54 protein-coding genes and 2 pseudogenes (1 of these 56 running past the window's edge) are annotated in these 54,808 nt (G+C 42.0%); 33 read left to right on the forward strand and 23 right to left on the reverse strand.

Annotated features, from left to right (window positions below; genetic code table 11):
• Together LC586_RS01045 and LC586_RS01050 are read left to right on the forward strand one after the other, a co-directional pair.
• A protein-coding gene (locus tag LC586_RS01045) for a Ycf46 family AAA ATPase (protein ID WP_229482546.1) crosses the window boundary here: on the forward strand, positions 1-33 show its 3' portion. 1,479 nt of this gene lie to the left of the window's left edge; only the last 33 of its 1,512 coding nucleotides appear in the window; the start codon falls outside the window, past its left edge; the stop codon is at positions 31-33.
• A gap of 112 nt (positions 34-145) precedes the next feature.
• Positions 146-655: an SH3 domain-containing protein gene (locus LC586_RS01050; RefSeq protein WP_229482629.1), complete on the forward strand. Its 510-nt coding sequence runs from the start codon at positions 146-148 to the stop codon at positions 653-655.
• On the opposite strand, the gene LC586_RS01055 is transcribed toward LC586_RS01050, so the two are convergent.
• Complete coding sequence (locus tag LC586_RS01055) at positions 634-813, reverse strand: hypothetical protein (RefSeq protein WP_229482547.1); 180 nt, start codon at positions 811-813, stop codon at positions 634-636. The genes LC586_RS01050 and LC586_RS01055 overlap by 22 nt on opposite strands.
• 430 nt (positions 814-1,243) lie before the next feature.
• On the opposite strand from LC586_RS01055, the gene LC586_RS01060 reads away from it, so the two are divergent.
• The gene (locus tag LC586_RS01060; RefSeq protein WP_229482548.1) at positions 1,244-2,668 is read left to right on the forward strand and encodes a peptidoglycan-binding domain-containing protein; all 1,425 of its coding nucleotides are present in this window, start codon (positions 1,244-1,246) and stop codon (positions 2,666-2,668) included.
• A gap of 46 nt (positions 2,669-2,714) precedes the next feature.
• Here the strand turns inward: LC586_RS01060 and sbcC are convergent, their stop codons facing one another.
• A complete protein-coding gene (gene sbcC, locus LC586_RS01065; protein ID WP_229482549.1) occupies positions 2,715-5,741 on the reverse strand; it encodes an exonuclease subunit SbcC in 3,027 nt (1,008 codons plus the stop codon).
• A 707-nt stretch (positions 5,742-6,448) separates the two neighbouring features.
• Entirely contained in the window at positions 6,449-6,898 is a 450-nt protein-coding gene (locus tag LC586_RS01070) for a hypothetical protein (RefSeq protein WP_229482550.1), read from the reverse strand.
• A 178-nt stretch (positions 6,899-7,076) separates the two neighbouring features.
• On the opposite strand from LC586_RS01070, the gene LC586_RS01075 reads away from it, so the two are divergent.
• From LC586_RS01075 to LC586_RS01095, 5 genes are all read left to right on the forward strand, one after another.
• Positions 7,077-7,484 (forward strand): hypothetical protein, encoded by a 408-nt coding sequence (locus LC586_RS01075; RefSeq protein ID WP_229482551.1) that lies wholly within the window; start codon positions 7,077-7,079, stop codon positions 7,482-7,484.
• Between the two features lie 344 nt (positions 7,485-7,828).
• Positions 7,829-10,594, forward strand: coding sequence for a tetratricopeptide repeat protein (locus LC586_RS01080; RefSeq protein WP_229482552.1), 2,766 nt, complete (start codon positions 7,829-7,831; stop codon positions 10,592-10,594).
• 72 nt (positions 10,595-10,666) lie between these two features.
• A complete protein-coding gene (locus tag LC586_RS01085; RefSeq protein ID WP_229456160.1) occupies positions 10,667-10,885 on the forward strand; it encodes a hypothetical protein in 219 nt (72 codons plus the stop codon).
• A 14-nt stretch (positions 10,886-10,899) separates the two neighbouring features.
• Complete coding sequence (locus LC586_RS01090) at positions 10,900-11,109, forward strand: PIN domain-containing protein (RefSeq protein ID WP_229482553.1); 210 nt, start codon at positions 10,900-10,902, stop codon at positions 11,107-11,109.
• A 3-nt stretch (positions 11,110-11,112) separates the two neighbouring features.
• Entirely contained in the window at positions 11,113-11,319 is a 207-nt protein-coding gene (locus tag LC586_RS01095; RefSeq protein ID WP_229482554.1) for a PIN domain-containing protein, read from the forward strand.
• Between the two features lie 124 nt (positions 11,320-11,443).
• On the opposite strand, the gene LC586_RS01100 is transcribed toward LC586_RS01095, so the two are convergent.
• Positions 11,444-11,602 (reverse strand): hypothetical protein, encoded by a 159-nt coding sequence (locus LC586_RS01100; protein ID WP_229482555.1) that lies wholly within the window; start codon positions 11,600-11,602, stop codon positions 11,444-11,446.
• A 55-nt stretch (positions 11,603-11,657) separates the two neighbouring features.
• Between LC586_RS01100 and LC586_RS01105 the strand changes: the two genes are divergently transcribed.
• The 5 genes from LC586_RS01105 to LC586_RS01120 all read left to right on the forward strand — a co-directional run bounded on the left by LC586_RS01105 (position 11,658) and on the right by LC586_RS01120 (position 12,978).
• Positions 11,658-11,801: a hypothetical protein gene (locus LC586_RS01105; RefSeq protein WP_229482556.1), complete on the forward strand. Its 144-nt coding sequence runs from the start codon at positions 11,658-11,660 to the stop codon at positions 11,799-11,801.
• A gap of 58 nt (positions 11,802-11,859) precedes the next feature.
• Complete coding sequence (vap15, locus tag LC586_RS01110) at positions 11,860-12,108, forward strand: type II toxin-antitoxin system VapB15 family antitoxin (protein ID WP_229482557.1); 249 nt, start codon at positions 11,860-11,862, stop codon at positions 12,106-12,108.
• Positions 12,074-12,286, forward strand: coding sequence for a putative toxin-antitoxin system toxin component, PIN family (locus LC586_RS40465; protein WP_267921633.1), 213 nt, complete (start codon positions 12,074-12,076; stop codon positions 12,284-12,286). Before vap15 ends, LC586_RS40465 begins: the two co-directional genes overlap by 35 nt.
• An 85-nt stretch (positions 12,287-12,371) precedes the next feature.
• The gene (locus LC586_RS40470) at positions 12,372-12,593 is read left to right on the forward strand and encodes a putative toxin-antitoxin system toxin component, PIN family (protein ID WP_267921634.1); all 222 of its coding nucleotides are present in this window, start codon (positions 12,372-12,374) and stop codon (positions 12,591-12,593) included.
• Positions 12,594-12,657: 64 nt separating this feature from the next.
• On the forward strand, positions 12,658-12,978 hold the full coding sequence (locus LC586_RS01120; protein WP_229482558.1) for a DUF433 domain-containing protein: 321 nt from the start codon (positions 12,658-12,660) through the stop codon (positions 12,976-12,978).
• A gap of 10 nt (positions 12,979-12,988) precedes the next feature.
• Here the strand turns inward: LC586_RS01120 and LC586_RS01125 are convergent, their stop codons facing one another.
• On the reverse strand, positions 12,989-15,070 hold the full coding sequence (locus LC586_RS01125) for a cation:proton antiporter domain-containing protein (protein ID WP_229482559.1): 2,082 nt from the start codon (positions 15,068-15,070) through the stop codon (positions 12,989-12,991).
• A gap of 402 nt (positions 15,071-15,472) precedes the next feature.
• Between LC586_RS01125 and bchM the strand changes: the two genes are divergently transcribed.
• From bchM to LC586_RS01145, 5 genes are all read left to right on the forward strand, one after another.
• Entirely contained in the window at positions 15,473-16,159 is a 687-nt protein-coding gene (bchM, locus tag LC586_RS01130) for a magnesium protoporphyrin IX methyltransferase (protein ID WP_229482560.1), read from the forward strand.
• A 148-nt stretch (positions 16,160-16,307) separates the two neighbouring features.
• Complete coding sequence (locus tag LC586_RS40475) at positions 16,308-16,442, forward strand: hypothetical protein (RefSeq protein ID WP_267921635.1); 135 nt, start codon at positions 16,308-16,310, stop codon at positions 16,440-16,442.
• Between the two features lie 573 nt (positions 16,443-17,015).
• Positions 17,016-17,501 (forward strand): hypothetical protein, encoded by a 486-nt coding sequence (locus LC586_RS01135; protein WP_229482561.1) that lies wholly within the window; start codon positions 17,016-17,018, stop codon positions 17,499-17,501.
• Positions 17,502-17,949: 448 nt separating this feature from the next.
• Complete coding sequence (locus LC586_RS01140) at positions 17,950-18,693, forward strand: SGNH/GDSL hydrolase family protein (RefSeq protein ID WP_229482562.1); 744 nt, start codon at positions 17,950-17,952, stop codon at positions 18,691-18,693.
• Between the two features lie 93 nt (positions 18,694-18,786).
• A complete protein-coding gene (locus LC586_RS01145) occupies positions 18,787-19,482 on the forward strand; it encodes a HupE/UreJ family protein (RefSeq protein ID WP_229482563.1) in 696 nt (231 codons plus the stop codon).
• Between the two features lie 155 nt (positions 19,483-19,637).
• Here the strand turns inward: LC586_RS01145 and LC586_RS01150 are convergent, their stop codons facing one another.
• Complete coding sequence (locus LC586_RS01150) at positions 19,638-21,053, reverse strand: RNA-guided endonuclease InsQ/TnpB family protein (RefSeq protein ID WP_229482564.1); 1,416 nt, start codon at positions 21,051-21,053, stop codon at positions 19,638-19,640.
• A gap of 81 nt (positions 21,054-21,134) precedes the next feature.
• Here LC586_RS01150 and tnpA point away from each other — a divergent pair.
• The 6 genes and pseudogenes from tnpA (at position 21,135) to LC586_RS01180 (ending at position 24,870) form a co-directional block, all read left to right on the forward strand.
• Positions 21,135-21,541 (forward strand): annotated as a pseudogene (gene tnpA / locus LC586_RS01155) (IS200/IS605 family transposase).
• 154 nt (positions 21,542-21,695) lie between these two features.
• A complete protein-coding gene (locus LC586_RS01160) occupies positions 21,696-22,259 on the forward strand; it encodes a leucine zipper domain-containing protein (protein WP_229482565.1) in 564 nt (187 codons plus the stop codon).
• A 73-nt stretch (positions 22,260-22,332) separates the two neighbouring features.
• Positions 22,333-22,719 carry a C6orf136 family protein gene (locus tag LC586_RS01165; RefSeq protein ID WP_229482566.1) on the forward strand — a complete coding sequence of 129 codons (387 nt, stop codon included), beginning with the start codon at positions 22,333-22,335 and terminating at the stop codon, positions 22,717-22,719.
• Between the two features lie 246 nt (positions 22,720-22,965).
• Positions 22,966-23,211: a hypothetical protein gene (locus tag LC586_RS01170; RefSeq protein ID WP_229482567.1), complete on the forward strand. Its 246-nt coding sequence runs from the start codon at positions 22,966-22,968 to the stop codon at positions 23,209-23,211.
• A gap of 169 nt (positions 23,212-23,380) precedes the next feature.
• Entirely contained in the window at positions 23,381-23,776 is a 396-nt protein-coding gene (locus tag LC586_RS01175) for a hypothetical protein (protein ID WP_229482568.1), read from the forward strand.
• A 341-nt stretch (positions 23,777-24,117) separates the two neighbouring features.
• Positions 24,118-24,870, forward strand: a complete 753-nt coding sequence (locus LC586_RS01180) for a hypothetical protein (protein ID WP_229482569.1) — start codon at positions 24,118-24,120, stop codon at positions 24,868-24,870.
• Positions 24,871-25,148: 278 nt separating this feature from the next.
• Here the strand turns inward: LC586_RS01180 and LC586_RS01185 are convergent, their stop codons facing one another.
• The 7 genes from LC586_RS01185 to LC586_RS01215 form a co-directional block, all read right to left on the reverse strand.
• Entirely contained in the window at positions 25,149-26,423 is a 1,275-nt protein-coding gene (locus LC586_RS01185; protein ID WP_229482570.1) for a RuBisCO small subunit-like domain-containing protein, read from the reverse strand.
• Between the two features lie 87 nt (positions 26,424-26,510).
• Positions 26,511-26,789 (reverse strand): type II toxin-antitoxin system VapC family toxin, encoded by a 279-nt coding sequence (locus LC586_RS01190; RefSeq protein WP_229482571.1) that lies wholly within the window; start codon positions 26,787-26,789, stop codon positions 26,511-26,513.
• A 127-nt stretch (positions 26,790-26,916) separates the two neighbouring features.
• Complete coding sequence (locus LC586_RS01195; RefSeq protein ID WP_229482572.1) at positions 26,917-27,141, reverse strand: type II toxin-antitoxin system Phd/YefM family antitoxin; 225 nt, start codon at positions 27,139-27,141, stop codon at positions 26,917-26,919.
• Positions 27,142-27,201: 60 nt separating this feature from the next.
• A complete protein-coding gene (locus LC586_RS01200) occupies positions 27,202-27,828 on the reverse strand; it encodes a GDSL-type esterase/lipase family protein (protein WP_229482573.1) in 627 nt (208 codons plus the stop codon).
• A 178-nt stretch (positions 27,829-28,006) separates the two neighbouring features.
• Positions 28,007-28,345, reverse strand: coding sequence for a ribulose bisphosphate carboxylase small subunit (locus tag LC586_RS01205; RefSeq protein ID WP_229482574.1), 339 nt, complete (start codon positions 28,343-28,345; stop codon positions 28,007-28,009).
• 47 nt (positions 28,346-28,392) lie between these two features.
• A complete protein-coding gene (gene rcbX / locus LC586_RS01210; protein WP_229482575.1) occupies positions 28,393-28,800 on the reverse strand; it encodes a RuBisCO chaperone RbcX in 408 nt (135 codons plus the stop codon).
• Positions 28,801-28,952: 152 nt separating this feature from the next.
• On the reverse strand, positions 28,953-30,383 hold the full coding sequence (locus tag LC586_RS01215) for a form I ribulose bisphosphate carboxylase large subunit (protein WP_069072882.1): 1,431 nt from the start codon (positions 30,381-30,383) through the stop codon (positions 28,953-28,955).
• Positions 30,384-31,061: 678 nt separating this feature from the next.
• Between LC586_RS01215 and LC586_RS01220 the strand changes: the two genes are divergently transcribed.
• From LC586_RS01220 to LC586_RS01255, 8 genes and pseudogenes are all read left to right on the forward strand, one after another.
• Positions 31,062-31,301: a hypothetical protein gene (locus LC586_RS01220; protein WP_229482576.1), complete on the forward strand. Its 240-nt coding sequence runs from the start codon at positions 31,062-31,064 to the stop codon at positions 31,299-31,301.
• A gap of 63 nt (positions 31,302-31,364) precedes the next feature.
• Positions 31,365-32,471: a ligand-binding sensor domain-containing protein gene (locus LC586_RS01225; protein WP_229482577.1), complete on the forward strand. Its 1,107-nt coding sequence runs from the start codon at positions 31,365-31,367 to the stop codon at positions 32,469-32,471.
• Positions 32,472-32,617: 146 nt separating this feature from the next.
• Entirely contained in the window at positions 32,618-33,388 is a 771-nt protein-coding gene (gene panB / locus LC586_RS01230) for a 3-methyl-2-oxobutanoate hydroxymethyltransferase (protein WP_100900847.1), read from the forward strand.
• A 143-nt stretch (positions 33,389-33,531) separates the two neighbouring features.
• Positions 33,532-34,348, forward strand: a pseudogene (locus tag LC586_RS01235) (Rpn family recombination-promoting nuclease/putative transposase).
• Positions 34,349-34,518: 170 nt separating this feature from the next.
• Positions 34,519-35,835: an FADH(2)-oxidizing methylenetetrahydrofolate--tRNA-(uracil(54)-C(5))-methyltransferase TrmFO gene (gene trmFO / locus LC586_RS01240; protein ID WP_229482578.1), complete on the forward strand. Its 1,317-nt coding sequence runs from the start codon at positions 34,519-34,521 to the stop codon at positions 35,833-35,835.
• 247 nt (positions 35,836-36,082) lie between these two features.
• Positions 36,083-36,484, forward strand: a complete 402-nt coding sequence (locus LC586_RS01245; protein WP_118166018.1) for a fasciclin domain-containing protein — start codon at positions 36,083-36,085, stop codon at positions 36,482-36,484.
• Positions 36,485-36,689: 205 nt separating this feature from the next.
• Positions 36,690-37,025, forward strand: a complete 336-nt coding sequence (locus LC586_RS01250) for a hypothetical protein (protein ID WP_109007125.1) — start codon at positions 36,690-36,692, stop codon at positions 37,023-37,025.
• A gap of 822 nt (positions 37,026-37,847) precedes the next feature.
• Positions 37,848-39,812: a bluetail domain-containing putative surface protein gene (locus tag LC586_RS01255; RefSeq protein WP_229482579.1), complete on the forward strand. Its 1,965-nt coding sequence runs from the start codon at positions 37,848-37,850 to the stop codon at positions 39,810-39,812.
• 114 nt (positions 39,813-39,926) lie between these two features.
• Here LC586_RS01255 and LC586_RS01260 read toward each other — a convergent pair whose 3' ends face one another.
• The 9 genes from LC586_RS01260 to LC586_RS01300 form a co-directional block, all read right to left on the reverse strand.
• The gene (locus tag LC586_RS01260; RefSeq protein ID WP_229482580.1) at positions 39,927-40,472 is read right to left on the reverse strand and encodes a GNAT family N-acetyltransferase; all 546 of its coding nucleotides are present in this window, start codon (positions 40,470-40,472) and stop codon (positions 39,927-39,929) included.
• Positions 40,469-41,824 (reverse strand): UDP-N-acetylmuramoyl-tripeptide--D-alanyl-D-alanine ligase, encoded by a 1,356-nt coding sequence (locus LC586_RS01265; protein WP_229482581.1) that lies wholly within the window; start codon positions 41,822-41,824, stop codon positions 40,469-40,471. Before LC586_RS01265 ends, LC586_RS01260 begins: the two co-directional genes overlap by 4 nt.
• Before the next feature lie 210 nt (positions 41,825-42,034).
• Complete coding sequence (locus LC586_RS01270; protein ID WP_229482582.1) at positions 42,035-42,481, reverse strand: tellurite resistance TerB family protein; 447 nt, start codon at positions 42,479-42,481, stop codon at positions 42,035-42,037.
• A gap of 177 nt (positions 42,482-42,658) precedes the next feature.
• The gene (locus LC586_RS01275) at positions 42,659-42,796 is read right to left on the reverse strand and encodes a hypothetical protein (protein ID WP_167407653.1); all 138 of its coding nucleotides are present in this window, start codon (positions 42,794-42,796) and stop codon (positions 42,659-42,661) included.
• Between the two features lie 658 nt (positions 42,797-43,454).
• Complete coding sequence (locus tag LC586_RS01280; protein WP_229482583.1) at positions 43,455-44,375, reverse strand: histone deacetylase family protein; 921 nt, start codon at positions 44,373-44,375, stop codon at positions 43,455-43,457.
• A gap of 176 nt (positions 44,376-44,551) precedes the next feature.
• Entirely contained in the window at positions 44,552-47,188 is a 2,637-nt protein-coding gene (locus tag LC586_RS01285; RefSeq protein WP_229482584.1) for an EAL domain-containing protein, read from the reverse strand.
• Between the two features lie 563 nt (positions 47,189-47,751).
• Positions 47,752-49,587: a ShlB/FhaC/HecB family hemolysin secretion/activation protein gene (locus LC586_RS01290; RefSeq protein ID WP_229482585.1), complete on the reverse strand. Its 1,836-nt coding sequence runs from the start codon at positions 49,585-49,587 to the stop codon at positions 47,752-47,754.
• A gap of 501 nt (positions 49,588-50,088) precedes the next feature.
• The gene (locus tag LC586_RS01295) at positions 50,089-51,864 is read right to left on the reverse strand and encodes an SWIM zinc finger family protein (RefSeq protein WP_229482586.1); all 1,776 of its coding nucleotides are present in this window, start codon (positions 51,862-51,864) and stop codon (positions 50,089-50,091) included.
• 396 nt (positions 51,865-52,260) lie between these two features.
• Entirely contained in the window at positions 52,261-52,506 is a 246-nt protein-coding gene (locus LC586_RS01300) for a hypothetical protein (protein ID WP_229482587.1), read from the reverse strand.
• A 559-nt stretch (positions 52,507-53,065) separates the two neighbouring features.
• Between LC586_RS01300 and lpdA the strand changes: the two genes are divergently transcribed.
• Complete coding sequence (gene lpdA, locus LC586_RS01305; protein WP_229482588.1) at positions 53,066-54,496, forward strand: dihydrolipoyl dehydrogenase; 1,431 nt, start codon at positions 53,066-53,068, stop codon at positions 54,494-54,496.
• A gap of 3 nt (positions 54,497-54,499) precedes the next feature.
• Here the strand turns inward: lpdA and LC586_RS43380 are convergent.
• Positions 54,500-54,808: hypothetical protein (locus LC586_RS43380; protein ID WP_229482589.1), on the reverse strand; the 309-nt coding region annotated here is incomplete at its 5' end.

The following is a 54,808-nucleotide window of genomic DNA, read 5'->3' on the forward strand; positions in this document are numbered from 1 at the left end:
CCTTTGAGCGAACGCCTCCGGCGCAATACGTGAACGCATTCAGCAGTAGCTACAATAATTGGTTAGTTAATAATTGCTAGTCAATAGTCAAGAGTTAATCATGAATTACTATTGACTATTGACCACTGCTGATCAGGTTTTAACTATGTTGTCTGGCTTAACAAAGTTTATACTTGGGTTTTTCTTAGCGATCGCTGTCTTAATAGGTGGCGGCGCTGCAATTGGACTCTATTTCATGAATCGCACCGGCATACCCCCTGCCAAACCCGTTTTTTCCAACGATAGTCCCTCAGTGAAAGCCCAAGCTCCAAAAGCAACTGAGCCTGGAGGAGCTAAACCCACTCTTACACCTGAGACAAAGGCTGAATCGTCATTAAACTCAACCTCTACTCCCACAGAATCACCAAAGGCTACCCCATCACCAAAACCATTGCCATCGGGAGCTTACCGAGGGCGTGTTACTTGGGCTGAAGGCTTGAGTTTGCGATCGCAACCAAATCAAGAAGCTGAAAAGATTGGTGGGGTTGCTTTTAATCAAAAAATTATTATCTTGGAAGAAAACCAAGATAAATCCTGGCAAAAGATTCGTTTGGAAGGTAGCGAACAAGAAGGTTGGGTGAAAGCAGGTAATACTCAAAAAGTTGATGAACAATAACGATTGGGCATTGGGAATGGGGCATGGGGCATTGGGCATTGGGCATTGGGCATTGGGCATGGGTTATTCTCCTTGTCCCTTTTATCTCCCTCATCTCCCTCATCTCCCTCATCTCCTTCATCCCCCTCATCCCCCACTCCCCACTCCCCACTCCCCACTCCCTAGTTCAATCACTTATAAAGAACCATAGACAAAATAAACACAACACAGAGTCGGACTAAATTAGTAACTTCTTAGCTAAAATACTTCAATCCTGATCAGTTTGATCAAGTTTCTCCTCCAACCATGTTTCAATTGCATCTCTTAACTCTGATTGCCAATTAGGGATTGACCTGACCTTATCCCGAATACCAAGACGTAGCTTTAGAGTTAATGGCTTAGTATCTAATGATTGACTTTCTGTTGGCAGAAACCGAAACTCGTGATTTTTTTTAAATTGACCGAAATTTACGCCCCTCGACAAGCAGATGCCGACATCCTTGGCTGAAGGGGGAAGATAACATTGAAGATAGCTTTGCCTAACTTTGAGTAAGTTTATTGAAGCAGCAAGTCGTATAATTAGGTATAGTCATAACTTGAAAAAAACAAGTGGAAACAGGGGTAAATAGCTATTTAACCAAGCTTGCCTCAGTCTACGAGACATCCGAAAGCGTCAAGGTTGTTCCTAGCGTAGCTAATTTCAAATTTTTGAATTGGAAGTTATCTAGTGGTGCGGCGATGCGTCTTCTGTTTGTGGCACTGATTACGGGGCTTCTGAGTATCGCTGGGCAAGCTTTAGCACTTCAGAAAATAGGAAGTAATGGCGCTGAAGTTAGCAGTAGCCAGAGGTGTTTAAAAAAGTTAGGCTACTTTAACGGCCCGGTGAGTGGCAAGTTTGCTAGCTTGACTCAGAATGCTGTGATCAAATTCCAGCAAGCCAATAGAATCCCTGCTGATGGAGTTGTGGGTGCTAGTACTCAAAGAGCCTTGCAACGAGCATGTCAAAGTAGAACTTCTAGCAGGAATACCAGTAGTGGTCAATATCCTGTTCTCTCTCAAGGCAAAACTGGTACAGCCGTGACAAGGTTACAACAGCGTTTGCGGCAGTTAGGCTACTTGAATGCTAATCCCACTGGGAATTTTGGCCCAATGACTAGAGATGCTGTAATCGCATTCCAGCGAAATTATCGCATATCTGCTAACGGGATTGTGAATCGACAAACTTGGAACGCACTACTGGGTTCCTCTCCAACTCCAGCCAGATCAAGGCTCTCTACTCAACAAGTGAGAGAACTACAAGTGCGTTTGCGGCAGCTAGGTTATTTTAATACTGCTGCCACTGGGAATATTGGCCCAATGACCAGAGAAGCTGTCACCCAATTCCAGCGAAATTACCGCCTACCTGTTGATGGCATCGCCAATGCTCAAGTCTTGGAGTCAGTGCGTAGAGCCTCTACAGGTGGATATACTACTCAACAACCAGGCAGAAATTATTTGACTGTAGGCGATCAGGGTGAGAATGTGAGATTAGTTCAAGAGCGTTTATCGCAGTTGGGTTTCTCAAATACCAATCCTGATGGATTTTTCAACGATTACACCAGAGAATCTGTGATTGCATTCCAGGAATCTTCTCGACTTAATTCGACTGGAAATGTAGATTGGCAAACTTGGGAAGCATTAGGGTTGAGTAGCTCCAATGGGGGCAATTATACTGAGAATAATGGTTATGTATTTGCTGAGACTAGTGGCTATATAGCACCTCAAAATAATCGCTATTTACCTCCTACTAATAACGTAGTGCCTGTTACCAATGGCAACACATTAGTTGCTAATAATCCCTACAGAGTAATAGTACCAATTTCCAATAATGATACTCTGAGTAAAGTGCAACAATATATACCCAATGCTGTCACAGAGCAATCCCATCTAGGGGATTATGTGAATGCTGGGGCATTTAGCGATCGCGCACAAGCAGAAACACTATCAAAAATGCTCCGCTCTTATGGCCTTGATGCACGGGTAAAATACAATTAAATAATTCGTAATTCGTAATTCGTAATTCGTAATTCGTAATTCGTAATTAAATTGACAAGCTCAACTGGGAACCTTCTTGAGTTTTATTCACTTCAATCCTGGCTTGGAAAGCTTCTTTGAGGTGGGGCATGTGAGTGACAGTGAGGATGCAGGCAAAATCGGAAGCGATCGCATTAATCGCTGCAATCAAGCGATCGCATCCTTCAGCGTCCTGCGTACCAAAACCTTCATCCACAATCAACAATTGCAACGCCGCCCCCGCCCGTTGCGCTAATAATTTCGCCAAAGCTAAACGGATGGCAAAGTTAATTCTAAAGGCTTCCCCACCTGAGTAAGTTTCATAAGCTCGCGTTCCTCTAGAATCGGCGATTAAAATATCTAGGGTGTCTATCAGCTTGGCATTTTTCTTGGTTGATTTAGCACTGCGTCCAGCTTTCTGAGTAATAAATTGTACATGAAACTGATTGCCACTCAGCCGCGAAAGTAGTTGATTAGTCTCGGCTTCCAGTTGCGGTAACACATTTTCAATCATCAGTGTTTGGATACCATTTTTACCAAAAGCTTGCGCTAATTCCTGATAAACACGACATTCCTGCTTGCAAGATTGGAGTTGCTGCTGCTGTTGTTCATACTGAATTTGTAGCGTTTCTAGTTGATGCGCCAACTGCTCTAAACGCCCTAATTTGGCAATTTGCTCATCGAGTTGCCGTCTGCGTATTGCTAACTGCTGCTCTAAAGCTTGAATTTGGGCAGATGGGTTAGCTGTTGCTTGTAATTGCTGGATAATGCTTTCAATTTGTCCGCCGAGTTTTTGCCGCTCCGTTACTCTGGCGCTTCTGGATTCCTCCAACTCTTGCAATCTCGTCTGGAGTTGGGGATACTGCTGCTGGGCTGACAGCAGTTGTTGATACCGCAAATGCCAAGATTGAGCTTGGCGGACAGCTATACGCAGATTATTGTGCTGCTCGGAACTGTAGCCAATTTCGGTAATGTGACGCTCAAGAGCCGCGATTTGTTTAGCACATTCAGAATCAATCTGATCTTGCTGGATTTTGGCTTGTAATTGAGCAATTTGGGATTGTAATTCTGGTTTTCGGGCTAATAGTTGCGCTTGTCGCTTAGTAGCATCTTTAATCTGCTGGAGTTTAATTTCTGCCCATCGCCACCGCTCAACTTCGCTGCGGGCGAGGGAGTGGTCTTGTTCATTATAATTAACTTGTTGCAGATATTGGTCTAGCTGCCGGAGTTCGGCTTGTTTATCGGGAGCGTAATCACCAGCTTGGAGCGATCGCTCTAAATGCTGTTTTTCAGCAGCAATTTGTTGTAACTGTTGTTGCACATCAGTTGTAGCTTCTAACTGTGCTGCCAACTGTCCCCGTTGTTCGCGTAAACCATCGTAACCCGCCAATTGTTGGGAAATTTCCCGATATTCCTGCCTGAGTACCTGAATTTCTCTGTCAGATACAGCCATTTGTTCTCGCACTACCCAAAACTGCCCTTGGGTATCCTCTAACTCAGCCTGGGTTTTTTCCACCACCCGACTCCAGTGATGTTCATCTAAAGGACGTTCGCATAATGGACAAAGCGCTTCAGGATTTTGCAGCATTTGCAATTTTTGCTCTAATTCTCCCAGCAGTTTTTCATAGTCGCGTTGATGAGCTTGCAGGCGTTCGATAAAGTGCCGCCTTTCTTGCCCTTTTTCCTGCACTCGTTGCAGATAAACCCGCTTTTTCTCCAGTTCTTCAATCTGAATTGCCACATCCATCACCGCTTGTTGCAGTTGCGGTTGGCGGCGGTGCTGGCGTTGCAATTGGTTCTCAGTGCTTTGTAGTTGTTCAAGTCGCGCTACTAAACCAGCATGAGTGCGATCGAGTTGGCTTTGTAAAGTTGCTCGTTGTTGCAACAAGGGAGTAACTTGCATTTGCAGTTGATCTAAACGCGCAACATGGTGACGAGCTGCGGTTAGCTGTGACAAAGCAGCTTCTACTTCACCTGATTTAGTCAGAGTTTGCTGAATGTCTCGCTCTTGTTGCTGTAAAGCTTCGATTTGAGCTTGGGCTTGTTGCAGTTGCCGTTCGATTTCGTGAATTTGTTTGGTAAGCTGTTGTTGCTTTTGTTGGCGAGTCTGCCCAGCGCGGGTGTATTCTTCAAATTTGGCAGCAAAGGCTTCTTCTTGAGATTGGAGACTTTGATATTGGGCGTATCCAGCTTTAATTTCAGCTTCTTGGTGTAATATTTTTTCTAAATCTGATAGCTGAGAGCCAATAGCTGATTGTTCTTGTTGGAGGCGATCGCAGTCTTGGCTAAGATTTTGGTATTGCTGCTTTACAAAGCTGAGTTGTTGTTCCCAATTTTGGCGCTGGTGCTGGACAACTTGCAAACTTTGTAATTGAATATTATCAAAAGCTTGTACCTGTTGCAGTTGGTTGAGTTCAGCTTCTAACTCGACTCTTTGCGCTTCGGTTGTCTCGCGTTGTTGCAGCTGAATTTTTATCGACTCCAAAGAACGCTCTAACTCTACTGCCCTTGCTTTGAACTGACGAGAAGATTCCTTTGCCCGTTCTTCCAAATCATCATACTGATTGAGTTTCAACAACTCCGCTAAAATTTCTTTGCGTTCTGTGGGGCGCTTGAGCATGAACTCATCTGCACGGCCTTGACGTAAGTAAGCAGAATTAATAAATGTATCGTAATCGAGCTTGATGTGTTCTAGAATCAAATCTTGGGTTGCTCTTACCCCTTTGCCAGTGAGTGAGCGAAACCCAGATGGTATTTCTATTTGAAATTCAAGAACGCTAGTACCTCCCCGAATTCGGGTACGAATCACCCGATATTTTTGCTGGTTGCTTTGGAAAGTAAAATCAACTCGAACTTCTTTCGCCCCAGAATAGATAACATCATCTTCAGCAGTGGCGCGGCTTTCACCCCAAATTGCCCAAGTGATTGCTTCCAAAAGTGAAGATTTCCCCGCACCATTGGAACCCGAAATACAAGCCGTATGCAAACCGCCAAAATCTAAAGTTGCATCACGGTAACTAAGAAAATTTTTGAGGATAAGTTGTACTGGGATCATTCACGCTATAGCGCCACATCTACTTTTAATAAATAACAGTACAGATGCACTGTTTGTTAGTTTAGCTATCTAGATATCAGGTTTCTAGTCTTGAAGACATCAATTTTACAAAATTTAACAATAAAATGAGCAAATTTCTTTTGTTGCATGAATAACTTTTGCTGTCTTTGGAGAAAAATAAAACTTCTGTGGAGGTTTCTTGTAATTTCTGCCTGTTATCTTAGAGAAAAACATTCATAGAAGAGTGGCAATACTGCGTAGGTTTTGCCTAAAGAATCACTCTGATGTAGGTTGGGGAGCCAGTGCGTTGGGCGGCTCTGCCGACTTGAAGCAACTGGCGTTTGAGGAACGAAACCCAACAAACCATACAAAATGTTGGGTAACGCATTGCCTCAACCCAACCTACAATATCAGGCGATGGCGTAGCCCAGAGCAGGCATCGCACTTTTGATCTCAATGTCTGAGCCGTCCCCCCTTCAAAAGGGGGGATTACAGGGGGGGTTAAAACGATCTCAAATTCTCACGAATGATTTAGGACTGCTATATAAGCAACAGATACCGGGAGCATCCCACTTTTTTACATGTCATTGCGAGGAACGAAGCAATCGCAAAATTCTTTAGGTCAAAACGAGTCCATGAGATTGCTTCGTCGTTCCTCCTCGCAATGACAGTTATTCTCTCATTGCAAAATAAAAACTGGGATGCACCTACAGATACCTAGAAGTCGTGTTGAGGTACTTAAAAGTCGTGTTGAGGTACTTAAAAGTCGTGTTGAGGTACTTAAAAGTCGTGTTGAGGTACTTCAAAGTCGTGTTGAGGTACTTAAAAGTCGTGTTGAGGTACTTAAAAGTCGTGTTGAGGTACTTAAAAGTCGTGTTGAGGTACTTCAACATCGTGTTGAGGTACTTAAAAGTCGTGTTGAGGTACTTCAACATCGTGTTGAGGTACTTCAACATCGTGTTGAGGTACTTAAAAGTCGTGTTGAGGTACTTCAAAGTCGTGTTGAGGTACTTCAAAGTCGTTTTGAGGTACTTGAAAGTCGTGTTGGAGTACTTCAAACTTTGTCGCACTGCGATCAAGTACACAGGTGCGACGCCGAATAGCCCGCCAACTCTTGGAGACGCTTTGCGAACGGCATCGCTTTCATAAATCTCCACAAACAAAGTGATTGCTTGATTTTTAAAACAGTCGCTACAAATCTTCAAAACCTACGCAGTATTGAGATGATTGGGCTAAATTTCACGTCAAGGTAAAAGAATCAAGGTGATAGGGGAAAAAACGTTAATATACTCAGTAAAAATGTATGTACATTTCTAAGATAGACATCATAAATCAATGGATATAGCTCTACTCGTTAAATTTCTCGCTCCCTGTCTGCCATTTCTGTTAAATGTGGGTAATAAAGCTGTAGAAGGGGCATCTCAAAAAGTAGGTGAAGATGTTTGGAATAAAGCCAAAGCGATTTGGGCTAAGTTACATCCCAAAGTAGAGGCTAAGGAAGCAGCGAAAGAAGCAGCAACGGATGTGGCACAAAAGCCAGAGGATGAGGATTTACAAGCAAGTTTGCGAGTGCAACTCAAGAAGATTTTAGAAGCGGATACAGCACTTGCAGAGGAAATAGCTAAGATTTGGCAAACATCGACTGACAAAGCAGGAGACAATATTCAGGTCAGTGCTAATGCTTACGACCAAAGTACGGTTAAGCAAGTTGGGAAGATTGACGCAAACCAAGTGACTTTTTAATTGAGTAGGGTGGGCAGAACACTGCCCACCCTACAAATTTTGATGTTTCGAGTTCTGAGCACCAACTTCCGAGTTCCGAACACCAACTGCCGAGTTACGAACACTGATATCTTGCAGCATTCTCGATTAGCACCATCGCCCGCCCAGAAATAAATTTCTGGGCTGATAGCTAAAGTCCACTCAAGTGGACTAAAACCCTTGTTCAGTCTTCAATAGATAGACTTTAGCTATTAGCCTCAGAATGAATTCTGAGGCGGTTGTTGGGACTGGTGCAAGATTTCAGGAACACCAACTTCCGAGTTCACAGCCACAATATCAAGCAAAAATTTTACCTACTGTAAGCAATGGCAGAGGAACCCAGCCCTAGTAACTCGAACAACATTGAAATGAATCTCACTGCCTACGGTGAGAGTAAGGTAACTCAAGTAGGACAGATAAATGCAGCAGAAGTCAAGATTATTGTTGACCGAATAGAACCAGTACTAGAGCAATTGCAACAAATCTCCAAAGTAGAATCGCCAGGGGTTCTCAAAGCAGGCAACCCTAACAAAAGTTTGGCTTACTGGCAGGGACGTAAAACAGAAATTGCCCAAATACAGCAATGGTTAACTGATAAAAATACCTTCCTAATTGGCATAGAAGGCATCGGTGGCACGGGTAAATCGATGCTAGCTGCTAAAATTTATAACGAAATTGAGGGTTTCCCTAAGCAATTTTGGGCAGATGTTAGTTATGGCGCAGGTTTTAGCGATTTAGCCCGCCAAGTCCTCAGTGAATTTGGCTTTCCGGTTCCAGAAGAAGAAGCGCAGTTAATGGAGGCGCTAGTTAAGTGTCTGCAATCTGGGCAATATTTACTCATCATTGACAACCTGGAGAGTTTATTACAGCCAGATAGACAGTGGGGAAGTCAATTCTACAGCGACTTTTTCAAAGCTTGGGTGGAATATGGCGGTAATAGTAAGGTAATAGTCACCACCAGGGAAAGACCAGAATTAAAAGGCTTTGAGTGGCTACCCCTGAAAGGTTTGCAAGTAGATGAAGGGGTAGCACTGTTAACTGCATTAGGCATTCGCGGGGATTTAGGGGATTTTGTCGAATTAGTAGATGGGCATCCCCTGCTGTTGAGATTGGTAGCAGATTTATTAAAAGAAGAATATCCCCAAGACGCGGATTTAAGACGATTGGCAGATTTAGGCTTAGGGAATTTGCGGCAGTTGTTGACAGATCCCCAAGTGGTAGGTGTGCATCGCCGGGAAAATGTGGGGATGGTGTTGGTGTTGGATGCCAGTTTTGAGCGATTGAGTGAATTGCAAAAGGCTTTATTGCTCAATATCAGTGTTTATCGTGGTGCTGTTGATAGTGCAGCAGCCGTGGCGGTGTTGCCGGGAAGTTCAAAAACAGAGATTGAGGGAGAATTGAGGAATCTGGTTAAGCGTTCTTTATTGTCAGAAAAACTCAATGGTAAGCGGCAGTTTGAGTTTCAGCCTGTGGTGTTGGAGTATGCGCGGCATAAGGCTGGTAATCAGACAGAGGCGCATCAACGAGCCATCAATTACTATCTTTTGAATCTTAAACAACAACCTTGGCAGACTAAAGAAGATATCAAGGAATATTTAGAAGTTTTTCATCATTGGTATCAACTAGAAAAGTATGATTTAGCATTTAATAGCATTCTGTTCTGCAATGAATTTTTGACCTTGCGGGGCTATTACACAGATCAAGTTGACTTATACCGGCAATTAATAGAAGCCTGGGAAAAAACTGGCGAGACAGAAAACTCGAATTATCCGGCTGCTCTCAATAACTTGGGTAATGTTTACAATTATCAGGGGCACTATGAACGGGCTATAGAGTTCTTACAGCAGTCTTTAGAAATAGCTAAAGAAATAGGCGATCGCAATATTGAAAGCTCATCCTTAATGAATTTGGGTAATGCTTACTCATCTCTGGGGCAGTACCAACAGGCGATAAATTTCTACGAGCAGTCTTTAGAAATACTTAGGGAAATAGGCGTTCGCAATCCTGAAGGCTCATTTTTAATGAATTTGGGTATTGCTTATTTATATCAGGGGCAATACGAACGGGCGATAGATTTCTACCAGCAGTCTTTGGATATAGCTAGAAAGATAGGCGATCGCAATATTGAAAGCTCATCCTTAATGAATTTAGGTAATGCTTACAATTATCGGGGGCAGTACCAACAGGCAATAGATTTCTTGCAGCAGTCTTTAGAAACAGCTAGAAAGATAGGTAATCGCAATACTGAAGGCAAATCCTTAGCTAATTTGGGTGTTACTTACTTATCTCAGGGGCACTACCAACAGGCGATAGATTTCTTGCAGCAGTCTTTAGAAACAGCTAGAGAGATAGGCGATCGCAATTCTGAAGGCTTATCGTTAATGAATTTGGGTATTGCTTACAATTATCAGGGGCAGTATGAACAGGCGATAGATTTCTTGCAACAGTCTTTAGATATAGCTAGGGAAATTGGCGATCGCAATTTTGAAGGCAAATCCTTAATTAATTTGGGTCTTGCTTACAATTATCAGGGGCAGTACCAACAGGCGATAGAGTTCTTGCAGCAGTCTTTGGATATCGCTAGGGAAATAGGCGATCGCAATTCTGAAGGCGCATCCTTAGCTAATTTGGGTCTTGCTTATAATTATCAGGGGCAGTATGAAAGGGCAATAAATTTCTTGCAGCAATCTTTAGAAATAGCTAGGAAAATAGGCGATCGCAATTCTGAAGGTAATTCTTTGGGCAATTTGGGCAATGTTTACTACTCGCTGGGGCAGTACCAACAGGCGATTGAGTTCTACCAGCAGTCTTTGGAAATAGCTAGGGAAATAGGCGATCGCAATGGAGAAGCGATCGCATGGTTTAATTTAGGTGAGGCATTAGAAAACCTCAATCGAGAATCAGACGCGCTGGGTGCTTATCGCAATGCCCGTGAACTTTGTCAGGCGATGGGACTTGATGCTAAAGTGCAACTTTGCAACAATGCAATTGAGCGTCTTTCTCAACCAAAAACGCCTGTAGTCTCTCGTCGTGGGTTTTGGGTGTGGTTGCGTCGGTTGTGGCGTTGGATACGCAGTTGGTTTCGGCGGTGAAAGAGAGATACGCCATAATTACTCATAGCGTTACAATATTATTACTTAACTTATCACTAAAATAACTTAATTATGAAAAAAATAGAAATTGAACTAGATCAAGAAACATTTGCAAAAATAGAAAAATTAACACAAACTTATCATTGCGAAATTTCTGACATAATCAAAGCAATGATTGAGCAACTAACACAACCAGAAGTTATTAATGATTCCTTTATCGGTAAATGGTCTAATGAGGCAGAATTAGTTGATACAATGGTTGCAGATATTTTAAAACACAGGAATTTATAAAAACTAAATTAGCTGTGAGAAAATCTTTAATTGATACAGACATTGTATCAGAGATTCGCAAATTAAAAAATCCTAAAATAAATGCTAAAGCTATTGCTTATAAAGCTATATGGCAACAGTACACAATTTCTGTAATTACTGTTTCTGAAATTATCAAGGGATGGAGGAAAATAAATCGCAATGACCGCATTCAAGAATTTTTGGCAGATTTATCTCAATTATAAGTTTTGCATTTAGACCAAAGCTGTGCAGAAATTTCAGGACTTATTCAGGCAGATTTAGAAAAAGCAGGACAATCAATTGGATTAGCAGATGTCTTAATAGCTTCTATAGCGATCGAAAATAATTTAGTTTTAGTAACGGGTAATACTAAACATTATCAAAATATCCAAGCATTAAGATATCCTTTAGTAATCGATAATTGGCGAGAATGAAAATTTTTGTTTAATGTTCATAATGAACGAGATTCAAGACTTACACAAACAAGCAATGGATTTTGCAGAAATGGCACAGGTATCAAGATAATAATTGATACTAATCTTTGGATTAGCTTTTTGATTAGCAAGGAATTGAAAGAATTAAAAAAATATTTATAAAACCACGCGATCGCTCTTGTCGATTCCCATCTAATGATACACTCATCACCTGACTCAACAGCGATCGCAATTCTGAAGCGATCGCATGGTTTAATTTAGGTGAGGCATTAGAAAACCTCAATCGTGAATTAGACGCGCTGGGTGCTTATCGCAATGCCCGTGAACTATGTCAAGCAATGGGACTTGATGCTAAAGTGCAAGATTGCAACAATGCAATTGAGCGGATTTCTCAACCAAAAACGCCTGTAGTTTCCCGTCGTGGGTTTTGGGTGTGGTTGCGTCGGTTGTGGCGTTGGGTACGCAGTTGGTTTCGGCGGTAAAATAAGGTGTAGGAATAGTGATGAACATAAATATTAAGACAGGATAATATTTGAAACTATGTTACAAAATACCTATCAACTCCCCTTGACATTTGAGCAAATTCTTACCCTAGTTAAACAACTTTCTGATTCAGAAAAGTTGTTACTTAGCAAAGAGCTAGAAAAAGAAACCTTGAATAAAAAGTTAACGCAATTACTAGAAATATTTAAAACTGATGAATTATCTCTAGAGGAAATTACAGAGGAAGTAGAATTAGTCCGTTCTCAAATTTATGCCAGAAAACAAAACAATCAAGATAATCATTGATACTAATCTTTGGATTAGCTTTCTGATTGGGAAGGAATTAAAACAACTACAAAACCTTTTACTTGAAGAAACAATTCAAGTGGTAGTTTCTGAAGAGATATTAGAAGAAATTATCTTGGTTACTCAACGTCCTAAGTTACAAAAATATTTTCCGCCTAACAAAGTCAATGAATTATAGCAGGGGACTGGGGACTGGGGACTGGGGACTGGGTGAAAAGTCTTTTTGTGTCTAGGTTTTATTATCTGTTGATGTCCTAACAACCTTGGCTGTTGCTATAATTCAAATTTTGCGAACTATTGGTTTATTTATAAATATAATGTCCGAAGTTAATCTTTGTCGGGATGCAAAAGATAATTATCTTTTAGCACTAGCAAAAGATAGCGATGCTAATTTTTTACTTACAGGTGATCAAGATTTATTAGAGATTACAAAATTTGAAACTACTGAAATTATTACCTATAAAGAATTCTTACTTAAATTATAAATTTATTGAATGATAGTAGATTCAAAAAATAGCTGGGGAAAACTTGGATAAATAAACAACAATTATGACTCAAACAACAACTACTGAATATAAACATATTTTAGTCGATGAAGGCAATGTTCCTTTCATTAAAGGAACATCGATGAAAGTTGTAGAATTAATTACTTCCATTCATGCTTATGGTTGGAGTCCAGAAGAATTACATTTTCAATATCCACATTTGAGCATGAGCCAGATTTATTCGGCTTTAGCTTATTATTGGGAACATAAAGAACAAATTGATGCTGATATGCAGCAACGTTTTGAGTATGCGGAAAGATTACGTTTAGAAACAGGAGAATCTCAATTAGCAAAAAGACTTCGTGCAGAAGGATTAATTAAATGAGTGTTGCATATCACGAATGAGGCTCTCCCAACAACACAATTGAACACTTCAATTCTCGAAGTAACTGCGTTGTCACTTCGCTGACGGCTAATCCACCTGCTGTGCGATAACGAACGGAACGTAACACCGCTAAATCAAATGCCTGAGATTCCCGAATTATGGTTCTAGCAACATCATCACCCCTAATTGTTTGGATATTCGTATTCACCTGTAATTGGCCTTTAGAAGTAATATCAGACAATTGAGATACAAAGTTTTCTACTCGAGTCGGCGGTGTTTTGCGAGCGGATACGTGTAACAACACTACTTCTGCCTGATTAACATCAGCCAAAATCTGGGCGAATCTTAAAGCACCGATAGTTTGGCGCGTTAAGTCTCCAACTGGTACAAGAATTCTTTGAATTGTCTTAGGACTACTTAAGAGGCGTGTTACTGCTACTGGACAGTGAGAAGACCAGAAAACGCTATCAATTACATTACCAAATAAGCGGGCACGCAAACCTGTTGTCTGCGACCAACCCATCACTACTAAACTAGCGTTTTGTTCTCGACTGGTGCGGCTAATCCCCAAAGCTGCATCATCATCAATCCGAATTGCTGGTGATACTTCTACCTCAAATTCTTGACTGATTTCTTTAGCTAAATTCAATCTTTCCCGGCTTTGGTCGAGTGCTGTTACTAATTGCGGATCATCCATCTGGATATGTGCTTTAGTAATAGCTAATGGCACAATCCTTCCAGATTCATGACTAGCCAGCAGCGCTGCCATTTCTATTAAATAGCGCTGGGTTTGAGGGTTGTATATTGGCACTATTACAGTAAATTGATCTTGGTTTTTCTCTACTTGCTGATCTTCATCACCTTGCCACCAAGTTGTCAAACTATCTGTTGCAAAATCTGACTGAGAAAGCTGTAGTGAAGGAGCAAATCGTGCTGTTATTATGGGGCCCAGAATTGCAGTTACCAGCATGAGGACAATCACACTGTTTAAGACAGCTTCACTGATTAAGCGCTCACCAGCAGGATTTACCGTTTGATAAGCAACCAAGGTTGCTGCTAGTGTGGCTGCTACCTGTGGTAGTGACAATGACCACATGGTTAGCAATTCCGCCGTGTTATAGCGATACAATAATTTAGCTAAGAATGCCGCTATAAATTTGCTGCCAATCAAAGCCACTACAATTACCACAGTCAGCCAAACTGAACTGAGGGTTTTGATAAATGCAGGAATATTAATTAATAATCCCATGTCTACAAAGAAACAAGGGATAAATAAAACACTACCAATAAACTCGATTTTTTCTTTGACTGGGCTACGTCCCAGAACGTCGTTGACAGCTAAACCTGCTAAAAAAGCACCAACAATTTTTTCAACTCCAATTACCTGCGCTCCGACAGATGCCAAAAATAATGCTAGTAAAATAAACAAAAACTGGTTACTTTGTTCATCCCCAGAGCGGCGAAAAAACTCTTTTCCTGCCCAGTCAAAGCCAAACAGGACAACAGCAGTGTAAATTGCTAATCCACCCAATAAGATCGCTAAACTCATGGCGGAGAATTCTCCTCCGTGAATTCCAACACAAATCGCTAATACTAGCAAAGCACCTGTGTCAGTAAAAATTGTGGCACCAATGGTGACGGTTACAGCTTCATTCGTTACCACTCCCAGACGGCTCACAATTGGATATGCCAAGAGCGTATGAGAGGCCAGTAAAGAACCAATGAGGACGGAGGCATTCCAACCAAAATTGAATAAACGTCCTGTAGCAATGCCAGCAATCATTGGAACTAAAAATGTTAAAGTGCCAAACCCGATTGAGCGATTTCTAGTTTTACGAAACTGCTCTAAGTCAATTTCTAAACCTGCCACAAACATCAAATAAAGTTTGCCGATCTCCGAGAGCAGATTGATAGTTTCAGACTCAGGGTTTAACAACTTTAGTCCATTTTGTCCTAGTAATATACCTGCAACCAACAACCCCACTAATCCAGGTAGCCGTAGTCGCTCAAATATAGGAGGTACAGTAAAGATTACTGTTAGGAGAATTGTAAATGCAACAATAGGACTGTCTGTTAGCGAGTTCAGTGCCATGTTCAATAATTAAACCTAAATAGGAAATTTACAATTTGCATAAGAAATTTTACTTAAAATTTTTGCTTGCTTCAGTCTGATTGGTTACAAACAATTAAATCTTTAACAGTATAAATGTTGCGATGCCTACGGCGAGCGAAGCTATCGCAATTACGATACTACCTTAAGAAGGGGTTATCTACATCTACAGGTTGAAATAAGAATGGAATTTATAGTAATGAAAAGAATGGATGAATAAATAGTAGAAAATGGCTCATACCGCTTATCATTTGAATGATTAGAGGTGCAAAGATGTGCTAACTTACTTCTGTGCGCCATATCTATAAAAATCTGGAAGACCGTTCTTATGGGTTCCTATCAATGATAATTTTAAGCATTGGGAACCCCTAAAAATCAAAGTTTATGAACGCAGCCGACGATAAAACGATTGTTCGCGAGTATTTCAATTCCACAGGGTTTGACCGTTGGAAGCGAATCTACGGCGATGGCGAAGTCAACAAAGTTCAACTAGACATCCGCAATGGACACCAGCAAACTGTGGATACAGTTATCGGCTGGCTGAAGGCTGATAACAATTTACCAGAGCTATCAATCTGCGATGCTGGGTGTGGTGTCGGTAGTCTCAGCATCCCCCTAGCGGTAGATGGTGCCAAAGTTTATGCCACCGATATTTCTGAAAAAATGGTGGAAGAAGGCAAGGATAGAGCCAAGCAAACCTTGCCAAATGTCGAAAATCCCACTTTTGCCGTGCAGGATTTGGAATCGTTGAGTGGTAGTTACGATACCGTTATTTGCTTGGATGTTCTTATCCACTACCCCCAAGAAAAAGCGGATGAGATGATTTCTCACCTCTGTTCTTTGGCACAGTCGCGGATAATTCTCAGTTTTGCGCCGAAGACCTGCGCCCTAAGTATACTCAAGAAAATTGGCAGTTTCTTTCCCGGGCCAAGTAAAGCGACTCGTGCATATTTGCATCGTGAGGCTGATGTGGTGAAAATCTTGGAAAGTAATGGCTTTTCATTGCAACGAAAAGCGATGACGAAGACTCGTTTCTATTTTTCCCGCCTACTTGAAGCTACACGTAAGTAAAGTTAAAATCGCAGCAAGATAAATATTATACCTCTGCTGCGATTTGAAAATCTGAAGGCTTAACACTGGTAAGTATTCTAGTACAGCGATCGCTCTGATTGGAAGCATGAACAATTATGATAAGTAAGTAGACGCAATTAAATATAAGATGTCATTGCGAGCGGAACGAAGTGAAGCGTGGCAATCTCAGTCTTTGCGATTGCTTCACTTCGTACCCTACGGGAACGCCAAAGGCGAACGCAATGACGAACTATCTTATATTTATTTAGATCCACCTACTTAGCGATCGCACAGCCATATTTAAGTAATACAGGTAAAATTTATACTATATTTTTGACATTTAACTCCTGTCCGTGGGTTTAAGTCCCTCGGTTCAATAAAAATTTTGTTTTGTGTTGGGGTTAAATCCCATTACAAAACAAAATTTACGAATTACGTTAGCGACGCGCAAAGCGATAGCGCAGCGTTAGCGAGTCATCGAGCGTCGGAACGAGCGTCATTACGAATTACGAATTATATCATGTCCGCTTGATTGCTTATTAAACCCGAAGAACCCCACCCCGCCAAAGCTACCCTTTGTCTCCCCTCCCCGCAAGCTCTTAGGGGTTGGGGGTGGGGTGTAATGACTGTGGTTAGCATAACTAATTATGCGGACATGATATTATTTAATACGATCGCTTTCCTTCGTGACAAATAAACAGTGGGAGAACCGTAAGCGCCTAGATGGTATCGAGAAAGGACTGAAGAAGATAGAAGAAGCGCTGACAAAACTATCGTCAGGAGTAGATTGATATATTGGAACCTTTGCGAAAGTCAGGTTAAAATCGCTAGCAAAGTTCAAATTTGAAGTGGAACTATGAAAACTGCTGAAAAATTGGCCGCAGCTTGGCTACTGACAATGGGATTCATGTTTGTAACTCTATCAGCGGCAGAGGTATTTAATAAAACGACTATGGAAAAATCAATCACGCTATCCTTAGCTTGGGATGGTTCGATTGAGTTCTCAACAACAAATACCCCTGTAATTGATAATACTGCGGTAGAACGTCTAATTTTTGGTATTCCTACCCTAACACTGGGTACATGGTTAGCATTGGGATTATACCGTCAAAGCCGACAGGAGAAAAAAGCCCTTAATCAACAAGTTAGCGATCGCCTGCAATCGATTTTTTATAAAATGCTACAAGAAAATCATGGGCGCATAACTGTATTAGGCTTTGCCATGCAGTCACAATTACCCGCAGCCCATGCTAGGCAATATTTAGATGAAAAAGCTAAAGACTTCAATGCAAACTTTAAGGTGAACGAAGAAGGGGCTGTATCATATCATTTTGATGTCTAATTGTCATTTGTCCAAAGTCCAATTGTTATTGTTTATGTGAGGTACATCGGTAAGGGCACGGCACTGCCGTGCCCCTACACCTGGCGATATAATGTTGTACCGCATCTGAATGGGAACCGCTATAAGTTGACACCAATGAGCAATGCTGTGCCCTTACGAAAGATGTGGTTTCTAAACTTGATCTATATTTGCTATTTCTTGTCAATGCGTAAGTCCTAAATAATAGCCCTTTCAATGTGGTGAAATTTAGAACGAGAATTGGTTATTTCAACCTTCAAAAAGCCCAAAATCTGAGCGGAGGATTCAAGACGGTAGCACTGAAACAACGTATCTTCGTTGGCCACCTTGAAAGGGCTAGTCCTAAATAAGTTATGCTGCAAAAGTCTCAGGGATTATGATAAGCACAAAGATAGTATATGTATGTTTATTCCTCTTTTTGATAATTGCTTTGTTTAGCCTTATAGGGAAACCAGTTGAGGTAAATTCCTTCCAAGAAACTCAACAGCAGACAATCAGAGTTTTATTTATTGGCAACAGCTATACCTATGTCAATGACCTTCCTTGGTTGACACAACAGTTGGCTGAGTCGGCAAAAGAAACTAGAACGCTCGAAACTGAAATGGTTGTGGTCGGTGGAGCTACCCTTAAAAGCCACTGGAAAGGTGGTAAAGCACTCAAGCTATTGAAAGCGAAACGATGGGATTACGTAGTACTTCAAGAGCAAAGTACCTTACCGATTACCAATCCCAAGGAAATGTACAAGTACGCCAGTCTGTTTGATGCCGAAATCAAGCGAGTAAATTCCCAAACAGTATTCTACTTGACTTGGGCAAAGCAAAATCAACCAGAAACGCAACAGATATTGACCGATTCATACATGACAATTGCTAGAGAATTGAAAGCCAAAGTTGCACCTGTTGGAATAGCTTGGCAAAAAGTTCAGGAAGCTAATCCGAAATTGAACCTTTATAGTCCGGATCAAAGCCACCCTAGTCCTATAGGCTCATACGTAGCAGCATGTGTATTTTATACAATATTTTACCAGCATAGTGCGGTAGGATTAAGTCGTCGTATATACAGTAGCCAGTTTAGTACCCCACAAGAGGGCAACAGACTTGAATTGGAAAGTTTAAGTGAAACAGATGCTGAAATAATTGAAAATTTGGTTGAGTACATCGTCAGAAAGATTTGATGAAGCTGGTGTAATCTGGCGTGATTACCACGTTAGTTTTTTTGGGTATGTGGGTAGTATAAATTACCGAAAAAACTAATTTGGCAGATGGCAATGTTCAAAACTAAATTATCACAATCCCATGCTTTGGGGGAATTTTACACCTTGAGGTTAATGCATCGCCATATTGGGGCGATCGCAGTTTTAATTTTAATTAGCTTACTGAGTTCATTGAGTGGAACACCAGTTAACCATACCATCTCTAACTGCTGGGAAGGCTTTCTCTGGGGATTGGCAGATCCAGTAATTGGCTTGGATTGTTTAGTTGGTATTGTTGCTATTGGCTTACTCTCATCTGTGTTTGTTCGTGGTGCTGCGATCGCTGGATGTTTTGTCTTAGCAACAGTTTTGGGGATTGTGATTCATTTATTTCAGCTAAATTTACCAGGCATAGAAATAGCGATGCCAACGGCGGGCGCAGCCATCGCCATTTCTACCATCGTTTTTGGTACTATGCTGATGCTGCCAAATCAACCAAACTTTATAGTACTTGCTCTGGTGGGTGTCAGTGCTGGTTTATTTCAGGGTTACGCTGATGCTGAATCTATTATTGGGGCAGGAATGATGCCATTAATTGCCTATATACTAGGCATGACCTTAACTCTGTTTGCGGTTGCCATGAGTGCTAGGGAAATTGGTAGTGCGATGGGTATGGGAGAAATAGACCAAATTTTACCCTGGAAAATTAGCATTGCTGGCTTCGCTTTTTGTGCGATCGGCATCGTGTTTTTGAGGAATTCGATAATCTAAATAAAATATTTCAATTCAGTGGAATACATTCATTTGTGGGGGCGTACACTTAGCTGTACGCCCCCACTACGTCTTCAGACTGAAAATTGTCCAGCAAGCAAGTAGCACAGGGTTTTAGTGATTGACACTCTCCTGGCCTTTAGGCGAGGAGATTCTTAAGACTTTGCAATCTTAATATCCTGTTTGCACAGGTTCCCAAACTCACCACGTTTGCTCTTAGAGTGTGGTGATACCTTTTGGGCGTTTAGCTGTTTAACAGCAAGTTTCGCAGAGTCCCCGCGTACTATTTCCAAACCTCTATCCCTAATTGTTTTTGCAGCACCAATATCAGCGTGTTCGTGATATCCACATTCTGCACAAATGAACTTTTCACCATCACGATTAGACTTATCAATATGCCCACAATTTCTACATTTAAGGCTAGAGTGCAAAGTGTTGATCTTAATTACAACTTTTCCTTGCTTTACAGCGAGATACTCAATCTTCAAAATCAACTCAGCCCAGCTTGCATCAGAGATAGCCCGATTTAAACCCTTCTTTCTTGATTGTCCATTTTTTAAAAATCTTCCAGTTGTTTCATCAGTTTTTACCTGACAACGCTTCAGCATCCCAGTAATATTTAAATCTTCTAAAGCAATAGCATCAACATTCCTAGACACTATCTTATTAGCTACACGCCACTGGTATGCTGTTCTTTTATCTACAATCTTCTTATGAAAAAGTCCTAACTTGTTGGCTGCTTTTTTACGATTTTTACTACCTTTTACTTTTCTGCTAACTCGCCTCTGCCTGATTTTCAGAGTGCGTTTCGCTTTTTTGTTAGTTGAGAATTTAGGATTATCAATTTGATACCTATCCGACAAGTGAACAAGTTTGGTTATTCCTAAGTCACAACCAAGGACAGACTCAACCTCATTCAATGGTTTTGGTATGTAATCTGGAATGCTTTTATCTTCGATTCTGATTGAGACATACCAACCATCCTGACGTTTACGAAGCGTAGCAGCTTTGATGGTAAATCCATTCGGTATTGAGCGGGAGTTAAAAAAACGCATCCATCCTAACTTAGGAAGATAGATTTTACTCCCCTGAACTTTGACACCCATCTGGTAAGTAAAGGACGTAAAATTACTTCGGTTTTTAAACTTGGGAAACCCTCTACCCTCAAAGAAGTTTTTGTAGGCAGCATCAAGACGTTTTACGTTTTGTTGTAGCACTGTAGAGTCAATTTGACTAAACCAAGGTGCACGTTTCTTTAACTCTGGTAATGCCGTTATTTGTATATCTCCGGCGCTACGCCGTGGGTTTTTAAGTTTGCCATCCTTGTCGGTTTTAGCATCCTTCCAAGGTTCTCCGCTTGCCCCATTTCTGCTAACAAAACAAGTCAGTGGACAGGCTTCTGCCCTGGTTCTGATATCGCAAAAATCCCCTTGAATGAATTGCTGATTATATTGGGTTATTCTATCAGCTAAACTCCAGTTGTAAGTAGAGCGGAGCATATCTACCCATCCACTCATTAAGTTCTCCTGAGTGACGTTAGGACGGAGCTTAAAATAAAAATTTGTTAGCAAATACTATCACCTCCTTTTGTTGATTGATTTATTTGAATATACACTATATACATACAAAACACAATCAGTAATTACAGAAGTATGGGAAGTTTTTCTCCAGATGAATATAGACATGAAGGAAACGCTATATCACTACTCAACTACCACTTTGTTTTTATCCCCAAGCGCAGGAAGAAAGTGTTAGTAGATGCAATAGCAGAAAGACTACAGGAAATTATCTGTGAGGTTTGCTTTTGAGTTTAGGTGGAAAATTGTTGCAATGGAAATCATGCCTGACCATGTTCACTTATTTTTGAATGTGAAACCAACAGACAACCCGTCCCAAATCATGAACAGAATTAAAGGACGGGCTTCTCATCATTTAAAGATTAGAGTTTCCAGAATTGCTTAAACTTCCGACTCTGTGGACACCCAGCTATTTTGTTTCCACTGCCGGGAATATTTCTACTAAAAATGTAATAGAGTATATAGCGCACCAAAAAGATTAAATCAGAACACCCTTCAGGGTGTTATTAGCTTTCATCAAGAGCCTGAAGTACGAAATACGCAACTGCGTTGCTGTTTCTCAGGGGTTTTCAGCATTTCCCTTATAAGCTGATGCACCTCTGCGCTAATCTAGAGGCTATATCTCAAAAAAAGCTTATGACATCTGAAGAAATTGCGGCTACGCTAACAGAATTATTTGGCACATCGGCTGTTGGTACGAGCGCTCCTGGATCGTGGCAAGTAGACACTTCAGCTTTTCGGCTGTTGGTGCTGCTTTCCGAAGATAATACTTGGTTGCGAGTTTTACTACCTATTGTGCCTATCCAAGAAGCCCAACCATTTTTAGGACAGTTCCTAGAAGCCAACTTTGATGACACTCAGGAAGTACGTTACGCTTTATCTGAAGGGGTAATTTGGGGAGTATTTCAACATAACAGTAGCACTTTAGTGGGTGCAGATTTGTCCAATGCAATCAACCGACTTGTATCTCTCCATCAGGCTGGATTAGATAATGTCTTTAATCGACTAATTGAAAGCCGTATCCGGCAAATTATTCAGGCAGCAAAACAGCAAGGGCAATCTCTACAAGCTACTATGCAAAGCTTGGAACGCTTTTACGCAGAAGGAGTGATGGGCGATATAAATCAAAGCTCAGAGGCGCGAGAAGAAGTTCTAGCTGCTTGGCGGCGTCAGTTAGAACGTTTATGGAATGAGGGTTGATTTCAATTTTTAATAAGGATTTATATCCGCGCCACGTTTCCATATAACCAATTTACAGATATATCTATTTATCATGGATATCATTGAAATCCTCAAAGAAGACTACCAAAGATTCCCAGTAAATCAAACTTACAGCATTTACGCTCCAGACGTTTATTTTCAAGATCCACTAAATAAATTTCGTGGCGTTAAACGTTACAAACAGATGATTAATTTCATCGAGACTGTGTTTTTAAATCCCAAAATGGACTTACATAACATTCAACGTTTAGGAGACACAATAAAAACTGAGTGGACACTCAGTTGGAATACTCCTCTCCCCTGGAAGCCACGAATCTCTATTCCTGGTTGGAGTGAATTAGGTATTAACTCTGATGGTTTGATTGTCTCCCATGTCGATTATTGGAATTGTTCACGCTTAGATGTGGTGAAGCAGCATTTATTTGCTGCAAAAATGTAAACAATTAAGGCTTGCTCTAATTCGCTCCTTACAGCCTTTTTCATCTATTTGAATCACAATTTTCTGTAGGGTAGCACAGCTAACTGTGCTACCCTATACTATGGCTTAATTACCTAAAAATTGTTGTAAAAAGGAGGGTTAGGCAAAATCAAGTCTTAACCCAAGCGTAGTTTTCTTAAGTAGAAATACTCTCTCTAACGCTAGCTTTTTTCCATCTTGAAAGTGTACCTCGCACATGGACTGCTAATGACAAGCCCGGAGTTTCAGAGTCTCCGGCTTTGCGCTATGCGTCTACGCACTTCCATCAGAAGCCATTATGATGAATATCGCAACATTCATCATCAACATCACGATATTCATCATCAACGTCACGATATTCATCATCAACATCGTGATATTCATCATCAACATCGTGATATTCATCATCAACATCGTGATATTCATCATCAACATCGTGATATTCATAATCAACATCGCAACATTCATCACTAACATTAAAGCAATCGTCCAAAAAAGTAGGTGCAATATCGTAATTAAGAGAAATTACTTATATTTAAGTATTAGTTTTATAACAAATAAAATTATTCACGAATTTTACTGAAGCAGAAAACAGCTTTACTAAGTCAAACTAGCTCTATAACCCTCTCTAACGAATATATATATGCCCCGTCCAAAACGTACATCCCGGATTCTAGAAAAAGCTGAATTGAGATCCGCTGGACTGAAAGCAATAGATTCAAACATGGATTTTGGCGATAATTGCGATTTGCAAAATCTGACTAAATCAATTGAGCAGTTACGCACTATGCTTGATGCTTATAACCTCGCTCTAGCTATGATTGACTCTTCAAAAACTAAAATTGATGAGATGGAAAAAACCTTGAGCAATCTTACAGATAAGATGGTCAGAGGCGTTGCTTTTAAGTATGGCAAAAACAGCAGCGAATATGAGATGGCGGGTGGTATTCGTGATAGCGAACGTGTCCGCAAAAGCAGGTTAAGCCGCCTGAAAGCTGGTGCAGGAGAAGTATCAGATGAGAATGCTAAAACCGCCTAGTACACCACGGCGCAAGGCAGAAAGCAGAGGCGAAGTAAGCTTTTAGCAAGGGACATGGAGAATGAACAAACGCTACTTGTTTATTAAAAGTATTTGTTGTTGACTACTGCGCTCGCAATTTATTCTATTCGCTGATGCTCTTTAATAAGCAAGGTTTGTATACAGTTAATATCATGCAATACCATGCATATTATCTTATGCATTTTGTAGTATAGTCTCATTTTTGGTGATGTCGAAAATGTTGCAATCTGCGAGTTTCAACAATTTTGCTTGTCTAATTTCTAATTAGACCTTATAGTAATACGGTGTTTTTCCTGACAATTTCTCGGCAGATTTTTACCATGATTTATTCTCACAAATTGCAGAAGTATTTGGCAGCTTTCTCTTTATCTGTAGTATTAGTAGCTGATTTAGTAATCACACAAAAAGCTCCTCCAGCTTTTGCCCAGACGGTAAATTCATCTATCGGTAATGGTGTAACATTCAGTTGCAATGATAGTGAAGCGACTATCATTGCTAAAAATGGCCCCAGAGTAGTTTATGGAAGTACAGCCATTTACATTGGTTATCAGCAAGTCTCATCTAATAACAAAAACCCTGTGACAATCCGTTTCAATAGTGGTATCAAATCATGGTGTAGAACTGATTACGAAACAACGAATGACGACGGTACAGGTTACGGATTATATTGGGATGGGGGCAATGTTTTATATGGCGTTTACTCCTCCACTGGTAGTCAGACTGGTAATGATTTTCGCCGCTTTGCAACTGGGCGTTGGTTGTCTAGCTATGGTAGCGGAGGCGGGCCAAAAGTCGCAGTTATAGCCCGGATTAATCCAGCCAATGGCGAGGTTGACTATGCCACATTTTTAACTGCCAAAAAGGCGGATAATGGACAAACGAACTCTTTAGTTGTCCAAAATCTATCATGGAATGGGACAAATTTGACTGTGCAGGCAAAGTCATGGTGGACTCCTCGTGGCGCTAATACAAATTCCATGACTTGCACTGGTTCATCACCTTATCAATACACAGCAGTATTTACTGGCGATTTAACAAAGGTAAACTCGGCTTCAGCTCCTACCTGTAGTTAAAGGGTAATGATTCAGCTATCAAACCGCAACGCGAAAGTCATTAGTCCAAGAGAACCTACCCCGTCAGAGAACATGGTTTGAATTATAACGGTTCTCGACAAGCGTGAAGTACAATTTTGACCTCACTTCCATTCCTCTCTCCTAAAAGGAGAGAGGCTTTGAATTTTTCCCCCTTCCCGCTTCGGGAAGGGGGCTAGGGGGTTAGGTCTATTTGCATACCCGTACCTCACCGGATTGAAACCGCCCACTTTCTTTTGCCAATGACTAATGACTAATGACTAATTTTTCCCATTCGGACGTTGAATAATTGTCTCCACCACCCGCCGCTTGGCTTTTGGATCAATACCAACCAAACGCACATACTCACCGCTATATTCTGTCAGAGTTGATTCCAAATTTGAGATTGCATCAGACTCTGCATCGATGTGGCTATGAACACAAGTTTGCCAAGCACCTGTACGGAAGCGGCGTTCATCTACGTGTTCAATGCTAATTTTGTAACCTTGAGACAATAATTGCCTAATTTGAGCTTGTGTATCTAGGGTCAAATGGGTACTCGATGCTTCCTGTTTTTGGAATCCATTAGTTTTTGCTTCTTGAGTTGCACCATTGCTTGATGGCTGATTAATTGGTGTTACAGCAGGAGGTGGTGCAGATTGAGAATTTCTACCTCGATTGAGTCGATTGTAATCATCAACCAAGTGGGAATTTTCCACCCGTTTTTGTTCACCAACGAGGAAGTTACCAGACTCGATTAAGTGAGACAGCCTGAAATCTGGCTTTTTAAATTCTGGTGGCCCTTCAACGCTATTAACCACATTCAAGGATACCTGCTCAAAACCTACTTGATGGATGTAGTTGCGGATTTGTTCGTCATAAATGCGCGATCGCAAAGCGCTAAAAAAGTCAATGGACTGATTGACAAAAGTATCAACTAGCTGTTCAACTTCCTTCTGTGACAGCCCATCCGATTCAAAAATCCCCTTGACAATTCCTACCTTGTCGTCTCGGTTTGGTTCCCAGTAAAATTTTTCCATCCGTCCATCCCGAATTAACGGTGCATAGAGGGTGGAAAAATCATTACCTGTGACAATAATCGGTACACGATGTAAAGGTGTGGAATCATAGCTTCCAGGCAACTGCACATCTGTGGGATTATCAGCAATATTCATCAGTGTGGCATTCACCAACTGCGTATTTACAGTATATTGAGTGCCTTCATCAAAGCGTCCAGCACCTGCATCTAAATCGTTAATCATCAGTACACACATTTTGCCGCGTACCTTGATCAGTTCTGCTGTTTCCCGATAGCGTAGCCGAATCAACCGCGCCGGATCTCCTGCATCTGGACTTTCCAACTCGCCGCCAGATATGTTAGTCACTTCGATACCCATTTTCTCGAAGACTAATTGACATTGAAATGTTTTGCCTTCTCCTTTGCGTCCGTGAATACCTAAAATCACGGGGACTCGCACGCCAGGAAGTTTTAGAAAGTTTTTGGTGATGTGGACAGCCAGTTTGTCTAGAAAGCGGGGAGCGATGTAGTAACCCATAAAATTATCTTTGCCTAGCACTGCTTAAAGTAATGTTAAGTTTTTTTGGTGATAACTGTTTATTTATCTTTTGGTAGAAAAGCAACGCTACCATACACGTCTTATTGGATATGCATCAAAAATTTTATCAGCACTCAGTATAGGTATATTTTCTACGAGTGCTTGTGCAATTAAAAGTCGGTCGAATGGGTCACGGTGATGTAAATATAGTGTAGCAACAACAGTAATATGATCTATGGTGATTGGCAGTAATTCAATACCATTGCTAATTATTTGCTGTTCGATAAACTCGTTAAAAGCCAGACCAAAGTTGAGTTTACCAATGCTGTGCTTGATTGCCATTTCCCAAACGCTAGCAATACTCAATAGATTTTCATTATTTTCAATTTGCGATCGCTTCTAGCGGGCGCTCTGCGCCATCGCATACTAACGCTGATTCTTGGATCACCCATCACAAACCAAATAAAAGTATGAGTGTCCAGTAGCTGCCTCATTACATATATTCCTTAAAATCTTCTAGTGGTTCATCAAAGTCATCAGATATTGTTACAAGTCCTTTGGCACTACCATACTTAGGACGGTGTTTAAGTTGCGACACAGGAGTTAACTTCACCAAAGGTTGATTATCTTTGATGATGATAATTTCCTCACCACTGAGTGCTGCTTCAATTAAGTCAGGTAAGTTTTGAGATGCTTCAGCTAGAGTAATTTGTTGCATAGTTACCACCTTTGGATATAAAAATCAGGTGCTACCACTATCCTAACTTTGAATGCTCGATTAAGTCAGAGGAAACCAATTTAACCAAGCGTCCCAATTTTCCACGATTTGGGCAAATTCTGCATAACCGCCTGCTCTAGGATGAACACCATCATTGGCTCTTGCTTCATTAATCCAGATATTTGATTTTTCTAATATCGGAGAAACGTCTAAATAAGGTATATTCAATTCATTGCAAATTAAAGCAAACTGTTTAGATAAATCAGTATTTATGTTCGTTCTTTGACTATCTTTTTGTTTTGCGTAGGGTGCAGGGCCAACCATCAAAACAGGGTATAACTTTTGAGCTTCACTTAAAATTTCATGGGCATTTTTGATAGAATCTGCCAAATCCACACGAGTTTTACCATTTTCTAATGTTGTATCATTCAATCCAAAAGAAAATACAACTCTGCCATCATATTCTTTGGGTAATCGCAGTGATACTTCCTGTAACCAACGCTTTGATATATCAGTACTCGTATCACGCCTAATTCCTAAATTATAGTAAGTAATGTCATAACCTTTTTTATTAGCATTAGCACATACTCTTCCTGTCCAACCAAGACATTCTTGATCGCCAGTACCATTAACAAAAGAGTCACCAACAAAGCAAATTCTTACTTCCGGCAGATGCTGTAATTCCATTTATTATCTTCTTAAAAAACGCAGAGGTTTACACAAAGGGACGCCAAGTTATTCTCTGCGTTGCTCTGCGTTTTCCCTTGCGTCCCTCTGCGTTTCAAAAAAAATCTAATAAATAGGAGAGGCAGATAATTCCACCTCTCCTATGGAGATAAACTAATTACTTAGAGCAACGCTTGCTTTAATATCTGTTAGCTTTGTTGGGTTTATGAACAAGAAAGCTGAGAATTTGGCACTGCTTGATGTTGTCAAAACCCACAACACGGATATAGCTGGTGTTGAATTGAGAACGACATGCTTGAACTTCGCTCAATACTTCTTGAGTGGATTTAGCACCAAACAAAGGCAACTTCCACATTGTCCAATATAATTCTGTTGGCTCAGAAGTTTCGTTAAACTCGATCGCTGGAATGTAACCTTGATTCAAAATGTACTGGATCTGCTTGGCAATTTGAGCGTCAGACAGGGGTGGCAGATAAGAAAGGGTTTCGTAACGACGCTCTTTTGGTAAAGTTTGCATAGCTTTTTGATAATGGGTTGCGATTTTTGACTACTAGGTTGACCGAACTAATTAGATAAATTATCCAAATTCGGATCTGAAGTTGCTTGCTGTTCTGGTTGCAGACTGGGGTTAGATGCGTCTATTCGTGTGATGCGTTCTAAATGCTGGCGACGCTGTTCCATGTTGGCTTGCTGAATGCCAGTGGTAACCATTTCCGGTAAAAATTCGATGATTTCTTCCGCAATGTGTTCCCTGACAGTCATGATTCGCAAAGCCAAATCTGGTTTTTCTCGCAACAGTTGCTCAATGTATGATTCACCATTCTGAATTTTGCCAGCAGAAAAGTTATGCAGCCAAAGTTCTAATGGAGGATTCGTTTCGCCTAGCTGTGCCAGTACTGTCCTTAGAGCCTGATAAGTCAGGTAGCTTTGGAGAGTCTTGGCTGTGTCCTTCGCAATTTGCTTAAGATTCATGCTTGACCCCAGCCCTGAAGAGTTATGAGTTATGAGTTATGAGTTATGAATTAATGCAAATCCTAACTCTTAACAGACGCGATGAATCGCGTCTTTACACTCTTGTACAGACGCGATTAATCGCGTCTCTACTTCTAACTCCTAACTTTTGATCAGACGGTATCCATTGCTTCAAACTCGAACTTGATTTCTTTCCACAGTTCGCAAGCAACAGCTAGTTCAGGAGACCACTTGGCAGCTTCGCGGATGATATCGTTACCTTCACGAGCCAAGTTGCGGCCTTCGTTACGAGCTTGAACAACGGCTTCCAAGGCGACGCGGTTAGCGGTTGCACCAGGAGCGTTACCCCAAGGGTGACCCAGAGTACCACCACCGAATTGTAGTACGGAGTCATCACCAAAGATTTCTACCAGGGCGGGCATGTGCCATACGTGGATACCACCAGAAGCAACTGCCATTACACCAGGTAGAGAAGCCCAGTCTTGGGTAAAGTAAATACCACGAGACTTGTCTTGCTCAATGTAGTTTTCACGCAACAGGTCAACGAAGCCCATTGTGATGCCACGCTCACCTTCCAACTTACCAACTACGGTGCCGGTGTGGATGTGGTCACCACCAGACAAACGTAGGGCTTTAGCCAATACACGGAAGTGGATACCGTGGTTCTTTTGACGGTCAATTACAGCGTGCATAGCACGGTGAATGTGCAGCAATATACCATTGTCGCGGCACCAACGAGCCAATGTGGTGTTGGCGGTGAAACCTGCGGTGAGGTAGTCATGCATGATGATGGGCATTTTGAGTTCTTTTGCGTACTCAGCCCGCTTCAGCATTTCTTCACAGGTAGGAGCGGTGACGTTTAGGTAGTGACCTTTGATTTCACCGGTTTCTGCTTGGGCTTTGTTGATAGCTTCAGCTACGAACAAGAAGCGATCGCGCCATCTTTGGAATGGTGCGGAGTTGATGTTTTCGTCGTCTTTGGTGAAGTCCAAACCACCGCGCAAGCACTCGTATACAGCGCGTCCGTAGTTCTTAGCAGAAAGACCCAATTTGGGCTTAATGGTACAACCCAGCAAAGGACGACCGTATTTGTTTAACTTGTCGCGCTCAACTTGGATACCGTGAGGAGGCCCTTGGAAGGTCTTGATGTAAGCTACTGGAAAACGGATGTCTTCTAGACGCAGTGCCCGCAGAGCTTTGAAACCAAATACGTTACCTACAATTGAGGTCAACACGTTGGTTACAGAACCTTCTTCAAACAAGTCCAGAGGATAGGCAACGTAGCAGATGTACTGGTTGTCTTCACCGGGAACTGGTTCGATATCGTAGCAACGACCTTTGTAGCGATCGAGGTCGGTGAGCAAGTCTGTCCACACAGTTGTCCAAGTACCTGTGGAAGACTCAGCCGCTACAGCCGCACCTGCTTCTTCGGGAGGAACACCAGGCTGGGGTGTCATGCGGAACGCAGCTAGAAGATCGGTATCTTTTGGTGTGTAATCGGGTGTGTAATAAGTTAGTCTGTAATCTTTAACCCCGGCTTGATACCCAGATTTGCTCTGAGTCTTCGTTTGAGCGTAAGACATATTTTATCCTTCCCTGAAATCACTCTTGTTAATTATCAAATCACGTTTTGTGCAACTTCCCCTCACCCGATTTTTCCCCCCTTCATCGGGGAGGAGATCAGGAAAAATTTTTGTTAGGGGTTGTTTTTGGCAAAGGGTAACAGTTTTTTTGCGGCGGACACTTTGGTAGCGGTGGTAGCCCTCCTCACCAGTGTTATCCCCTTCTAGGGGTACACGACCTAGCGCTTCTACTGTTTCCTCTTCCTACGAATCAAAATTCTTTTTTACCTCTTTTTCGCACCCAACTAAACCTTCTCAATTTCACCAAAACTTCCGCTTTTCGCGGCTTGATTTAGATAATTTCCCTACAAATCGGGGTATTCAGGGGATTGGCCTGGCTGGCACACATTCCCGCCTTTACACTCCTTCTATCTTCTCCGTTGATGGAAAAGATACCAGAAAAGAATTTACTTGACAGAGATTTAGCAGAGTCGTGAGCGTAAAGATAAAAAATTGCACACCACGTAATTTGTAACTTATTCCACAATATATCAATAATTCGATAAGTTATTCTTTGAAAGTTTTTAACTTATATATTTAATTTTGTTATTACATAAAGATTTAACATTTTGTTACAGATGCTTTACAAGGTGTCATCAATAACTGTATGGAAGCTTTTGGGAGTGGGGAGTTTGGAGTTTGGAGTTTGGAGTTTGGAGTTTGGAGTTTGGAGTTTGGAGTTTGGAGTTTGGAGTTAGGAGTTTGGAGTTAGGAGTTTGGAGTTTGGAGTTTGGAGTTTGGAGTTTGGAGTTTGGAGTTAGGAGTTTGGAGTTTGGAGTTTGGAGTTTGGAGTTTGGAGTTTGGAGTTTGGAGTTTGGAGTTATAAGAATTATTTCCTCAATGCCCAATTCCATTAAATTTGAGGAAAATTCCAGATGACGTTTAAAAAATCCTGACTAGGGGAACACTGGAACTAACCCAAAGCCAGTTTAGGTAACGGCTATGGGTACTGTCTCCAAAGGAAATGTCACCGTGGTATTGTTTTGCAAGCGTACTAGTTTATTGACTACTTCTATCTTGCTGGGGTTGATAGCTTTGCCAAGTATAGGATGGGCACAAAAAACCCCTGATATTAATTCATCTGATGTCACCCCTGCTTACCCACCTTCTGCACCGCCACCGCGAGTAGAACCTTTGCCCGATGAGCGAGGAGTTCAAGAACATTCACCAGAAACTGATTATCGTGTCGGTAACTTACTAGGAGATATTACAGGCAATCTTTGGGTAGGTTCTTGGCGGGGACTATCGCGGATTGATCCTAAAACCGGCAAGATTATTTCTCGTGTTAGTTTACCGAATGTTGCCATTGGTGCTTTAGCTCAAGACAAAGTAGGACGTTTGTGGGTAGGAAGTTATGATGGACTGTTCCGAGTAGACCCCCGTACTAGTGAAATCACCGCGCAGAATTTATTTTTGCCTTCTAAACGGGTGTTGTCATTGTTAGTTGACAAACGGGGTTATTTGTGGACTGGAACTGATAGCGGTTTAGCCCTAATTAGTCCCGACCAAGGCTTGATTATGACAACATTAAAAAATCTGCCTGGTGTCAGCGCCAACACCATGACTTTAGATGCTGAAGGTCAACTGTGGGTTGGTACACTTGATGGATTGGTACGGGTAAATACTGCTAGTGCTGCGATTATGAAGCGGATAGCCGATTTACCAGGGACGACTGTCCAAGCTTTAGCTATCAGTCCAGAAGGGTTAATTTGGGCGGGAATGCCGAATAATTTGCTAGTTATTAACCCAAAAACTGGTGCAGTGTTACGGTCTGTAACTCGCCTGCGTGGGCGTGACGTGACGGCGGTACGTTTTGCTAAAGATGGTAGTGTCTGGGTTGGGACTAACAATGGTTTGTTACGATTAAATCCAAATACAGGAGCTGTGTTAGATGCAGAAGTTGCTGGACTTCCTTCTAGTCGGGTTCTTGCTCTTGCACCTGACATAGCTAATAAATTATGGATCGGCACTAGTGAAGGTCTAGCTTGGTTAATGCCCAAAACTAACAGTGCAAAACCCCATATTGCTTTCAGTCGCGCCGTTAAATGATTAGTTAAGAGTTATGAGTTAGGAGTTATAAGTTAAAGAATTTTTTAAATTCAAAACTCCTCACTCCTCACTTTTAACTTCTAACTCAGCACTGGCTCAACACCGTGCTATCCATGTACAGCACTCCCCACTCCCCACTTAGGAAAATGGCAATCACTACCCAGCAATTAATTCAATGGAAACAACAGGGACGTTCAATTGTGGCGTTGACGGCCTGGGATTATGCGATCGCTCAACTCATCGATGCAGCTGGTGTAGACTTAATCCTTGTGGGTGACTCTATGGCAGTAGTTCTAGGGTATGAAACAACACTGCCGATAACTTTGGATGAGATGATATACCACGCCAAATCTGTGCGTCGTGGGGTTAAACGCGCATTAGTGGTTGTAGATTTACCATTTTTGACGTATCAAGAAAGTCTCCAACAAGCGATGCACTCAGCTGGGCGGGTACTGAAGGAAACGGGCGCTCAAGCGGTAAAATTGGAAGGTGGCTATCCAGCGATCGCAGAAACTATTGCTCGTTTGGTACAAGCTGGAATTCCGGTAATGGGTCATGTGGGTTTGACACCGCAATCAGTACATCAACTCGGTTTGCGACAACAAGGGAAAACGCAAGAAGCGAGTGAGAGGATTTTACAAGAAGCGATCGCTCTGGAACAAGCAGGTGTATTTTCTCTCGTTTTAGAGCATATCCCCGCAGATTTGGCAATGCAGATTACACAAAAATTGAGCATTCCGACAATCGGTATCGGTGCAGGAACTCACTGCGATGGACAAGTTTTAGTTACCTCTGATGTACTCGGACTTACCGAGAAGCATCCACCATTCGCCAAAGTTTACACCAACTTGCGGGAGACGATTACCAAAGCCGTGCAAGATTATGCAGTGGAAGTGCGCGATCGGAAATTTCCATGACAGTTTCCAAAAGCATGGACTTTATTATCAAAAAATACAAGACGTTGCCGAATAGTTAGTTTTTCACCTGGGATAATTTATGCAATCAGAGAGCAGCACATTATAAAATTGCTGAAGTTAAAAATTGTGCTACAACATCCAGAGTGAAAACTGACAGCATATTTTATCGCCTATTTCAAGAATTCCCCAGTATCTTCTTTGAACTGATTGGCAATCCTCCTGAAACTGCAAATACCTATCAATTCTCTTCAGTTGAAATCAAACAAACTGCCTTTAGAATAGATGGTGTATTTCTTCCCACTCAAAACGAAGAAAATCCGATTTATTTCGTTGAAGTTCAATTTCAACCAGACTCAGATATTTATTTGCGCCTAGTTTCGGAAGTATTTCTCTATTTGCGGCAAAATAAATCTAAAAATTCTTGGCGAGGAGTGGTGATTTATCCCAGAAGGAATATAGATACTGGTGAGCGACAAGATTGCTACGAATTCTTCAATAGCGATCGTATTAGTATAATTTACTTGGATGAACTAGGTGAAGCTGCATCACTACCAATAGGTATTGCTACCATCAAATTAGTAATTGAAAATGAAGATACAACTATTACTACCGCCAGAGAACTAATTAACCGTACTAAACAAGCGGTAAATTTGCAACTGCCACAAAAACAATTACTAGAATTAATAGAGACAATTCTGGTTTATAAATTGCCTAATATTAAGTCGAGAGGAGATAGAGGCGATGTTTGGGTTAAGTGAGTTGAAGCAAACACGGGTTTATCAAGAAGCTAAACAAGAAGGCAAAGAAGAAGGTAAACAAGAAGGTCGTTTTGAGGCAAAATTAGAAGCTGTACCTAAACTGCTAACACTGGGTTTAAGTGTGGAACAAATATCACAAGCGTTAGATTTGGATGTTGCCCAAGTCCAGCAAGCACTACAGCAAAAGCCTCTCAAGGAATAAGTTCAGACAAGCGATGTCTGGCGACAATCCGCTTTTTGTCTACGCATCTTAGGTTAGCGTAATTGCTGTTGTTGTATTTACAGAAGTAGTTATGAGTTAGCCTGTTTTTATTTAATTTTACTTCTGTGATCCTGATGGATACTTATGATATAGGAACTAAAAATTTAACTATGGAACAACAACCGATACAAGTAATTGGAGGTGGACTAGCTGGAACTGAAGCAGCGTGGCAAATAGCCCAAGCTGGAGCGCCGGTAATTCTCCATGAAATGCGTCCAAAACGTTTCAGCCCTGCTCATCATACAGAACATTTGGCAGAATTAGTGTGTAGTAATTCCTTTGGGGCAATGGCAAGCGATCGCGCGGCTGGATTATTGCACGAAGAATTACGCCAACTAGGTTCTATCGTCATTTCTAAAGCTGATGAACACGCCGTACCTGCTGGTGGGGCGCTAGCGGTAGACAGAGGACAATTTGGCCAAGACTTGACTCAAACTTTAGCACATCATCCTTTAATTGAATTCCGCCGGGGTGAAGTGTCTGCGATTCCAGAAGGAATTGTGGTTTTGGCAACTGGGCCTTTAACCAGTCCCGACTTAGCCGAAGATTTGCGCCGCTTTACCGGGATGGAATACCTCAGCTTTTTTGATGCAGCTAGTCCGATTATTGTGGGAGAATCGATTAATCGTGACGTTGCTTTTATGGCATCACGTTATGACAAAGGTGAAGCCGCTTATCTCAACTGCCCAATGAATAAAGAGCAGTATTTGAGGTTTCGAGAAGAACTTTGTAAAGCTGAACAAACAGAACTCAAAGATTTTGAACGGGAAACCGCGAAATTTTTTGAAGCTTGTTTACCCATTGAAGAACTAGCACAGCGTGGGGAAGATACCATGCGCTACGGCCCCCTAAAGCCAGTGGGATTGTCAGATACTCGCACAGCGGAACGTCCTTACGCTGTGGTGCAGTTGCGACAAGAAGATAAAGCCGGTCAACTGTGGAATATGGTAGGATTCCAAACTAACCTGCGTTGGGGTGAGCAAAAGCGAATATTTCAGTTAATTCCAAGTTTGGAAAAGGCCGAGTTTGTGCGGCTGGGAGTGATGCACCGCAACACTTTTATTAATGCTCCTCAGCTAATGCATCCTACTCTGCAATTTAAAGAGCGTCCAACATTGTTAGCTGCTGGACAGTTGATTGGTACTGAAGGCTATACCGCAGCGGCTGCGGGTGGCTGCTTGGCTGGAATTAATGCAGCAAGATTAGCTTTGGGTAAAGAAGCTTTGGTTTTACCAGCAACAACAATGATCGGTGCGTTATTAGAATTTATTAGTTCCGCTTCGCCGAAGCATTTCCAACCAATGCCGCCCAACTTTGGGATTTTTCCCGAACTGGGTGCGAAAATCAAAAGTAAGCAGGAGCGTTATGGACGTTACCGCGATCGCTCTTTAACCGATCTAGCAAACTGGAAGGCTAATCATAATTAATGGGCATTGGGCATTTAAAAGAGGCTCCAGGGGCGGGGTACTGCTCTTGCTGAGAAGAAAACTCTTCTCCCTTACTCGCCGCAAGGAGGACGAAACTAGTATTAAATATTCTTGCCTTAAAACTCTATCCCTAAGGGATAGAGTATTCTGAATTCTGAATTCTGACTCCTGCTTTATTTTGTTTAATAAAACTTCAAATAGGTTTATTATCCTTTAAAATCTTTTGCAGAGATTCTAGGTAAGATATATGGCTGATATTGTTGATATTGCAGTTACGGCTGAGTCTTTTAAAACACTGGTGGCGGCTGTACAAGCTGCTGGTTTAGTAGAAACATTAAAAAGTCCTGGCCCGTTCACTGTCTTTGCACCAAATGACGATGCTTTTGCCAAGTTACCACCGGGAACTATCCAAACTCTATTACAAAATATTCCCCAGCTAACGCGGATTTTAAAGTATCATGTCGTTCCAGGAAAGCTGCTAAAGGCTGATTTAGCAGAACTCGGTACGGTTAATTCTGTGGAAGGTTCACCCATTAAAATTAGTTCTTCTGATGGTTTTGAAGTTAAAAATGCCACAGTTTTAGCAGCAGATATCGAAGCTGATAATGGTGTGGTACACGTTATCGATACGGTGATTTTACCGGGTTAATTCAGCTAGGGTGGGTATTTTCCACCCTACTTATCCAAAATCTTTATAATTAACTAACTATTGGGAGTATCAAAACGCAACTCAATAGTTTAAATTATGTTATATTTGCAATGTGATTACTCACTCATATATTAATGTTGATTTCGTTATTTTAAAATACAATAAATTAAATTCTTAAAACGCTAACACCTATCCCAACAAATTAATGCTCGATTTAAACACCTTAGCTGAGTTCTCTCGTGGCAATTGCGTTAGTATTTGTGCATTTCTCGTACCAGCGAACTTACTTGTCACAATTTTAACGATGAGCCTGGTAGCGTTACGTCGCCCATCGTATCAAGTGTGGCAATCTGCTGGAATTGCTAGCTTTTTCGCTTCTGTAATGATACTGCACGTATATACCTGGTTCCAGATTGGCGTGGTGATGGCTCCTACTTATATCTTGCTGTGGCTAGCAATCACCTGTTTAGTGACTAATTTGGCAGCAATTCTTTTTCAAAGACGCTACAGTAATAACCCTAGTCTTTCCAACAACGCCTGAAATCTACACATAGTTGCGATCGCACTATTTCTTCAACTCGCTAGTGCGTAGACGCTTTTTCGACTTGTCGTTAGACATCACTCTTTACAATTGTTTCATAGCACCCAATACGGCAATTTTGCCCTTTTTGGGTGCGTCTGCCAATAATTACAACCCTGCATAGCTAATATCAATTCACGAAAATCCTGATACGTATAGATTTCTCGTAGGGGCAATACCATGCCCCTACGTGTCAACTTAACCTAAAAGTTATGTCCCGCAAGGAACTTCAGTTCCTTGCTAATAGCAAAAGTCATCTCTTGATAACTAAGATATACCCAAAAATCTTTAGTCTACTTCAGTAGAGTTTAGCTAAAAGCCAAAGAACTTTAGTTCCAGGCGGGTGAGTCAAGCCGAAAGTTTTGCTATGTCTAGCTTAAATTGACACCAATGGGTATTGCCATGCCCCTACCAGCGTATTTGTATCATTATTAAAGTGAAATGGTATAAAGACCAAGGGCATAAGTTTTTAACCCTGCTGTTCTAGTTTTTGGAGGTGGGTTTGACAACAATGTTTTTTGGGTTTCAAGTTCAGCTTTTGAGAGATAGTTGTAATTGTACAAGGGCTAAATCTTATACATACTATGTTGTCTAAAACCGCAATGATGTATGTCACATTAGTAATGTGAGCAAGAAGATTTACTATTAAAATTATTCGAGTATATTATCTTTTCAATTGCTGATGTAGCAGAAATATATTTGAAAACTTGTTATAAGTTTCGATTACCCACGCTATAGTACTTAACTGTATTCATAGAGATATTAATAGAGGAACGAAAGTTTATGACCTCAACTACAACTTATACTTACGATGCCAATGGCAAATTGATATCTGAGAATATAGACAACAACAGTGATGGAACAACAGACTCAGTTATTAAATACAGCTATAACCAGACATCGCAAACCTTTGAGAGCAACGGCATCCCTAATGGTGGAAACACCTTTACTTATGATACCAACGGCAACGTGACATCCAGACGTGCAGACTTCGATGGCGACGGCATAGTTAATTATTTTGAAATTTATACTTATGATGCCAACGGTAAGCGGACATCCGAAACCTCTGACGGCAACAGCGACGGCATAATTGATACCATCTTTTATACTTATGATGCTAACGGTAAGTTGATATCCTCTGGCAGTGACTATAACGGCGACGGCATCGCTGAGAATATCCAAACCTATATTTATGATAGCAACGGCAATCTGACATCCGAAAGCCGTGACTACAACAGCGACGGCATTACTGATGAGGTGACAACCTATACTTATGATGCCAAAGGCAACTTGACATCCCAAAGCTTTGACTACAAAGCCGATGGCATCGCTAGTATCACGAACTATACTTATGATGCCAAAGGCAACCAGACATCCCGAAGCCTTGACTACAAAGCCGACGGCATCGTTGATTATTTTGAAACCTCTACTTATGATGCCAAAGGCAACTTGACATCCCAAAGCCTTGACTACAACGGCGACGGTATCACTGATGAAGTCAGAACCTATACTTATGATGCTAATGGTAACCAGACATCCCGAAGCGATGACTACAACAGCGACGGCATCGTTGATTATTTTGAAACCTCTACTTATGATGCTAATGGCAACTTGACATCCCAAAGCTTTGACGACAACGGCGACGGCATCGTTGATAGATCTAACACCTCTACTTATGATGCTAATGGCAAGCAGACATCCCAAAGCTTAGACAACAACCGCGACGGCATCACTGATTTCTCCATAACCTCTACTTATGATGCCAATGGCAACCAGACATCCCAAAGCCGTGACGAGAACGGCGACGGCATTGCTGATTTTTCCATAACCTTTACTTATGGACGCGCTACCGCCAGCTATGACTTCAACAACGATGGTGTAGTTGATGCGGTTGGTACTTATATCTACGATTTTAGGGGCAAGCTAAGTTCACAAGAGATTGACAATAATCGTGATGGCATCATTGATGAAGTGACTGCTTACAGCTACAACGCTAACAACAAACTAGCTGCACAAATAGCTGACAAAAATAATGATGGCATCGCTGACGAGATTACAAGTTACAACTATGATGCCAATGGCAAACTGACTACGGCAGATATTGACAAAAACGGCGATGGCGATACTGATGCAGTTGCCAGTTATCTGTATGATGCCAACTCTCAACTCATCAGCAAGACTACCACAGAAGGAAATGTTCCCGGTAAAACCTTAAACGGTGGCAACTGTACAGATATACTCACAGGTAATGCTGGCAATGACAAAATTTCTGGTAAAAACGGCAACGATCAACTGTTTGGATTAGCAGGAAATGACAAACTAATTGGTGATAACGGTAATGACATCCTCAACGGCGGCGCTGGTGGTGATATCCTTACAGGTGGTAATGGTGCTGATAAATTTGTATTTAACAGCCTGAGCGATTCACTGCTGTCTGGCTTTGATGTGATTACTGATCTCAAGATCGGTGAAGATAAAATTGATGGTTTGAATGCAGTTTCAGCTAATAATGTGTTTCAACTTGGCACTGTTGCAAGTCTAAATCTGTTAGATTTACAACAAATAGTGACTAAAAGTGGTTTTGATTTTGTGGGTATAGGTGCGGTAACTTTTACCTTTGGTACAGGCAATGATCAGCGAACTTTCCTGGTACTGAATGATAGTACAAATGGATTCTCTGCTCTCACGGATGCCGTGATTGAGATTAGTGGTTACAAAGGCAACTTAACTAACTTAGCCATTGTCTAAGTTTAATTACTTCAAAAAATTTGCTGGTATTGGCGGGTTGCACCCACTAATAAATCACCAGAGATGAGGAAAAGCGATCGCTTTGAAGTCAAAAAGCGGTTAGGGTATCCCTAGTTAGTTGACGCTTCTCCATTCATGCTCAAGGATGGCATATAGCCAAGAGTCTCGCCATTCTCCCTTAATGCAATGGTGTTCTCGCAAATATCCTTCCTGCTGCATTCCAATTTTTTGCATAACTCGTGCTGAGGCAATGTTTTCTGGGTGACAAGTCGCAAAAATGCGATGTAAGCCTAACTCCTGAAAACCAAATGATACAACTGCTTTTACAGCTTCAGTTGCATATCCTTGTCCCCAAAATTCCTTACTAAAACAGTATCCAATAGAGCCTATTTTGTTATCAGTATCTAGAGTAGAAATTCGACAAATAGCAATTAATTGCTTTTGGGCTTTTAAAGTTACTGCCAAGGCAAAATGCTGACGAGGTTCTTCCCCTTGCAATAAAATCTCTTTTTGCAAGAAATTTTTGGTATCTTCTTCGCTATTAGGGCCAAAAGTCAAATAACGCACAACCTCACGATCGCTAGCGTATTGATGAACCGCTTGCCAATCTGATTCTACAAAGTCTCGCAGTATGAGACGTTGGGTTTCTAGCGGTATCATCTGGAAAATTCTGCACGTAACTGATTGACTACCCGATCTAGTCCCACGGAATGGGCGGCTTTGAATAATAAACGATCGCCTGCTTGCACAAATGTCTTTAACCTAGCCACCAAATCAGCATGAGTTGCAAAGCACTCCGATGGGATACCTTCGGCACTAAGAGCGATCGCTTCGGCATCTTGTCCATCTACCAAAACCAATAAGCCGTCTAAATTCAACTTTTGCACTGTTTCTCCCACTCGCTGGTGCAACTGCTGCGATCGCTCTCCCAATTCTTTCATTGCACCCAATACGGCAATTTTCCGCTTTCCAGGTGTGTCTGCCAATAATTGCAACGCTGCAATCATAGCTTCTGGTGCAGCATTATAAGTTTCATCTAAGATTACCACATCGTTGGCTAAAGTAAATCGCTGCGATCGCCCTGTGGGCATATCCACCATTACACCTGCTTTCAAGGATGCCCAATCGATCCCCAATACCTTTGCTACCGCTAAAGCTGCCAAGAAATTAGTCGCATTGTGACGACCAGGTAAAGGTAGAGGTAGTTGGATTCCTGCAACTTCTACAGTGTCGTTATCAATTAATTGCCCTTGGATATCCCCACCAGAAAAGCCGTAAGTTAAAACTTCTCCGTGCCAAAATTTCGCTGCTGTGGCCATTAATAAAGGATTGTCGTGGTTGAGAATTGCCACACTATCAGCAGACATTTCGGCTAATAACTCACATTTTGCTTGTGCGATCGCTTCTTCCGAACCCAGTAATTCAATATGTGCCGTCCCCACATTGGTAATCACTCCAATTGTTGGACGTGCTATTTGCGTCAGTTCGGCAATTTGTCCCCTACCCCGCATCGCCATTTCAATCACGGCGTAATCATGTTCTTTGCCAAGTTCTAGGAGAGTTTTCGGGACACCGATTTCGTTGTTGTAATTTCCATAAGTTTTGTGAACTCGTCCCTTTGTTCCTAAAACTGCGGCAATTAATTCTTTAGTTGTAGTTTTACCTACGGAACCTGTTACACCAATTACAGGAATGTTAAAGCGATCGCGCCACCATCTGCCAATTTTCTGATATGCTTTGAGGGTGTCTTTTACTTGTAATACAGGAAGTCCCGGATTTTCGTATTCAAAATCCACAATTGCAGCTAAAGCACCCTTTGCGATCGCAGTTTGCACAAATTCATGTCCATCAAACTTATCCCCTCGTAAAGCTAGAAATACTTCACCCGGCTTCAGGGTACGGCTATCTGTTTGTATACCGCAACTTACTTGTGTTAAAGCAGTTTCAGATAAGTTTACAGAACTGGCCAAAAGAACTTCAACCAGTTGGGTTAGGGTGGCAGAACAATGCATAAGTAATTTACAATTTAAAGTTCAAAATTAGAAACTCGAATTATGACACAATACTGCATTGAACAACAAGATTTACGACTTATTGAAAAAGGCACGAATCTAAGCCTAGTTACAATAACACCAAAAATAGTGCCAAAGAAGCTTAACTCCTTTGGCACGCTTTGTTTATAAGCTATTTATATAGTTTAATTAAGCATATATCTTATCGCCCTATCCCCGGTTTTTAATTAAGATTACTTGCACAATTTGTATTGCTATCTCGCTAGAAACATCTAAAGCTTGATATAAATCATTTAAGAAGTTTTTTTCTTCTTCAGCTACGATACCTTCAGCTAGAACTAGATCGGTAGCTACTGCAAAGGCTGCTTCCCGCAAGTCTTGAGATAGAGAATCTTTGGCTGCATTAAATAAAGTATTGAAGCCATCCCCTTCGAGAATGCCCAAGATTTTCTCAAACAGCTTGTTCATCATCTCATGGGGATAACTTTTAAAAAGTTTCATCCGAGACAGCACAAAAGTGATAGAATTTGCCTGCTCAACAGAAAGATAACCGTCTGACGCTGTTGCCGCCAAAACAATGACAGCAAAAGCTTCTGCTGGATTGAGTGCTGTTTGGGTTTGGCTTTCTGTGCCCAACACAGCGTCTAATAGACTCATTGTAGTAACTCCTTGGTTAGAGCCTCAATAGCGCTACAGTTACCTGTGTGTTTGGTAGATTTACAGGCAAGACTGCAACACTATGAGACTTTCATGCTTTAGTATTCCCAAGATTTGTTCATGGCGAACACCTGCACCCAATGGCTTTTGGCAAGAAGTACACTGCCATTTGTAAACTTAGCGTTCTCCTGCCTTTTCTATGGTTTCAATTACCGCCAAACCTATACCAGAAGCTGCTATTAACAGTACTACTGATATCAAATAGGCGTTGGTTAACATCCGTAAGGCTTCATCGAAAAAAATGTAGGTGGTCATTGCTTCACCTTTTTAAATTTGTGCTGCTAGTACTTTTTATTTCTCCACACACCGATAGGTGAATTTCGCCCAGAAACTGCTAGCAATTGCATCTTAACAAAACTTTAGCTGTTTCAGAACAACATTCAAACTTTTTATTCCTGAAGATTTGATGAATTTTAGAAAGCCTTGGTAAAAGAAATTACTTAGGTTGATTTTAGAGCAAAAGTTGTGTCACCCTAATTTTACGTAAAGATAGTTGTTAAATTAGTCAACTAACTCACAAATAATCGTGACAATAAGTATGCACAAATTGCCTATTTTTGCAGACTATGTTGTGAAATCCAAAAGAAAGATACAAGAAGATTCCCGGTTTATTAGAGAAGTCGGGAATCTGAGCCACAAATCAAACCACAACGCGGAGTCATTAGTTATTAGTCATTAGTCATTAGTCCAAGAGATACCACGCCCACTCTTTAACGTGGTTTGAAGTAATCCGATGAAAGACAAAGTTTTTCTGCCCACCCAACGACTTGCTCAGGGCATGGCAACCGACGGGGTATGCACCAATGGCCAATGACTACTTAATCAATATCAATAGGATTATTATGATCTTAGTGGATATACGAAATTTACTCAATCAGGAATTCCGAGGTTTTACCTAAAAAAAAGAAAGTCGCTAAAGTAAACAATGTTCAATTGTCGCTACAACTGATTGAGAAAGAGAGCCGAAGTCGTAACCACCTTCTAAGCCAAACAGAATTTTACGAGTTATCCCTAGACAATAATCAGTAAATAAAGCGTAGTCTTCTGGCTGCAAATTGATACTTGCCAAAGGATCTGCGGCATTGGCATCATAACCAGCACTTACAATCAGCAAATCCGCCTGAAAGTTAGCTAAAAAGGGTACGACCTGTTTTTCAAATAGTGGCTGATATACTGCAATATCACTACCAGGGGGTACAGGTAAATTTAATACATTATTATGAAAGCCGCGTTCTGTCGCTCTTCCAGTACCGGGATAGCAGGGATACTGATGTAGTGAACAGTAGGCGATGCGTGCTTGGGTTTCGACGATCGCCTGAGTACCATTACCGTGATGTACATCCCAATCGAGGATGGCGACGCGGTTAATTCCGGGTTGTTCGAGGGCAAATAAAGCTGCGATCGCAGCATTAGAAAATAGGCAAAAGCCCATCCCCGCATCACTTTCTGCATGATGTCCTGGGGGACGCGCCAGTACAAAAGCTGGATTAGCCGACTTTAACACAGCCTCAACACCATCCAACCATGCACTGACTGCCAACAATGCCACATCATAACTACGCGGGGAAACTGGCGTATCTCCATCCAAAGGGCCGCCGCCACTAGAAGCGATTTGCCAAAGTTTTTTGATGTAGGCTGGGCTATGTGCTCTAACTAACACAGACATCAGCGATGGCTGTTCTGATGATGGTGTAGGCGATCGCCAGTCAATTTTATCTGCGAATGTAGCTGCTTTTAGGGCAGTGGCGATCGCACTTAAACGTTCTGGTCTTTCAGGATGGTATTTTCCAGTCTTGTGATCTAAAAATTCGTCGGAATAGATGACTGGCAGCATAGGACGAAAAAGTTTGACAGCAAGACAATCAATGCTATTGTATCGTCACTTGTACAAACAGTTTTTCTTTAGTACTAGTACAGAACGAAGTAAATAGAGCAACCATTTAAAATTCCTAAAGAGCTTATTCCATAATACTTTTGAATGCGTGAATGCGTGACTTCCGCCTAGCGGTACTAGAGCGTTGGTCGTTTACTTTCGAGGATTTCAGTTGCTTTCTGGACAGAAAGTGGCCGGTAGAATAAAAAGCCCTGTACATCCTCACAATTAATAGATTTCAAAAACTCCAGTTCCTCTTCTTTTTCTACCCCTTCGGCTATCAACTTCAATCCCAAGCTGTGTCCCAAGGTAACTATCGCCTTGATAATATGGGCTACTTTGGCATCCTGCGTCAAATATTGAATAAAAGATTTATCTATTTTCAGATTGTGGAGTGGCAAAAGCTGTAGACGCGAGAGCGAGGAATGACCCGTACCAAAGTCATCAATGGAGATGTAAACACCCATCTGCTGTAGATCCTCTAACACCGTTCTGGTAAAATCCAAATTTTCAATAGCTGTAGTTTCCATAATTTCTAATTCTAAAAACTGCGGCTCCAGACCCGTTTGTTCTAAAACTGTAGCTATAGTCTCCACCAATTTGGGTTGGCAAAACTGCTTAAGAGAGAGATTGACAGCCATCGTTATGGGTGGAAATCCTGCATCTTGCCAAATTTTATTTTGAATACAGGCTGTCCGCAGCACCCATTCACCGATAGGGACAATTAATCCACTTTCTTCGACCAGGGGAATGAAAACACTGGGTGCGACCAATCCCATCTCTGGGTGCTGCCAACGCAATAGAGCCTCCATACCAGTAATTTCTTCTGTGGCAATGTTTACACGAGGCTGATAATACAGCGTAAATTCATTGCGTTCTAGGGCATAGCGCAAGCTCTTTTCTAAAGTCAGAAGTTCAGGATTTTTCGCACTCAGAGAAACACTGTAGAATTGGTAGTTATTCCGCCCTTTGTCTTTGGCGTAGTACAAAGCGGCATCTGCGTGCTGGATTAGTGTTTCGGCGTCAGGACTGTTGTTATCAAGCAACGCAATACCGAGGCTGGCAGTCACATAAAGTTCATGCCCTTGGAGATGGAAAGCATCTTCCAATGTTTGTAACATTCTATACGCAAACTGGGTTACCTCTTCAGTATCATTGACTCGTGGGAGTAAGATAGTGAACTCATCACCTCCCCAACGGGCTATAGTGTCTCCGCCTCTGAGTGAGCCTTGTAATCTTTGAGCGACGCTTTGTAACAATTGGTCTCCCAGAGTGTGCCCCAGAGTGTCATTAATCACTTTGAAGCGATCCAGGTCGAGGAAGATCACAGCTAAACTTTCACCATTCCGAGTGGCGTTGGGGAGAGTTTTATTAAGCAGCTCATTAAATAGTAGGCGATTGGGCAACCCTGTCAGCATGTCATGTAGGGCTTGATAGCGAATCTTTTCTTCTACTTGCTGACGCTGCCGCGCACCAATGATACTGGCGGCCATCGTTAAAAGGGTAGATTCTTCGTGCTTTGACCAATGACGCTCAAAGGTGCAGTCTGCCAAGCCAAGGTAACCCCAAAACTCTTTCTCCAAGCAAAGAGGTACCAGGAGAAGGGATTGAATGCCATCTCGAATCAGGAATTCTTGTTCGGCGGTAGAAAATTGTTGCGTGAGTCCGCTAATCGACTGGCCGCTAGAGAGAACAGCGTACCAACGAGCTAATCCAGAACCTTGATAAGGCTGATTCTGCCAATATTGGTAACTAGATTCAATAGAAGGATGTGTCCATTCAAACCGCAGGCTGACTGCTATTTCCCCTGTAGCAGGATGAGGATGGTTCTGAAAGAGATAGGCACGATCTGCTTTGGCAGCTTCACCCACTAAAGCTAGAGCTCGATCAATACCAGTTTCGTAATTCATTTCCCCTAGCAAATAATTGGCAGCTTCTGCAACAGCTTGTAGCAAGCGATCGCGCTGACGTAGTTCGGCTGTAGCTTGTTTTTGCTCTGTAATATCCCTAATAATAAAAGTTCTAATTAAATCACTTTCAGGAAGGTAGAGAACGGATTGTTCAAAAACTTCTGTACCTACTTCCACTTCCCGCACAAAAGAATTTTTTTCTAGATTCTTAACTGTACTCAGGAGTCCTGTTAAAATCGGGTGTTTTATTCCAATTTCCCTAAGTTTGGGAAACTTGAGAGTTGCGGCTGGATTAAGATAAGTGACTCTTCCCTCCAAATCCATCTCAATGATTGGATTGGGGATAAGTTCAGGGAAGGATGCTAGGCGAGCTAGGGCAGACTCACTAGCTACTTCAAAGCTGGGATCGATAGCTAAAGTTTGAAAAGGATTGGCAGGACTGCCTTGCTCTGATAGGAAACCAGATAAGTCTTCAACATCAAAAGATTCAGAAAATGCTTCTTCTGAAATGTTGGAAATAGCATAATATTTAGCTTGAGCTTGATTACTGCCAAAGGCAATGACATCTCCATTTCTGAGATTATGGGAGAAGCATTTAGTGCCATTGACAAATAAGCCATTAGTACTCCCTTTCCCTTTATAGTTGCCATCAATAATCTGGAAGCCATATTGATCAGTCTCTGGAACAGTTACTCGCAATAAAATAGCATGTTGCATTGATACTGACCGGGAAGACAAGATAATAGTGTTTGCGGGATGCCGCCCCAGAGAATAAGTAGTCTCTCGCAAGGGGACAGTTTGCCGGCCTTGCAGGTCTTGGATGACCAGCAGATGGCGTATTTTTTCCCGCTCGTTTCCTAGCATGGCTGTTCCTCAAATTCTCATATTTTTATGTCTTAGTCTGAAAAATCCTACTCCCACTCCAATACCTAATGAGATGGCTAATTGTTTAATCAGTTTTACGGTAGAAGTTCTAGCTGTTTTCTCTACTCATACATAAGTTATAAATTTCCCCTCTTCGTCCATATCATCTAACCTTGTCTTTCTTAGGATACCCAGAATAAAATCAAACACTGAATAGAACACATGGTATATTTGCGGATTTTCATTCTGAGTGGTGAGGAAACTCTGAATTAAATAACGGGCTGATTTTAATTTTTTAATCAGTCAAATAGTTCTGTTTTACGGAATTTTGCGAAATATAGCAATCCGATTTGATTTCTGAACTTCTTTGCGTGGTGCGCGTTCGCGAAGCGTCTCGCAGAGAAGCGCGATAGGCAGGGAGTAGGGAGTAGGGAATCAGCCTTTTCGAGTTGAGGGCGAGTTTTTTCACGCAATCAAATAGGAGTGCTATAGATTAGAGCAAGGCAGGAATTGACATCCTCTCATCGCTAACCCTGATCGGTGTAGCCGGAGATTCCTAAATTTTAAAAAGGATTATAAAATAAGCTAAAATACAATCCGTTTTCTTGTAATGTTCTATCATTCGAGTTAACAGATACTAAAGGAATGCCCCAGTCAAGACGAACGGTAAAGCGATCGCCTTGTGACCAACGCAACCCCAGACCAACAGCAGCTAGAGTATTAGGGTCGGGATTCTCTCCACCAGAACTGTTCCAGCCAACACCAAAATCCAAAAACGGGACAACCTGTAATATGCTATCTATCTGGGGTAAGCGCAGAATCGGTACTTGAACTTCCGCAGAAACAAAAGTGCCATTATCTGTAAGCAAATAATCTTGACGGTAACCCCTAACGCTATCCTGTCCACCTAAGCCAATTTGCTCTATAGGTAATAGTGTTGTGGATGCTAGTTGCGTATTTAAACGAAGTAAAAGTAAAGTTTCAGGAGCTAAAAGGCGTACCCACTGCGCTTGCCCTTGCCAAGCAAAAAAACGGCTATCGGGAAGATTTTGATTAACCGTGGCATTCAACACATCTATACCCAAACTAAATTGAGAGCGTAGGGCGAAGACTTCACGGCTGTTACGACTCGTCCATTCTTGAAAAAATCGCAAGGCAGATACCCTAGTGCGTCCCTGTTCATCAGATCCAGGTGAAAGGTCAGAGGGGGGAACCCCAAATTCTCTCTGTAGTCTCCACGAGACATCACTTTCGCGTCGAGAAGCTGTTAACCCAAGAGCGAATTCTTGTGTGGGGGTTTGGACTATGGGCTGACGGAATGTTAATTCGTAGTAGCGAGATGCCGATTCGATATCTAAAAAAGCGAAACCAGGTTCAATGATATTACTCGACGTAGTGCCATAGTTGAAGGAAAGCGTTCCGTTGCGGGGATTAAGAGGCAATGTGTAACTAGCGTCAAAGGAGTTGCTACCATCAGTGTTGGTGTATCCTAAACTCAGGCTATCTCCCAATCCGAGTAAGTTGGCTTCATTCAATTGTAATCGGCGGCGGAAACTGCCAACACTGGGCGATCGCCCATTATCAAGAACTATTGGGCTACTAAAGGTTTTAGCCTCGCTGATATTGACTTCTAAGAGACTCGTACCAGTCCGCGATCCTGCGGTGAGTTCAGCAGAGACGTTTTGAATCAAAGGATTTTGTTGCAAAAGTTGCAATGCCTCTAGTAGACGTTGCCGATTCAGAGGTGCTGATGTAGCTATTGCTAGTCGGCTGCGGACATAATTCGGATTCAACCGCCGAGTTCCAGTTACCTGGATATCTTCTAATTTACCTTCGACCACCTGAATTTTTATAACACCGGATTGGATTGTTTGCGGCGGGATATAAGCACCAGAAGTAATGTAACCATTTTGGACGTATAAATCAGTAATTTTAGAACGTGCTTGATACACTTGGGTCAGTGAGATCGGTCGTTTGGTAAATTCAGCAGTGGCGAGGGCTAACTCTTCGGGACTGAAGACTGTGCTACCAACAACTTCAAACCGTTCAACAACAATATTTTGAGGAAAGTTGCCAGGGAGTGGTTCTTCAGGTGTGGGAGTTGGCGCAGAGGGAGGAAATAGTTCTGCTGGCGGGGGGAGTGGTTGTGGTGGTTCAGGTGAGGGAAGTGGGGGAGGTGAGGGTGGCTGGACATCCTGTGGTGGTGGGAGTTCAGGTGAGGGTGGTTGGACATCCTGTGGTGGTGGGAGTTGTTGTGACAGGAAAAAATTACTAGTTGGTAATTGTGTAGTATCAACAGCCTGAGCTTTCAGTGGACTATAAGTTATGTTGCTGAGTAATAGAAGCATACTCAGCGGTAAGCAGGACACTATAAGATTTTGAGGATATTTATCAATCATCGTACCGGACTATTTTTTGTTAGAAACTATGGAATTATACGGGGACTGTTTCAGATGTGAATCTTACTTCATCTTTTGTCACTAAAGTTGATATCTTGGGCAAATTTCAATTTAAAAGCTAAATCAACTAGTTATTGCAGACTTAAAAGCATTGATGGTGTTCGATCTGCATAAGCAAGCAGATATATTGGAATTATCTGTTGCTGCGGGAGGGGAGTAGCAGGGCTATTTCATTCCATTTCAAACAGGATTTGTCAAGATGGTTAGCGAGAAAATTGGAAGGAAGGGTGATGATGAGATGAATATTTAAGCACTTAAATATCAGTAAAATAGTTCCTTTTATCGGCACGCTGGTAACAAAATAACCAATTTTTAATTGCTAGAACCCTTGATTTTTAAAGCTCTTTAGGGAATGAAACAGCCCTGCAATTTCTCGGGGGATTTAGAGGTATCTAGAACTTTTGATACCGACAAAAGGACTTTTCAAACATCCTCTTAGGGTTACTGCATATCCCTTTGCTGAAACATTCCCATCAATTTACGTTTACGAGCGTGGGTTTGCATCAAGTTTTGGCGATAGCTTAACCAGTCAGCTTTATTTCCAGATTTCAAGTAGGCATTACGTGCCTTTTTCAACCATTCAACTGCGTAGTAGTAGTATTCGGCTTTACCTGCATCTATAATCTTTTCGGCACGGCGACGAGCATTAGCAATCACCCAATTAGGATTGTGAGGGATAGCAGCATCCATGACTCGGTGAATCAATTCTGAATTATAAGAACTGAGTTCACTAGCGATCGCAATTGCATCATCAATTAGCCCCTCATACAAAAATATATCCACCTTGGCTGATTCTATGCCCCCACGACTATCAGTACGGATAATTCTCACCAGCTCTGTTTTGACACCTTCCCAGTTTTTCCCAGCCAATTCTGCCATCTTCTGGTAGTCAAAAAAGGAGGGCTTCACTTGAAAAGCCGCCTTGATTGCTAATAAAGCAGCTTCACTATTACCCAGCGTAATAGCCAAATCACTTGTCCAAATCCCCAATTCGTACTGACAATTACCCGGTAAATTTAATCCACTCTGGGCTATATTTAGTGCTTGCTGTAATGCCCCTTGAACGCTTAGTGTTTTCGCTAGGGCAAAAGCCTCTTCTATTGAGTTCATCTGGGTTTGAGCAGCATCAATTGCTTCTTCTACCCTGCCTAAACGCCCTAGCATTGTCAGATACTGCTGGGTTTGCCCTTCCGCTTCTGCTAAATATAAGTATTCTTGGTAACGTTCCTGACGTTCGAGGATTTTTAGCCGAATTAGTGCCAAATCATCCGCATAGTCTGGCACGTCTTCTTCCCAAGCTCCCCTTTCGGTAATATTACCTTGGAGAACTTGCACCAGTGGTGGATAATCCCAACCTTGGCGTAAAGCCTCCATAATCATGCCAAAATCAGCATTCCACTCATCTTGCCAAGCTTCTAAATTTATTTGAATATCAACTTTTTCTTCTGGGGTGAGTTCAGCACTGAGAATTGCTTCACACCAGGCATTATTTAATTCCCCGATAAGTTCATCATTTTCGGCACCGTATTCTGCAACATCATCCCAATTTTCCACACAGGTAGAGGTAATCGCTTCTAAAATAGCGATCGCATTTTCACCCTCTCCCCGTTCACTAAAATCTACCGCAGTTTCCACTACACTCAGCAATTCTTCACCAATTGGGTCTTCTTCGTACCCCTCCTCAAAGTAGCGCACGGTATTTTTGAGAATCTGCCGCACTTGCCGCCGAAAGGGAGCCGGATCAATAGTGATGCGAAGCACAGGTTTTGTGTTTTTTTGCTGGGTAGCAGGATTAGTCATCCAAGCTACATGGCGATCAATCGCCTCAATTAGTGGTGGGTATTCTTTTACCAACTCTTGCAGCAGTTTTTGAGTTTGGAAATAATCCAGGTGATTAAGTAGTTGTTCGAGGGTGGGGCGCTGCTCAATGTTTTCTGGGTTACGCGCACAAACAAGCATCGTCGCTACAATGTGTTTGCACCACCCGTCAAGGTTGTAGGCACAGGTGCAGTTTACTGAGGTTAAGCCACTGCTATCGAAACTCAGGTTGACATGATAAGGTTTGGCTTCACTGCCTACAACATCTGCCTGAAGCAGATCGCCACGTTGGGTAACTGTATTGACAGCACCAGCCTCATAGTATGCCTCGCCCCGTTGGAAAGATTTGGCGTTGGCATGACGGCGGATAGTAAATTCACTAATTTGGGGAATAGACATCGAGCGATCGCCTGCGTAAATCTTCTGGATGAATCTTAAATCCAGCTTAGTGTTAGGCTAACGCGCTGTAAAGAAATTTAAAGTTATGGGCATGGGGCACTTGTACTGAGCGAACGCGAGTGCGTCTTGTAGAGAAGCCGTAAAGCCTGCGGCATAGCTACGCTTAGGGCGCAGCCTCTCCAAGAGTTGTATTGGGCATTGGAAGCTTTGAGGTTCAAAGGTGGATTAATGAGTATCAAAGGTGGATAAGGGACTTCCAAGAAATAAATTATCCAAATAAACGAACCACTCCAGACACAGAGAAGCCAGTGCGTTGGGCGGGTTCCCCGACTTGAAGCAACTGGCGCGACACAGAGGAATAAGGAAGTTTTTTGAGTATTTTTTATTTGGAAGTCCCTAAACGAGTATCAAAGGTGGATTAATGAGTATCAAAGGTGGATGAACGAGTATCAAAGGTGGATGAACGAGTATCAAAGGTGGATGAACGAGTATCAAAGGTGGATTAATGAGTATTAAAGGTGGATTAATGAGTATTAAAGGTGGATTAATGAGTATTAAAGGTGGATTAATGAGTATTAAAGGTGGATTAATGAGTATCAAAGGTGGATGAACGAGTATCAAAGGTGGATGAACGAGTATCAAAGGTGGATGAACGAGTCTTTAATGCTTTAATATCATGTCCGCTTGATTACTTATTAAACCCGAAGAACCCCACCCCTTAATCCCCTCCCCGCTTGCGGGGAGGGGAGACAAAGCGTAGCTTTGGCGGGGTGGGGTGCAATGACTGTGGGAATCATAACTAATTATGCGGACATGATATAACTTCTAACTCTCCCTGCTCCCGTTCGGCTACGCTCACGGCAAGCCTGCTCCCCTGCCCCCTGCTCCCTTTGTTGAAGTATAAAAAAAAATAAGTATCTAGATTTGACTATAATTACTGAAAACATCCATCTTTTCGCCCGAAGTGAGTGAATCATAATTTGAGTTAGCAACACCCGAACGTTAAATCAGTAAATAGTTATCAGGCGTATGGTAGGGGATTTAAATCAGTTACCAGTTACCAGTGTTCACTGATAACTGTGTGCTAAAGGCTTAAACCCAGCAACGAAACTGACAACTGATAACTGATAACTGTTAAAGGGGTTGCGCTAATTGTCGGTCAAGTTGAGAATAAATAGGCGAAGCACACGGGGAAACTAACGTGAGTCAAGGATTTGATTACGATTTAGTAATTATCGGCGCTGGTGTAGGCGGACATGGCGCAGCCTTACACGCCGTAAGTTGCGGTCTGAAAACAGCGATTATTGAAGCTGCTGATATGGGAGGAACCTGTGTTAATCGGGGCTGTATTCCTTCTAAGGCGCTGCTGGCAGCATCTGGACGTGTGCGGGAGTTACGTAATGCCCACCACCTAAAGTCATTGGGAATTCAAATTGGTAGCGTGGAATTTGATCGCCAAGCGATCGCTAATCATGCTAATAATCTTGTCTCGAAAATTCAAGGCGACTTAACCAACAGCCTCAAACGTCTAAAAGTCGATATTATCAACGGTTGGGGAAAAATCGCTGGGGCGCAAAAAGTCTCTGTTACCGGAGACGGCGGTGAAAAAACTATCACAGCCAAAGACATCATCCTTTCCCCTGGTTCAATTCCTTTTGTGCCTCCAGGGATTGAAGTAGACGGCAAAACTGTCTTTACCAGCGATCAAGGCGTTAAGTTGGAGTCGCTACCAGACTGGGTGGCAATTATTGGCAGTGGTTACATCGGCTTAGAATTTTCTGATATTTACTCAGCTTTGGGTTGTGAAATCACCTTGATTGAAGCCCTAGATCAGTTAATGCCAGGATTTGACCGAGACATTGCCAAACTTGCCGAACGGGTACTGATTACTCCCCGCGATATTGAAACGAAAGTCGGGATATACGCTAAAAAAGTCATCCCTGGTTCACCAGTGGTGATTGAATTAGCAGATTTCAAAACTAAAGAAGATGTAGATGTCATCGAAGTAGATGCTTGCTTGGTGGCTACAGGACGCATCCCGGCGACCAAAAATCTTGGTTTGGAATCTGTGGGTGTGGAAGTTGATCGGCGGAATTTTATCCCAGTTGACGATCGCATGGCAGTACTATCAGCCGGTGAAGTAGTACCGCATTTGTGGGCAATTGGCGATGCTAATGGGAAGATGATGTTGGCACATGCGGCTTCTGCTCAAGGCATCATCGCCGTAGAAAACATAGTTGGGAGGGAAAGAATAGTAGACTATCGCAGCATCCCGGCGGCGGCGTTTACCCACCCAGAAGTTAGCTATGTGGGCTTAACAGAAACCGCAGCTAAGGAGTTAGGACAAACCGAAGGGTTTGAAATCGCCGCAAGTAGGAGTTACTACAAAGGGAATTCCAAAGCGTTGGCAGAAAATGAAGCCGATGGTATTGCCAAGGTGATATATCGCAAAGACACCGGAGAAGTCTTGGGTGTTCACATTTTCGGACTGCACGCCTCAGACTTAATTCATGAAGCGTCAGCTGCGATCGCAAACCGTCAATCTGTCCAAAGTCTCGCACATCTAGTTCACGCGCACCCGACACTTTCGGAAGTGCTGGACGAAGCTTATAAACGAGCGATCGCCATCTAAAAGTTAGAAGTGAAAAGTTAGGAGTGAGGAATTAATAATCCCCAACTCCCAACTCCCAACTCCCAACTCCCAACTCCCAACTCCCAACTCCCAACTCCCAACTCCCAACTCCCAACTCCTAACTCCTAACTCCCAACTCCCAACTCCCAACTCCCAACTCCCAACTCCCAACTCCCAACTCCCAACTCCCAACTCCCAACTCCCAACTCCCAACTCCCAACTCCCAACTCCCAACTCCCAACTCCCAACTCCCAACTCCCAACTCCCAACTCCCAACTCCCAACTCCCAACTCCCAACTCCCAACTCCCAAC

The sequence above is a fragment of the Nostoc favosum CHAB5714 genome (assembly GCF_020829495.1).
Taxonomy (GTDB): domain Bacteria; phylum Cyanobacteriota; class Cyanobacteriia; order Cyanobacteriales; family Nostocaceae; genus Nostoc; species Nostoc favosum.

Excerpts from the sequence above, each read along its gene's own strand:
- LC586_RS01250 (WP_109007125.1), top strand. The coding sequence starts at position 36,690 with ATGCTCGATTTAAACACCTTAGCTGAGTTCTCTCGTGGCAATTGCGTT.
- LC586_RS40465 (WP_267921633.1), top strand. The coding sequence starts at position 12,074 with ATGCCAGAAAACAAAACAATCAAGATAATCATTGATACTAATCTTTGG.
- LC586_RS40475 (WP_267921635.1), top strand. The coding sequence starts at position 16,308 with ATGTCATTGCGAGCGGAACGAAGTGAAGCGTGGCAATCTCAGTCTTTG.
- LC586_RS01165 (WP_229482566.1), top strand. The coding sequence starts at position 22,333 with ATGGATATCATTGAAATCCTCAAAGAAGACTACCAAAGATTCCCAGTA.
- LC586_RS01225 (WP_229482577.1), top strand. The coding sequence starts at position 31,365 with ATGGGTACTGTCTCCAAAGGAAATGTCACCGTGGTATTGTTTTGCAAG.
- LC586_RS01245 (WP_118166018.1), top strand. The coding sequence starts at position 36,083 with ATGGCTGATATTGTTGATATTGCAGTTACGGCTGAGTCTTTTAAAACA.
- bchM (WP_229482560.1), top strand. The coding sequence starts at position 15,473 with ATGAACGCAGCCGACGATAAAACGATTGTTCGCGAGTATTTCAATTCC.
- LC586_RS01135 (WP_229482561.1), top strand. The coding sequence starts at position 17,016 with ATGAAAACTGCTGAAAAATTGGCCGCAGCTTGGCTACTGACAATGGGA.
- LC586_RS01260 (WP_229482580.1), bottom strand. The coding sequence starts at position 40,472 with ATGATACCGCTAGAAACCCAACGTCTCATACTGCGAGACTTTGTAGAA.
- panB (WP_100900847.1), top strand. The coding sequence starts at position 32,618 with ATGGCAATCACTACCCAGCAATTAATTCAATGGAAACAACAGGGACGT.
- LC586_RS01200 (WP_229482573.1), bottom strand. The coding sequence starts at position 27,828 with ATGGAATTACAGCATCTGCCGGAAGTAAGAATTTGCTTTGTTGGTGAC.
- LC586_RS01265 (WP_229482581.1), bottom strand. The coding sequence starts at position 41,824 with ATGCATTGTTCTGCCACCCTAACCCAACTGGTTGAAGTTCTTTTGGCC.
- rcbX (WP_229482575.1), bottom strand. The coding sequence starts at position 28,800 with ATGAATCTTAAGCAAATTGCGAAGGACACAGCCAAGACTCTCCAAAGC.
- LC586_RS01255 (WP_229482579.1), top strand. The coding sequence starts at position 37,848 with ATGACCTCAACTACAACTTATACTTACGATGCCAATGGCAAATTGATA.
- sbcC (WP_229482549.1), bottom strand. The coding sequence starts at position 5,741 with ATGATCCCAGTACAACTTATCCTCAAAAATTTTCTTAGTTACCGTGAT.
- LC586_RS01295 (WP_229482586.1), bottom strand. The coding sequence starts at position 51,864 with ATGTCTATTCCCCAAATTAGTGAATTTACTATCCGCCGTCATGCCAAC.
- LC586_RS01280 (WP_229482583.1), bottom strand. The coding sequence starts at position 44,375 with ATGCTGCCAGTCATCTATTCCGACGAATTTTTAGATCACAAGACTGGA.
- LC586_RS01145 (WP_229482563.1), top strand. The coding sequence starts at position 18,787 with ATGTTCAAAACTAAATTATCACAATCCCATGCTTTGGGGGAATTTTAC.
- LC586_RS01290 (WP_229482585.1), bottom strand. The coding sequence starts at position 49,587 with ATGATTGATAAATATCCTCAAAATCTTATAGTGTCCTGCTTACCGCTG.
- LC586_RS01105 (WP_229482556.1), top strand. The coding sequence starts at position 11,658 with ATGGGACTTGATGCTAAAGTGCAAGATTGCAACAATGCAATTGAGCGG.
- LC586_RS01075 (WP_229482551.1), top strand. The coding sequence starts at position 7,077 with ATGGATATAGCTCTACTCGTTAAATTTCTCGCTCCCTGTCTGCCATTT.
- LC586_RS01185 (WP_229482570.1), bottom strand. The coding sequence starts at position 26,423 with ATGGGTTACTACATCGCTCCCCGCTTTCTAGACAAACTGGCTGTCCAC.
- LC586_RS01270 (WP_229482582.1), bottom strand. The coding sequence starts at position 42,481 with ATGAGTCTATTAGACGCTGTGTTGGGCACAGAAAGCCAAACCCAAACA.
- LC586_RS01170 (WP_229482567.1), top strand. The coding sequence starts at position 22,966 with ATGACAAGCCCGGAGTTTCAGAGTCTCCGGCTTTGCGCTATGCGTCTA.
- LC586_RS01195 (WP_229482572.1), bottom strand. The coding sequence starts at position 27,141 with ATGCAACAAATTACTCTAGCTGAAGCATCTCAAAACTTACCTGACTTA.
- LC586_RS01080 (WP_229482552.1), top strand. The coding sequence starts at position 7,829 with ATGGCAGAGGAACCCAGCCCTAGTAACTCGAACAACATTGAAATGAAT.
- LC586_RS01125 (WP_229482559.1), bottom strand. The coding sequence starts at position 15,070 with ATGGCACTGAACTCGCTAACAGACAGTCCTATTGTTGCATTTACAATT.
- LC586_RS01160 (WP_229482565.1), top strand. The coding sequence starts at position 21,696 with ATGACATCTGAAGAAATTGCGGCTACGCTAACAGAATTATTTGGCACA.
- LC586_RS01175 (WP_229482568.1), top strand. The coding sequence starts at position 23,381 with ATGCCCCGTCCAAAACGTACATCCCGGATTCTAGAAAAAGCTGAATTG.
- LC586_RS01215 (WP_069072882.1), bottom strand. The coding sequence starts at position 30,383 with ATGTCTTACGCTCAAACGAAGACTCAGAGCAAATCTGGGTATCAAGCC.
- LC586_RS01120 (WP_229482558.1), top strand. The coding sequence starts at position 12,658 with ATGACTCAAACAACAACTACTGAATATAAACATATTTTAGTCGATGAA.
- LC586_RS01275 (WP_167407653.1), bottom strand. The coding sequence starts at position 42,796 with ATGACCACCTACATTTTTTTCGATGAAGCCTTACGGATGTTAACCAAC.
- LC586_RS01285 (WP_229482584.1), bottom strand. The coding sequence starts at position 47,188 with ATGCTAGGAAACGAGCGGGAAAAAATACGCCATCTGCTGGTCATCCAA.
- LC586_RS01180 (WP_229482569.1), top strand. The coding sequence starts at position 24,118 with ATGATTTATTCTCACAAATTGCAGAAGTATTTGGCAGCTTTCTCTTTA.
- LC586_RS01085 (WP_229456160.1), top strand. The coding sequence starts at position 10,667 with ATGAAAAAAATAGAAATTGAACTAGATCAAGAAACATTTGCAAAAATA.
- LC586_RS01205 (WP_229482574.1), bottom strand. The coding sequence starts at position 28,345 with ATGCAAACTTTACCAAAAGAGCGTCGTTACGAAACCCTTTCTTATCTG.
- trmFO (WP_229482578.1), top strand. The coding sequence starts at position 34,519 with ATGGAACAACAACCGATACAAGTAATTGGAGGTGGACTAGCTGGAACT.
- LC586_RS01050 (WP_229482629.1), top strand. The coding sequence starts at position 146 with ATGTTGTCTGGCTTAACAAAGTTTATACTTGGGTTTTTCTTAGCGATC.
- vap15 (WP_229482557.1), top strand. The coding sequence starts at position 11,860 with ATGTTACAAAATACCTATCAACTCCCCTTGACATTTGAGCAAATTCTT.